60 protein-coding genes (1 of these 60 cut by a window edge) are annotated in these 57,166 nt (G+C 46.6%); 37 read left to right on the top strand and 23 right to left on the bottom strand.

What is annotated here, in order from left to right; genetic code table 11:
* Positions 1-1,114 carry the 5' portion of a chromosomal replication initiator protein DnaA gene (gene dnaA / locus R7Q11_RS21415; protein WP_005378835.1) on the bottom strand. It extends 293 nt beyond the left edge of the window, so only the first 1,114 of its 1,407 coding nucleotides appear in the window; it begins with the start codon at positions 1,112-1,114; the stop codon falls past the left edge of the window.
* A gap of 412 nt (positions 1,115-1,526) precedes the next feature.
* On the opposite strand from dnaA, the gene R7Q11_RS21410 reads away from it, so the two are divergent.
* From R7Q11_RS21410 to glmU, 23 genes are all read left to right on the top strand, one after another.
* Positions 1,527-2,273, top strand: coding sequence for an amino acid ABC transporter substrate-binding protein (locus R7Q11_RS21410; RefSeq protein ID WP_005378831.1), 747 nt, complete (start codon positions 1,527-1,529; stop codon positions 2,271-2,273).
* Positions 2,274-2,387: 114 nt separating this feature from the next.
* On the top strand, positions 2,388-3,059 hold the full coding sequence (locus R7Q11_RS21405; RefSeq protein WP_005378829.1) for an amino acid ABC transporter permease: 672 nt from the start codon (positions 2,388-2,390) through the stop codon (positions 3,057-3,059).
* Positions 3,056-3,793 (top strand): amino acid ABC transporter ATP-binding protein, encoded by a 738-nt coding sequence (locus R7Q11_RS21400; RefSeq protein WP_005378827.1) that lies wholly within the window; start codon positions 3,056-3,058, stop codon positions 3,791-3,793. The genes R7Q11_RS21405 and R7Q11_RS21400 overlap by 4 nt, the downstream gene beginning before the upstream one ends.
* Before the next feature lie 242 nt (positions 3,794-4,035).
* Positions 4,036-4,170 (top strand): 50S ribosomal protein L34, encoded by a 135-nt coding sequence (gene rpmH, locus R7Q11_RS21395; protein WP_005378825.1) that lies wholly within the window; start codon positions 4,036-4,038, stop codon positions 4,168-4,170.
* 46 nt (positions 4,171-4,216) lie between these two features.
* Entirely contained in the window at positions 4,217-4,540 is a 324-nt protein-coding gene (gene rnpA, locus R7Q11_RS21390; protein WP_005394102.1) for a ribonuclease P protein component, read from the top strand.
* A complete protein-coding gene (yidD, locus tag R7Q11_RS21385; protein WP_005378822.1) occupies positions 4,507-4,764 on the top strand; it encodes a membrane protein insertion efficiency factor YidD in 258 nt (85 codons plus the stop codon). The genes rnpA and yidD overlap by 34 nt, the downstream gene beginning before the upstream one ends.
* Before the next feature lie 2 nt (positions 4,765-4,766).
* Complete coding sequence (gene yidC / locus R7Q11_RS21380; protein ID WP_005383834.1) at positions 4,767-6,389, top strand: membrane protein insertase YidC; 1,623 nt, start codon at positions 4,767-4,769, stop codon at positions 6,387-6,389.
* Between the two features lie 130 nt (positions 6,390-6,519).
* Positions 6,520-7,881, top strand: coding sequence for a tRNA uridine-5-carboxymethylaminomethyl(34) synthesis GTPase MnmE (mnmE, locus tag R7Q11_RS21375; protein ID WP_005383836.1), 1,362 nt, complete (start codon positions 6,520-6,522; stop codon positions 7,879-7,881).
* A 100-nt stretch (positions 7,882-7,981) separates the two neighbouring features.
* A complete protein-coding gene (gene mioC, locus R7Q11_RS21370) occupies positions 7,982-8,416 on the top strand; it encodes an FMN-binding protein MioC (protein ID WP_005378900.1) in 435 nt (144 codons plus the stop codon).
* Positions 8,417-8,893: 477 nt separating this feature from the next.
* Positions 8,894-10,789: a tRNA uridine-5-carboxymethylaminomethyl(34) synthesis enzyme MnmG gene (gene mnmG / locus R7Q11_RS21365; RefSeq protein WP_005378901.1), complete on the top strand. Its 1,896-nt coding sequence runs from the start codon at positions 8,894-8,896 to the stop codon at positions 10,787-10,789.
* A complete protein-coding gene (gene rsmG / locus R7Q11_RS21360) occupies positions 10,789-11,424 on the top strand; it encodes a 16S rRNA (guanine(527)-N(7))-methyltransferase RsmG (protein WP_005378902.1) in 636 nt (211 codons plus the stop codon). Before mnmG ends, rsmG begins: the two co-directional genes overlap by 1 nt.
* A 10-nt stretch (positions 11,425-11,434) precedes the next feature.
* A complete protein-coding gene (locus R7Q11_RS21355) occupies positions 11,435-12,208 on the top strand; it encodes a ParA family protein (RefSeq protein WP_005383838.1) in 774 nt (257 codons plus the stop codon).
* 24 nt (positions 12,209-12,232) lie between these two features.
* Positions 12,233-13,114, top strand: a complete 882-nt coding sequence (locus R7Q11_RS21350; RefSeq protein WP_225466708.1) for a ParB/RepB/Spo0J family partition protein — start codon at positions 12,233-12,235, stop codon at positions 13,112-13,114.
* A 189-nt stretch (positions 13,115-13,303) separates the two neighbouring features.
* Entirely contained in the window at positions 13,304-13,693 is a 390-nt protein-coding gene (locus R7Q11_RS21345; protein ID WP_005378921.1) for a F0F1 ATP synthase subunit I, read from the top strand.
* A gap of 8 nt (positions 13,694-13,701) precedes the next feature.
* Positions 13,702-14,514, top strand: a complete 813-nt coding sequence (gene atpB, locus R7Q11_RS21340) for a F0F1 ATP synthase subunit A (RefSeq protein ID WP_005378922.1) — start codon at positions 13,702-13,704, stop codon at positions 14,512-14,514.
* 57 nt (positions 14,515-14,571) lie between these two features.
* Positions 14,572-14,826 carry a F0F1 ATP synthase subunit C gene (atpE, locus tag R7Q11_RS21335; protein WP_002540812.1) on the top strand — a complete coding sequence of 85 codons (255 nt, stop codon included), beginning with the start codon at positions 14,572-14,574 and terminating at the stop codon, positions 14,824-14,826.
* Between the two features lie 74 nt (positions 14,827-14,900).
* Positions 14,901-15,371, top strand: coding sequence for a F0F1 ATP synthase subunit B (gene atpF, locus R7Q11_RS21330; protein ID WP_005378929.1), 471 nt, complete (start codon positions 14,901-14,903; stop codon positions 15,369-15,371).
* Positions 15,372-15,385: 14 nt separating this feature from the next.
* Positions 15,386-15,919 (top strand): F0F1 ATP synthase subunit delta, encoded by a 534-nt coding sequence (gene atpH / locus R7Q11_RS21325; RefSeq protein WP_225466707.1) that lies wholly within the window; start codon positions 15,386-15,388, stop codon positions 15,917-15,919.
* Between the two features lie 13 nt (positions 15,920-15,932).
* Positions 15,933-17,474: a F0F1 ATP synthase subunit alpha gene (gene atpA / locus R7Q11_RS21320; RefSeq protein WP_005378931.1), complete on the top strand. Its 1,542-nt coding sequence runs from the start codon at positions 15,933-15,935 to the stop codon at positions 17,472-17,474.
* Positions 17,475-17,518: 44 nt separating this feature from the next.
* On the top strand, positions 17,519-18,385 hold the full coding sequence (atpG, locus tag R7Q11_RS21315; protein WP_005378932.1) for a F0F1 ATP synthase subunit gamma: 867 nt from the start codon (positions 17,519-17,521) through the stop codon (positions 18,383-18,385).
* 35 nt (positions 18,386-18,420) lie between these two features.
* A complete protein-coding gene (gene atpD, locus R7Q11_RS21310; protein ID WP_005378933.1) occupies positions 18,421-19,824 on the top strand; it encodes a F0F1 ATP synthase subunit beta in 1,404 nt (467 codons plus the stop codon).
* An 18-nt stretch (positions 19,825-19,842) separates the two neighbouring features.
* Complete coding sequence (locus R7Q11_RS21305; protein WP_005378937.1) at positions 19,843-20,265, top strand: F0F1 ATP synthase subunit epsilon; 423 nt, start codon at positions 19,843-19,845, stop codon at positions 20,263-20,265.
* 149 nt (positions 20,266-20,414) lie between these two features.
* Positions 20,415-21,776: a bifunctional UDP-N-acetylglucosamine diphosphorylase/glucosamine-1-phosphate N-acetyltransferase GlmU gene (gene glmU, locus R7Q11_RS21300; protein ID WP_005378938.1), complete on the top strand. Its 1,362-nt coding sequence runs from the start codon at positions 20,415-20,417 to the stop codon at positions 21,774-21,776.
* Between the two features lie 80 nt (positions 21,777-21,856).
* On the opposite strand, the gene R7Q11_RS21295 is transcribed toward glmU, so the two are convergent.
* Positions 21,857-22,597, bottom strand: a complete 741-nt coding sequence (locus R7Q11_RS21295) for an amino acid ABC transporter permease (RefSeq protein WP_005383852.1) — start codon at positions 22,595-22,597, stop codon at positions 21,857-21,859.
* Positions 22,598-22,712: 115 nt separating this feature from the next.
* Between R7Q11_RS21295 and R7Q11_RS21290 the strand changes: the two genes are divergently transcribed.
* Positions 22,713-23,489, top strand: coding sequence for a transporter substrate-binding domain-containing protein (locus R7Q11_RS21290; RefSeq protein ID WP_005378944.1), 777 nt, complete (start codon positions 22,713-22,715; stop codon positions 23,487-23,489).
* A gap of 44 nt (positions 23,490-23,533) precedes the next feature.
* On the opposite strand, the gene punC is transcribed toward R7Q11_RS21290, so the two are convergent.
* Positions 23,534-24,739 (bottom strand): purine nucleoside transporter PunC, encoded by a 1,206-nt coding sequence (punC, locus tag R7Q11_RS21285; protein WP_054579443.1) that lies wholly within the window; start codon positions 24,737-24,739, stop codon positions 23,534-23,536.
* 152 nt (positions 24,740-24,891) lie between these two features.
* Here punC and punR point away from each other — a divergent pair, with 152 nt between their 5' ends.
* On the top strand, positions 24,892-25,794 hold the full coding sequence (punR, locus tag R7Q11_RS21280; protein WP_005378948.1) for a DNA-binding transcriptional activator PunR: 903 nt from the start codon (positions 24,892-24,894) through the stop codon (positions 25,792-25,794).
* 54 nt (positions 25,795-25,848) lie between these two features.
* Here the strand turns inward: punR and ilvA are convergent, their stop codons facing one another.
* The 5 genes from ilvA to ilvG are packed head-to-tail and all read right to left on the bottom strand — an operon-like array spanning position 25,849 to position 32,148.
* Positions 25,849-27,396 carry a threonine ammonia-lyase, biosynthetic gene (gene ilvA, locus R7Q11_RS21275; RefSeq protein ID WP_171346193.1) on the bottom strand — a complete coding sequence of 516 codons (1,548 nt, stop codon included), beginning with the start codon at positions 27,394-27,396 and terminating at the stop codon, positions 25,849-25,851.
* Positions 27,397-27,398: 2 nt separating this feature from the next.
* Positions 27,399-29,240, bottom strand: a complete 1,842-nt coding sequence (gene ilvD / locus R7Q11_RS21270) for a dihydroxy-acid dehydratase (RefSeq protein WP_053308105.1) — start codon at positions 29,238-29,240, stop codon at positions 27,399-27,401.
* A 14-nt stretch (positions 29,241-29,254) separates the two neighbouring features.
* The gene (gene ilvE / locus R7Q11_RS21265; protein ID WP_025768922.1) at positions 29,255-30,193 is read right to left on the bottom strand and encodes a branched-chain-amino-acid transaminase; all 939 of its coding nucleotides are present in this window, start codon (positions 30,191-30,193) and stop codon (positions 29,255-29,257) included.
* 12 nt (positions 30,194-30,205) lie between these two features.
* The gene (ilvM, locus tag R7Q11_RS21260; RefSeq protein WP_005378958.1) at positions 30,206-30,490 is read right to left on the bottom strand and encodes an acetolactate synthase 2 small subunit; all 285 of its coding nucleotides are present in this window, start codon (positions 30,488-30,490) and stop codon (positions 30,206-30,208) included.
* An 11-nt stretch (positions 30,491-30,501) separates the two neighbouring features.
* Complete coding sequence (ilvG, locus tag R7Q11_RS21255; RefSeq protein ID WP_005378960.1) at positions 30,502-32,148, bottom strand: acetolactate synthase 2 catalytic subunit; 1,647 nt, start codon at positions 32,146-32,148, stop codon at positions 30,502-30,504.
* 465 nt (positions 32,149-32,613) lie between these two features.
* Between ilvG and R7Q11_RS21250 the strand changes: the two genes are divergently transcribed.
* On the top strand, positions 32,614-34,137 hold the full coding sequence (locus R7Q11_RS21250; protein WP_005383862.1) for a YifB family Mg chelatase-like AAA ATPase: 1,524 nt from the start codon (positions 32,614-32,616) through the stop codon (positions 34,135-34,137).
* Between the two features lie 55 nt (positions 34,138-34,192).
* Here R7Q11_RS21250 and R7Q11_RS21245 read toward each other — a convergent pair whose 3' ends face one another.
* Entirely contained in the window at positions 34,193-35,149 is a 957-nt protein-coding gene (locus R7Q11_RS21245) for a DUF2860 domain-containing protein (RefSeq protein ID WP_005379034.1), read from the bottom strand.
* 149 nt (positions 35,150-35,298) lie between these two features.
* Between R7Q11_RS21245 and R7Q11_RS21240 the strand changes: the two genes are divergently transcribed.
* On the top strand, positions 35,299-36,177 hold the full coding sequence (locus R7Q11_RS21240) for an acyltransferase (RefSeq protein WP_005379035.1): 879 nt from the start codon (positions 35,299-35,301) through the stop codon (positions 36,175-36,177).
* Between the two features lie 46 nt (positions 36,178-36,223).
* On the opposite strand, the gene R7Q11_RS21235 is transcribed toward R7Q11_RS21240, so the two are convergent.
* The 5 genes from R7Q11_RS21235 to R7Q11_RS21215 all read right to left on the bottom strand — a co-directional run bounded on the left by R7Q11_RS21235 (position 36,224) and on the right by R7Q11_RS21215 (position 40,230).
* Entirely contained in the window at positions 36,224-36,826 is a 603-nt protein-coding gene (locus tag R7Q11_RS21235; protein WP_005379036.1) for a thiol:disulfide interchange protein DsbA/DsbL, read from the bottom strand.
* Between the two features lie 34 nt (positions 36,827-36,860).
* Positions 36,861-37,847, bottom strand: coding sequence for a serine/threonine protein kinase (locus R7Q11_RS21230; RefSeq protein ID WP_031777274.1), 987 nt, complete (start codon positions 37,845-37,847; stop codon positions 36,861-36,863).
* Between the two features lie 53 nt (positions 37,848-37,900).
* A complete protein-coding gene (ccoG, locus tag R7Q11_RS21225; protein ID WP_225466706.1) occupies positions 37,901-39,322 on the bottom strand; it encodes a cytochrome c oxidase accessory protein CcoG in 1,422 nt (473 codons plus the stop codon).
* 307 nt (positions 39,323-39,629) lie between these two features.
* Positions 39,630-39,896: a YihD family protein gene (locus tag R7Q11_RS21220; RefSeq protein ID WP_017821571.1), complete on the bottom strand. Its 267-nt coding sequence runs from the start codon at positions 39,894-39,896 to the stop codon at positions 39,630-39,632.
* 166 nt (positions 39,897-40,062) lie between these two features.
* Positions 40,063-40,230 (bottom strand): hypothetical protein, encoded by a 168-nt coding sequence (locus R7Q11_RS21215; RefSeq protein WP_005379043.1) that lies wholly within the window; start codon positions 40,228-40,230, stop codon positions 40,063-40,065.
* 296 nt (positions 40,231-40,526) lie between these two features.
* Here R7Q11_RS21215 and R7Q11_RS21210 point away from each other — a divergent pair, with 296 nt between their 5' ends.
* Both R7Q11_RS21210 and trhA read left to right on the top strand, forming a co-directional pair.
* Positions 40,527-41,333 carry a sporulation protein gene (locus tag R7Q11_RS21210; protein ID WP_005379045.1) on the top strand — a complete coding sequence of 269 codons (807 nt, stop codon included), beginning with the start codon at positions 40,527-40,529 and terminating at the stop codon, positions 41,331-41,333.
* A 70-nt stretch (positions 41,334-41,403) separates the two neighbouring features.
* A complete protein-coding gene (trhA, locus tag R7Q11_RS21205) occupies positions 41,404-42,057 on the top strand; it encodes a PAQR family membrane homeostasis protein TrhA (protein ID WP_005379047.1) in 654 nt (217 codons plus the stop codon).
* A 33-nt stretch (positions 42,058-42,090) separates the two neighbouring features.
* Here the strand turns inward: trhA and R7Q11_RS21200 are convergent, their stop codons facing one another.
* The 6 genes from R7Q11_RS21200 to def form a co-directional block, all read right to left on the bottom strand.
* Positions 42,091-42,675 carry a DUF3157 family protein gene (locus R7Q11_RS21200; RefSeq protein ID WP_005379050.1) on the bottom strand — a complete coding sequence of 195 codons (585 nt, stop codon included), beginning with the start codon at positions 42,673-42,675 and terminating at the stop codon, positions 42,091-42,093.
* Positions 42,676-42,701: 26 nt separating this feature from the next.
* A complete protein-coding gene (locus R7Q11_RS21195; RefSeq protein WP_017821575.1) occupies positions 42,702-44,147 on the bottom strand; it encodes a TrkH family potassium uptake protein in 1,446 nt (481 codons plus the stop codon).
* A gap of 9 nt (positions 44,148-44,156) precedes the next feature.
* Complete coding sequence (trkA, locus tag R7Q11_RS21190) at positions 44,157-45,533, bottom strand: Trk system potassium transporter TrkA (protein WP_005379062.1); 1,377 nt, start codon at positions 45,531-45,533, stop codon at positions 44,157-44,159.
* A 63-nt stretch (positions 45,534-45,596) separates the two neighbouring features.
* Complete coding sequence (rsmB, locus tag R7Q11_RS21185; RefSeq protein ID WP_225466705.1) at positions 45,597-46,880, bottom strand: 16S rRNA (cytosine(967)-C(5))-methyltransferase RsmB; 1,284 nt, start codon at positions 46,878-46,880, stop codon at positions 45,597-45,599.
* Between the two features lie 80 nt (positions 46,881-46,960).
* Complete coding sequence (gene fmt, locus R7Q11_RS21180; protein ID WP_017635609.1) at positions 46,961-47,908, bottom strand: methionyl-tRNA formyltransferase; 948 nt, start codon at positions 47,906-47,908, stop codon at positions 46,961-46,963.
* A gap of 33 nt (positions 47,909-47,941) precedes the next feature.
* A complete protein-coding gene (gene def / locus R7Q11_RS21175) occupies positions 47,942-48,460 on the bottom strand; it encodes a peptide deformylase (protein WP_225466704.1) in 519 nt (172 codons plus the stop codon).
* A 138-nt stretch (positions 48,461-48,598) separates the two neighbouring features.
* Between def and R7Q11_RS21170 the strand changes: the two genes are divergently transcribed.
* From R7Q11_RS21170 to R7Q11_RS21155, 4 genes are all read left to right on the top strand, one after another.
* Positions 48,599-49,693, top strand: coding sequence for a LysM peptidoglycan-binding domain-containing protein (locus R7Q11_RS21170; protein ID WP_042523883.1), 1,095 nt, complete (start codon positions 48,599-48,601; stop codon positions 49,691-49,693).
* Positions 49,677-50,786 carry a DNA-processing protein DprA gene (gene dprA / locus R7Q11_RS21165; RefSeq protein WP_042523881.1) on the top strand — a complete coding sequence of 370 codons (1,110 nt, stop codon included), beginning with the start codon at positions 49,677-49,679 and terminating at the stop codon, positions 50,784-50,786. Before R7Q11_RS21170 ends, dprA begins: the two co-directional genes overlap by 17 nt.
* A gap of 2 nt (positions 50,787-50,788) precedes the next feature.
* Complete coding sequence (locus R7Q11_RS21160) at positions 50,789-51,268, top strand: DUF494 family protein (protein WP_005379074.1); 480 nt, start codon at positions 50,789-50,791, stop codon at positions 51,266-51,268.
* Between the two features lie 76 nt (positions 51,269-51,344).
* The gene (locus R7Q11_RS21155) at positions 51,345-51,914 is read left to right on the top strand and encodes a type I DNA topoisomerase (protein WP_017821580.1); all 570 of its coding nucleotides are present in this window, start codon (positions 51,345-51,347) and stop codon (positions 51,912-51,914) included.
* 65 nt (positions 51,915-51,979) lie between these two features.
* On the opposite strand, the gene R7Q11_RS21150 is transcribed toward R7Q11_RS21155, so the two are convergent.
* Both R7Q11_RS21150 and purE read right to left on the bottom strand, forming a co-directional pair.
* Positions 51,980-53,113, bottom strand: coding sequence for a 5-(carboxyamino)imidazole ribonucleotide synthase (locus R7Q11_RS21150; protein ID WP_025768914.1), 1,134 nt, complete (start codon positions 53,111-53,113; stop codon positions 51,980-51,982).
* 4 nt (positions 53,114-53,117) lie between these two features.
* A complete protein-coding gene (purE, locus tag R7Q11_RS21145) occupies positions 53,118-53,603 on the bottom strand; it encodes a 5-(carboxyamino)imidazole ribonucleotide mutase (RefSeq protein WP_017635614.1) in 486 nt (161 codons plus the stop codon).
* Positions 53,604-53,801: 198 nt separating this feature from the next.
* Here purE and R7Q11_RS21140 point away from each other — a divergent pair, with 198 nt between their 5' ends.
* The 4 genes from R7Q11_RS21140 to R7Q11_RS21125 all read left to right on the top strand — a co-directional run bounded on the left by R7Q11_RS21140 (position 53,802) and on the right by R7Q11_RS21125 (position 56,526).
* Complete coding sequence (locus R7Q11_RS21140; RefSeq protein WP_005379084.1) at positions 53,802-54,359, top strand: L-threonylcarbamoyladenylate synthase; 558 nt, start codon at positions 53,802-53,804, stop codon at positions 54,357-54,359.
* A 47-nt stretch (positions 54,360-54,406) separates the two neighbouring features.
* The gene (hemF, locus tag R7Q11_RS21135; RefSeq protein WP_017635615.1) at positions 54,407-55,324 is read left to right on the top strand and encodes an oxygen-dependent coproporphyrinogen oxidase; all 918 of its coding nucleotides are present in this window, start codon (positions 54,407-54,409) and stop codon (positions 55,322-55,324) included.
* Between the two features lie 101 nt (positions 55,325-55,425).
* Positions 55,426-56,259 carry a shikimate dehydrogenase gene (gene aroE / locus R7Q11_RS21130; protein WP_017821584.1) on the top strand — a complete coding sequence of 278 codons (834 nt, stop codon included), beginning with the start codon at positions 55,426-55,428 and terminating at the stop codon, positions 56,257-56,259.
* 3 nt (positions 56,260-56,262) lie between these two features.
* On the top strand, positions 56,263-56,526 hold the full coding sequence (locus tag R7Q11_RS21125; protein ID WP_025768912.1) for a DUF1488 domain-containing protein: 264 nt from the start codon (positions 56,263-56,265) through the stop codon (positions 56,524-56,526).
* A 7-nt stretch (positions 56,527-56,533) separates the two neighbouring features.
* On the opposite strand, the gene R7Q11_RS21120 is transcribed toward R7Q11_RS21125, so the two are convergent.
* Entirely contained in the window at positions 56,534-57,082 is a 549-nt protein-coding gene (locus tag R7Q11_RS21120) for a gamma carbonic anhydrase family protein (protein WP_005379096.1), read from the bottom strand.
* Between the last annotated feature and the right edge of the window lie 84 nt (positions 57,083-57,166).

Genomic DNA, 57,166 nt, shown 5'->3' with positions numbered 1-57,166 from the left:
CTTGTAGAGCAAGCAGATCGCGCAGCGCTTCACGAACAAAATCAATCGTAATTGGACGACCAGTAAAGTTCGCGTTCGCGATAACACGGTTCAGTGCACCTTCGAGCTCACGAACGTTCGAACGCAGACGCTTGGCAATGAAGAATGCCACTTCATCAGCAAGGTGGATTTGGTGATCTTCGGCTTTTTTCATCAAGATCGCCACACGCGTTTCAAGCTCAGGTGGCTCGATCGCAACAGTAAGACCCCAACCAAAGCGAGATTTAAGACGATCTTCAACGCCATTAATTTCTTTAGGATAACGGTCAGACGTTAGAATGATCTGCTGATTACCTTCCAATAGTGCGTTGAAGGTATGGAAGAATTCTTCTTGTGAACGTTCTTTATTAGCAAAGAATTGGATGTCATCGATAAGGAGCGCATCCACGCTGCGGTAGTAGCGTTTGAATTCTTCAATCGCATTGTTTTGCAGCGCTTTCACCATGTCTTGCACAAAACGTTCTGAGTGCATGTAGACCACTTTTGCGTTCGGGTTGTTATCCACAATCGCGTTACCCACCGCATGCAATAAGTGGGTTTTACCCAAACCCGTGCCGCCGTATAGGAATAGTGGGTTGTAAGCTGCACCTGGGTTATCCGATACCTGACGCGCCGCAGCCAAACCCAGTTGGTTCGACTTACCTTCAACAAAGTTGTCGAATTTGTGTTTTGGGTTCATGTTTGAGCGGTGATTGATAGCCGCAATCGCTTGAGCGTCGTCATCCCAGGTTTTGTGTACTGGCTTACGCGCCTGTAATTGCGCAGGTGCAGATGACTCCGCAGCCACATCTGCAGGCGTACGTGTCGGCGCTGGTTTTGGTGCAGAGACAGGTCGGCTCCCCACTTCAAAACGTAAGTTAGGAATATCGCCACCGCAGTATTCCTGCAGTAAGCGAGTAATATTGTTCAGATACTTATCACGCACCCAGTCCAACACAAAGCGGTTTGGCGCGAATAGAGTGAGAGTATTGTCATTGAGCTCCGCTTGTAGCGGACGAACCCACATGCTGAATTCTGTAGCTGGTAGCTCTTCTTGAAGCTGCTGCAAACATTGCAGCCAAAGCGAAGATGACACGGTGCCCCCACTGAGTAATTGAATTATCGGAAAAGACTGGCAATTTTACCTGTTGATAACCAAGATCGCCAGCGATTGATCGACGATCCAGTGAATAAGATCCAAGTTATTCACAATTATTTCTGCAAACTTGATGAGATCAACACACCTTGCCCCAAATTTGCCCACACAACGATCCACAATTGGGCAAAATTCACAAGATCGAGCGATTGGTGATAAGTCTGTGTATTATTTTATTCCCAATGCTGATTTTGTCGATCATTTCGCTAGGTTCAGTTCGCATTTTCGTCACATTTAACATTCTTCTTCTATTATCTAATAACTCACAGGTCTAGGTTATTGCTCTTGGTTATTTATTTAATTGAGCTAACTAACAGTAGTATTTCCAACCATAAAATTATGGAGATGTATTATGAAAAACTGGATTAAGGTTGCCGTTGCAGCCATTGCACTGTCGGCAGCAACCGTACAAGCCGCTACTGAAGTCAAAGTTGGTATGTCAGGTCGCTACTTCCCGTTTACTTTTGTAAAGCAAGACAAGCTACAAGGCTTTGAAGTCGACATGTGGGATGAAATCGGTAAACGTAACGATTACAAAATCGAATACGTAACAGCCAACTTCTCTGGTTTATTTGGTCTTTTAGAAACTGGTCGTATCGATACGATCTCCAACCAAATCACCATGACTGATGAGCGTAAAGCTAAATACCTATTTGCTGACCCTTACGTTGTAGATGGCGCACAAATTACCGTGCGTAAAGGCAACGACAGCATCAAAGGTGTTGACGATCTTGCGGGCAAAACCGTTGCGGTGAACCTAGGCTCTAACTTTGAGCAACTGCTGCGTCAATACGACAAAGACGGCAAGATCAATATTAAAACGTACGACACAGGTATCGAACATGACGTGGCGCTCGGTCGTGCAGATGCATTTGTAATGGATCGTCTTTCTGCTTTAGAACTGATTAAGAAAACTGGTCTTCCTTTGGAATTGGCAGGCGAACCGTTTGAGACCATTCAAAACGCATGGCCTTTCGTGGACAACGAGAAAGGTCGTAAGCTGCAAGAAGAAGTAAACAAAGCACTGGCTGAGATGCGCGCAGATGGTACAGTAGAGAAAATTTCCGTGAAGTGGTTTGGCGCTGACATCACGAAATAAGAACTCTTTGTACTTTAGGCCGCAAAGTGGTATCACTCTCGGACTAAAATAAACTTACGTAAAGGTGGAACTTGTTTTCCACCTTTTCTTTTCTCTAGCCTTTAGGTAAGCCGTATGGGATTTGACTTTAATTACATGTTGGAACTGCTGCCGATATTGCTGAAATATCTTGGCACAACCATGGAAATGGCGACATGGGGATTGGTGTTTTCGCTGATTTTATCCGTCATTTTAGCCAATATTCGCGTATTTAAACTGCCAGTTCTGGATCAATTAAGCCAACTGTACATCAGCTTCTTCCGTGGCACCCCACTGTTGGTTCAGCTTTTCCTGCTTTATTACGGCTTACCGCAAATTTTTCCATTGATGGTCGGTATCGACGCCTTTTCAGCAGCGGTTATCGGTTTAACGCTGCACTTTGCCGCTTATATGGCGGAAAGTATTCGTGCCGCCATTATTGGCATTGATCGCAGCCAAATGGAAGCGAGCTTATCGGTCGGTATGACGACATCCCAAGCAATGCGCCGAGTGATTTTACCTCAAGCAACGCGTGTCGCACTGCCTTCATTGATGAACTATTTCATCGATATGATCAAGTCAACGTCTCTCGCTTTCACGCTTGGTGTGGCCGAAATCATGGCGAAAGCACAGATGGAAGCCTCATCAAGTTTCCGTTTCTTTGAAGCTTTCCTTGCGGTTGCTCTTATTTACTGGGGCGTGGTGGTGATTCTGACTCGCGTACAAATCTGGGCAGAAGCAAAACTGAATAAGGCGTACGTACGATGATTAAGTTAGAAAATATTCACAAACGTTTTGGTGAGACTGAAGTGCTGAAAGGCATCGACCTCGATATTAAGCAAGGTGAGATCATCGTGATTATCGGCTCAAGTGGTACGGGTAAATCAACCTTGCTGCGTACGGTGAACTTTCTAGAACAAGCAGATGAAGGTCGTATCACGATAGATGACATCTCCGTTGATACTCAAAAACACACTAAAGCCGAAGTATTAGCGCTGCGTCGTCGAACTGGCTTTGTGTTCCAAAACTATGCCCTGTTTGCCCACATGAATGCGCGCCAGAACATTGCCGAAGGTCTAGTGACCGTTCGAGGTTGGAAAAAAGCCGATGCTCTCAAACGAGCGCAACAAATTCTGGATGACATCGGCCTTGGGGATAAAGGCGATAGTTATCCAGCGGCATTATCTGGCGGCCAACAACAACGCGTGGGTATCGGCCGAGCGATGGCGCTGCAACCAGAACTGCTGTTGTTTGACGAACCAACTTCTGCGCTGGATCCTGAATGGGTCGGTGAAGTTCTCTCATTAATGAAGAAGTTAGCTAATCAGCATCAAACCATGCTGGTGGTGACGCACGAGATGCAATTCGCGAAAGAAGTCGCTGATAGAGTGATCTTCATGGCGGAAGGCAATATCGTTGAGCAAGGTTCTCCACAGGATATCTTCGATAATCCACAAGATCCTCGTTTGAAAAAATTCCTTAACCAAGTAGGAATAGAGTAACGATCAAGCATCAGGATCGATTGATCCTTGAGATTTTACTCACACTACGTATAATCGCCCGGCCGGAATTTCGTACTCATTGAGTCATTGACACATTATGTGAGTGTGATTACAATTCCGCCTCTTTGTTGAGAGGCGTCGGTTGTCCTTCTCTATATAAAGAGCTTCTTTATATAAGAAAGCAAATACCCACGCCGGGTTTAACAAGAACCTAAAACTACTGATCAGTAAAGGTAATTATCATGAAACGCACTTTTCAACCTACAGTTCTAAAGCGCAAGCGTACTCACGGCTTCCGTGCTCGCATGGCAACTAAGAACGGTCGTAAAGTTATCAACGCACGTCGTGCAAAAGGCCGTGCGCGCCTATCAAAATAATCGCTAGTTTATTTTGAACACGTACGCGTTTAATCGGGAGTTACGTTTGTTAACTCCCGAGCATTATCAAAACGTCTTCCAGCAAGCTCATCGAGCTGGCTCGCCTCATTTCACCATCATTGCTCGCAATAACAAACTTTCTCACCCACGATTAGGTTTAGCGGTTCCCAAAAAGCAAATCAAAACGGCTGTCGGTCGTAACCGATTTAAGCGTTTGGCTCGTGAAAGCTTTCGTAACAATCAACATCAGCTTCCAAACAAAGATTTTGTTGTGATTGCGAAGAAAAGCGCGCAAGATTTAAGCAATGAGGAAATTTTTAAGTTGTTTGATAAGCTATGGCAACGCCTGTCTCGCCCTTCACGTGGATAGCCATTGGGCTCGTTTATCTGTATCGCTGGTTTATCAGCCCTTTGATTGGTCCTCGTTGCCGGTTCACACCAACCTGTTCCACTTACGCGCTAGAAGCTTTGAGAGCTCACGGTTTTGTAAAAGGATGTTGGTTATCAGGCAAACGTCTATTAAAATGCCACCCTTTGAATGAAGGGGGGTATGACCCCGTTCCACCAGTCCAAAAACAAGACAGAGATAACTAACGATGGATTCTCAACGTAATATCCTGCTCATCGGTTTGGCCCTGGTTTCTTTTTTGCTGTTTCAACAATGGCAAGTTGCAAAGAATCCAGAACCTCAAGCAGTTGAACAGGCTCAATCAAGCAGCACTCTACCTGCACCATCTTTTGCTGATGAACTTGACCCAGTTCCTGGTCAACAGCAAGCTTCTGCAAAAACTATCACAGTAACGACTGATGTTTTAACTCTGTCGATCGACACCGTTGGTGGCGATGTGGTACATGCCAACCTTAACGAATACTCTGCTGAGTTAGATTCATCAGATTCCTTTGTTCTGCTTAAAGACGCTCAAGGTCACCAATTTATCGCTCAAAGCGGTCTAGTGGGTCCTCAAGGTATCGACTTGAGCAGCACAAATCGCCCTCACTACAACGTAAGTGCAGACAGCTTCACAATGGCTGACGGTCAAGATGAACTTCGCGTTCCGATGACATTCACTGCAAACGGCATCGAATACACCAAAACTTACATCTTTAAACGCGGCAGCTACGCGCTTAATGTTGAATACGATGTAGTGAACAACTCAGGCAACAACGCAACATTTGGTATGTACGCTCACCTACGTCAAAACCTAATGGACGATGGTGGTAGCATCACAATGCCTACTTACCGTGGTGGCGCATACTCAACAGAAGATACGCGTTACAAGAAGTACAGCTTTGATGATATGCAGGATCGCAACCTGTCTCTTAACCTAGCCGATGGCCAAGGTTGGGCAGCAATGATTCAGCACTACTTTGCCGCAGCTTGGATCCCACGTAACGAACCAGGTACTAACCTATACACTCGTGTAATTGGCAACCTAGGCGACATCGGCGTTCGTATGCCGAACAAAACTATCGCAACAGGCGATCAGGCTAAGTTTGAAGCAACACTTTGGGTTGGTCCAAAACTGCAAGATGAAATGGCAGAAGTGGCACCTAACCTAGACCTAGTAGTGGACTACGGCTGGTTATGGTTCATTGCGAAGCCTCTTCATATGTTGCTTTCATTCATCCAGAGCTTTGTTGGTAACTGGGGTGTGGCAATCATCTGCCTGACCTTCATCGTTCGTGGTGCAATGTACCCACTAACAAAAGCGCAATACACGTCTATGGCGAAAATGCGTATGCTTCAGCCTAAGCTGCAAGCAATGCGTGAGCGTATCGGTGATGACCGTCAGCGCATGAGCCAAGAAATGATGGAACTGTACAAGAAAGAGAAAGTGAACCCACTAGGTGGCTGTTTACCTCTTATCCTACAGATGCCTATTTTCATCGCACTATACTGGGCACTAATGGAATCGGTTGAGCTACGTCACTCTCCATTCTTCGGTTGGATTCATGACCTTTCAGCGCAGGACCCTTACTACATCCTGCCTCTACTGATGGGTGCGTCAATGTTCCTAATCCAGAAGATGAGCCCGACAACGGTAACGGATCCAATGCAGCAGAAGATCATGACCTTTATGCCGGTTATGTTTACCTTCTTCTTCTTGTTCTTCCCATCAGGTCTCGTTCTGTACTGGTTGGTGTCGAACATCGTAACGCTTATCCAGCAAACTCTGATCTACAAAGGATTAGAGAAAAAAGGCTTACACAGCAAGTAACCTTTTAGGAAATGATTGAGAAAGGCGGCCAAAAGGTCGCCTTTTTGTTTTTGGCTGATTACAATTCAGCTAATTAATTGTGATGGCTCCCTAGGTATCTTCCCTATAGCCCAGCTCAAAAGGCAAAATTATGACTACAGATACGATTGTCGCTCAAGCGACCGCGCCTGGTCGTGGCGGTGTCGGTATTATTCGAGTTTCTGGCCCTAAAGCCAACCAAGTGGCGTTAGAAGTCACTGGCAAAACACTAAAGCCCCGCTACGCAGAGTACCTGCCGTTTAAGTCAGAAGATGGCACTGTGCTTGATCAGGGCATCGCACTGTACTTCCCTAACCCACACTCATTTACAGGTGAAGACGTACTTGAGCTGCAAGGCCATGGCGGCCCTGTCGTGATGGATATGCTGATAAAACGCATTCTAGGTATAGATGGTATTCGAGCTGCTCGCCCTGGTGAGTTCTCTGAACGCGCATTTCTGAACGATAAACTCGACCTCGCTCAAGCCGAGGCGATCGCAGACCTCATTGATGCCAGTTCTGAAGAAGCAGCAAAATCGGCACTGCAATCCTTACAGGGCGCATTTTCAGGCCGCATTAATACCTTAGTTGAGTCGCTGATTCATTTGCGTATCTATGTTGAAGCAGCCATCGACTTCCCTGAAGAAGAGATCGACTTTTTGGCCGACGGTAAAGTGGCTGGTGACCTACAAGCCATCATCGACAACCTAGATGCGGTGCGCAAAGAAGCTAACCAAGGCGCTATTATGCGTGAAGGGATGAAAGTCGTGATTGCGGGTCGTCCAAATGCGGGCAAATCAAGCCTACTGAACGCGCTATCGGGTAAAGAATCTGCAATCGTAACCGACATCGCAGGAACCACGCGTGATGTACTGCGTGAGCATATCCATATTGATGGCATGCCACTACACATCATTGATACAGCAGGTTTGCGTGATGCTTCCGATGAAGTAGAGAAAATCGGTATCGAACGCGCGTGGGATGAAATAGCCCAAGCAGACCGCGTGTTGTTCATGGTGGATGGCACGACAACCGATGCCACCGATCCGAAAGATATCTGGCCAGATTTTGTGGATCGCCTACCAGACAACATTGGTATAACTGTGATCCGTAATAAAGCGGATCAAACGGGTGAAGATATGGGGATCTGCCACGTCAATAACCCTACCCTTATCCGTTTGTCAGCGAAGACTGGTGCAGGGGTTGAAGCTCTGCGCGATCATCTCAAGGAGTGTATGGGCTTCTCTGGCAACAGTGAAGGTGGGTTTATGGCTCGTCGTCGTCATCTCGATGCATTAGAACGTGCCGCACAGCACCTTCAAATAGGCCAGGAGCAGCTTGAAGGCTATATGGCTGGTGAAATATTGGCTGAAGAGCTACGCATCACCCAACAACATCTCAATGAGATTACCGGTGAGTTCAGTTCTGACGACTTACTGGGACGAATCTTCTCTTCATTCTGTATCGGGAAGTAAATAATCGAACGCGCGGTGCTGAGCTTAACTCACACCGCGTTTCTTTTTGTACGGCAAGCCATCCATGAGCTTTAGCCGTCGCATTCAATAAGGAAGAAGTATGATCCACATTATTACAGGCAGCACGTTAGGTGGCGCAGAATACGTAGGGGATCACCTGAGTGATCTACTCAACGAGAATGGATTTGAAACAACGATCCACAACCAGCCTTCCCTCAGTGATATCGAAAATCAAGGTACGTGGTTGGTGATCACCTCTACACATGGAGCTGGTGAGTATCCTGATAATATCCAACCTTTTATCGCAGCATTACAAAATACACCGCCAAAAATGACTGATGTAAAATTTGCGGTGATTGCGATTGGTGACTCTAGCTACGATACGTTCTGTGCCGCTGGTCAACACGCTTATGATTTATTAGAGGATATTGGTGCAACCCCTCTCGCAGATTGCTTTAAAATCGATGTACTGAGCCATGATGTGCCAGAAGACGCCGCAGAAATGTGGTTAAAAGAGAATATCGAACGTTTTTAAACTCACGACTTTCCCTTCAACAGAGTCGAAATTCGGCTCTGTTTTCTCCCATGTGAATAACTCCCACCAAATTATTTTGTTTAACCGCTCAAAAACCAACCAAACAGACTGTGGATAACTACAATAAGATCCAGTGATTTTCCTTTAGTTATCCCAATAACAACTTTGATCAATTTCACCCCCTGTGTATAACCACCACTTTTGATCCCAGGTAATCCTCGATCTGATCCAATCATGATCACAAGATATGATCCAAAGAAGATCCATGATCTTGTTGATCATTTTTAGGTTATCCACAGAAACGGTCGATCCTAATAGTAGATCTAATAAAAGATCATATATATAGATCTTATATATATTTATCTTGAAGCTTAAAACGGATAAAACGAGAAAACGTTTTTCTCTCTGGCATAAAGCAGGTAAAATACGGCTCCTTTATCTGTCCATTAAATCCCTTTGAATACCTGAGGTCAGTTCATGCTTTATCACGAAAACTTTGACGTCATTGTTGTCGGTGGCGGACACGCAGGAACGGAAGCCGCGCTCGCATCTGCACGCACAGGACAAAAAACGCTTCTCCTTACCCATAACATCGATACATTAGGCCAGATGTCTTGTAATCCGGCGATCGGTGGTATTGGTAAAGGTCACTTAGTAAAAGAAGTAGATGCTATGGGCGGTTTGATGGCTGAAGCCATCGACCATGCAGGTATTCAGTTTCGTACACTAAATGCCTCCAAAGGTCCTGCAGTACGAGCAACTCGAGCTCAAGCCGATCGCGCTCTGTACAAAGCGTACGTTCGTAATGCATTAGAAAATGCGCCTAACTTAACGTTGTTCCAGCAATCAGTTGATGATCTGATTGTTGAACAAGATCGCGCAGTTGGTGTGGTAACTCAAATGGGACTTCGCTTCCATGCGAAAGCCGTTGTGCTAACCGTGGGTACCTTCCTTGGTGGTAAGATCCACATAGGTATGGAAAGCTCGTCTGGTGGTCGTGCCGGGGATCCACCATCGATCGCATTAGCGGATCGACTGCGTGAACTGCCGTTCCGTGTGGATCGTTTAAAAACAGGTACTCCACCGCGCATTGATGCTCGTACTGTTGATTTTTCAGTGCTAGAAGCTCAGCACGGTGATAACCCAACGCCTGTATTCTCGTTCATGGGCAAACGTGAACAGCATCCGCGTCAGATTCCATGTTTCATCACCCACACCAATGAACAAACTCACGATGTGATCCGTAGTAACTTGGATCGCAGTCCAATGTACGCAGGTGTGATTGAAGGTATTGGTCCGCGTTACTGTCCGTCTATTGAAGACAAAGTGATGCGTTTCGCTGACAAAAACAGCCACCAAATCTTCATTGAGCCAGAAGGCCTAACCACGCACGAGTTATACCCTAATGGTATCTCGACCAGCTTGCCATTTGATGTGCAAGTACAAATCGTGCGCTCAATGAAAGGGTTTGAAAATGCACACATCGTTCGCCCAGGTTATGCGATTGAATATGATTTCTTCGATCCACGTGATTTGAAGCAAACGTACGAGACGAAGTTCATCCATGGTTTGTTCTTTGCTGGCCAGATTAATGGTACGACTGGCTACGAAGAAGCCGCAGCGCAAGGCTTGATGGCGGGCCTAAACGCAAGCTTGTTTAGTCAAGACAAAGAAGGCTGGAGCCCACGTCGTGACCAAGCTTACATGGGCGTGTTGATTGATGACTTATCGACCATGGGTACCAAAGAGCCGTACCGCATGTTCACTTCTCGTGCGGAATACCGCCTGCTACTTCGTGAAGATAACGCCGATTTACGTTTAACGGAAAAAGCGCGCGAGCTAGGCTTGATTGATGATGTTCGTTGGGCTCGCTTTAACGAGAAAATCAACAATATGGAAACGGAGCGTCAGCGTTTGAAAGCAACGTGGATGAATCCGAAGTCAGAGGGTGTTGATGAGTTGAACAAGCTGCTGAAAACCCCAATGGCCCGTGAAGCGAGTGGTGAGGATCTTCTGCGTCGTCCAGAGATCACTTATTCGCAACTGACGCAACTTGAAGCGTTTGCTCCTGCTCTTGAAGATCAGCAAGCGGCTGAGCAAGTTGAAATTCAAGTGAAATACGATGGTTACATCAAGCGTCAGCAGGAAGAGATCGAAAAATCACTGCGTCACGAAAATACCAAGTTACCTGCTGATTTGGATTACCGCGATGTAAAAGGTTTATCAAACGAAGTCGTTGCTAAACTGAGCGAGGCCAAACCAGAGAGCATCGGTATTGCATCACGCATTTCTGGTATTACGCCTGCTGCAATTTCTATTCTACTTGTTCACTTGAAAAAGCATGGTTTGCTGAAGAAAGGTGAGGAAGAATAATGAGCGCATTGCGAACAAAGCTGGATTCACTGATCGCGAAAACCGATTTGGAAGTGTCAGAACAGCAACGAGAGCAGTTAGTTGGTTATGTCGAACTGCTCGACAAATGGAACAAAGCGTACAATTTAACATCGGTACGTGATCCGCTTGATATGTTAGTGAAACATATTCTTGATAGTATCGTTGTAAGCGCACACCTGCCCGGTGAGCGCTTCATTGATGTTGGTACTGGTCCGGGGTTACCGGGCATCCCTTTGGCAATCATGAACCCTGAGAAAACCTTCTTTTTGCTCGACAGTCTTGGCAAACGCATCCGTTTTATCAAGCAAGTTGTGCACACATTAGGGCTGAAAAACGTGACACCAATTCAAAGTCGCGTCGAAGAATTCCAGCCTGAAGAAAAATTTGATGGCGTTTTGAGTCGAGCTTTTGCTTCAATGACAGACATGGTGGAATGGTGCCACCATTTGCCGAAACAAGAGCACGGGGTGTTTCTAGCGCTGAAAGGACAGCACCCTAAAGATGAAATGGATCAGCTTCCTGAATGGTGCAGTGTGACAGAGATCATATCTTTGGCTGTTCCTGAGTTGGAAGGTGATCGTCATCTAGTAATCTTATCGCGCAAGGAAAATTAGCGAGGTAATCGTGGGTAAAATTGTAGCAATAGCCAACCAGAAAGGTGGGGTCGGCAAAACAACAACGTGCATTAACTTAGCGGCTTCGATGGCGGCAACAAAGCGCAAGGTTTTGGTGATCGATCTCGACCCGCAAGGCAATGCTACGATGGCCAGTGGCGTGGATAAGTATATGGTCGACGCCACCGCATACGATCTTTTGGTCGAAGATACACCGTTCGATCAAGTCGTTTGTACCCAAACAACAGGGAAGTATGATTTGATCGCGGCGAACGGAGACGTAACCGCGGCAGAAATCAAATTGATGGAAGTTTTCGCTCGTGAAGTGCGTCTAAAAAATGCATTGTCGTCAGTTCGCGATAACTATGATTTCATCTTTATTGATTGTCCTCCTTCTCTAAACCTTCTTACAATCAATGCGATGGCGGCAGCTGACTCTGTGTTGGTGCCGATGCAATGTGAATACTTTGCGTTAGAAGGTTTAACTGCTCTTATGGATACAATCAGCAAGTTAGCGGCTGTTGTGAATGAAAACCTCAAAATCGAAGGTTTATTGCGTACCATGTACGACCCACGCAACCGCTTATCGAATGAAGTATCCGATCAACTTAAAAAACACTTTGGGAATAAAGTTTACCGTACTGTCATTCCGCGTAATGTTCGTTTGGCTGAAGCACCAAGTCACGGTAAGCCTGCAATGTACTACGATAAGTACTCCGCAGGTGCCAAAGCGTATCTTGCTCTAGCGGGCGAAATGCTCCGCCGCGAAGAAATCCCAGTTTAACTCTAACCTAAGGAATTCAATCCCATGTCTAAGCGTGGTCTCGGAAAAGGACTGGATGCGTTATTGTCGACCAGTTCGTTTGCTCGTGAAAAACAGCATATTGCATCGCATAGCCAAGAATTATCGGCAGACGGTGAGTTAACCGATTTAGCGATTGGTCAATTGCAGCCGGGCGTATACCAACCGCGTAAAGATATGGCGCCTGAAGCGCTAGAAGAACTAGCGGCTTCGATTCAATCACAAGGCATTATTCAACCAATCGTGGTTCGCCAGGTCGAAAATGGTCAGTTTGAGATCATCGCAGGTGAACGCCGCTGGCGTGCTGCAAGGCAGGCGGGTTTAAAACGCGTGCCGTGTTTGGTGAAAAAAGTTGAAGATCGTGCCGCCATCGCCATGGCGTTGATTGAAAACATTCAACGTGAAGACTTGAATGTGATTGAGGAAGCCCAAGCGCTTGAGCGTCTACAAGATGAATTCACGCTGACACATCAGCAATTGGCCGATGTGATTGGTAAATCAAGAACGACGGTGAGCAACCTATTACGTCTGAATCAGTTGGAAGTTGATGTAAAAGGTCTGGTTGCAGATAAAAAATTGGAAATGGGTCATGCTCGAGCTCTGTTAGCGTTAGAAGGCGAACAGCAAGTCGAAGTAGCTCAACAAGTGGCTAAGAAGCAAATGACTGTTCGCCAAACCGAACAGTTAGTAAAAAAGTGCTTAGCTCCACAAAATGAGCAAAAAGGGCAACAAGAGGATACCGAAGCCGAGCAAATGTCGCATAAATTGAGTCAGCTGCTTGATGCAAAAGTTTCTCTTACCCGTTCTGCAAACGGAAAAGCGAAATTGACGATAAGTCTTGATGAGCCTCACAAATTGGACCAACTAATTGCCAAGCTTGAGGCCTAGATGAGATAATTGATTTAGGTCAATTAATCTAATTAATCGAATTTTGTGCGAAAGTTGTCGTTTTGTAAACAAAACTGTAAGTTTTTGATGCAATCGAATTGCTTTACGTTGAACTGAACGTATAATTTTCGCCAATTTCCCAGCACAGAGAGTTAAGTGCGAAGTGGATATTACTAGAGGTACGAATACATGGTAGCTGCGTTAGCTAGACCAGGACGAGAGCTCGCAAGGCAATTGTTAATGATCCAGTCTGGCGCGGTTATTTTTGTGGCAGCAGGAATGGCGGTAGCCATAAATCCTGACTGGGGATTTTCAGCGCTGATTGGCGGAGGCATTTTTGTTGTTGCCAATGCAGTATTCGCGCTGTGTGCTTTCATGTTTAGTGGAGCTCGCGCTGCCAAGCGCATCGCTGCTTCCTTCTATACGGGTGAAGTACTGAAAATTCTCATCACGGTTGCACTGTTCTATGTTGCCTACATGTATATGCAGGTGGAACTTGTTCCCCTCAAACTAACCTATTTGCTGGTACTAGGTATTAATATCTGTGCACCAGTGCTATTCATTAACAACAAAAAATAGGATGAGTTATGGCTGCGCCAGGTGAAGCGCTAACATCGTCCGGTTACATTGCCCACCACCTTTCTAACCTATCGCTATACAAGTTGGGTTTAGTAGGGTCGGAGACAAGTTTCTGGAACGTACATATCGATAGCCTGTTTTTTTCTTGGTTTACTGGTTTAATCTTCCTCGGAATTTTTTACAAAGTAGCAAAGAGAACAACAGCGGGTGTACCGGGTAAGCTTCAGTGTGCTGTAGAAATGATCGTTGAATTTGTCGCCGATAACGTCAAAGACACGTTCCATGGACGCAACCCACTGATCGCGCCTTTAGCACTGACTATCTTTTGTTGGGTATTTTTGATGAACGTGATGGACTTAGTTCCTATCGACTTCTTACCATACCCAGCAGAGCATTGGCTAGGTATTCCTTACCTTAAGGTTGTACCGTCTGCTGATGTGAATATCACCATGGCTATGGCTCTAGGCGTTTTTGCATTGATGATTTACTACAGCATCAAAGTAAAAGGTCTAGGTGGATTCGCAAAAGAACTTGCACTACATCCATTCAATCACCCACTGATGATTCCGTTTAACCTACTAATTGAAGTGGTATCGCTATTAGCGAAACCTCTATCACTTGGTATGCGTCTATTCGGTAACATGTTCGCGGGTGAGGTTGTATTCATTCTTTGTGCGGCAATGCTACCATGGTACTTACAATGGATGGGTTCACTACCGTGGGCAATCTTCCATATCTTGGTTATTACGATTCAAGCCTTCGTATTCATGATGTTGACAATTGTTTACCTGTCAATGGCACACGAAGATCCTGATCATTAATTTTTTTAAAGCTTTTTATTTGGGCACTAAGCCAACAACTATAAATTGGAGATAGTAATGGAAACTTTACTGAGCTTTTCTGCAATCGCCGTAGGTATTATCGTCGGTCTTGCTTCTCTTGGTACAGCGATTGGTTTCGCACTGCTAGGTGGTAAATTCCTAGAAGGTGCTGCACGTCAACCAGAAATGGCTCCTATGCTACAAGTTAAGATGTTCATCATCGCGGGTCTACTTGATGCGGTTCCAATGATCGGTATCGTAATCGCGCTACTATTCACTTTCGCAAACCCATTCGTTGGTCAACTAGGTTAATCACCTTTAACTCGGGACGGGCGATTATCGCTTGTCACTGATTAACACTAAGTCCAAATAGAGGGGTAGCTGTTGTGAACATAAACGCAACTCTGCTAGGTCAAGCAATCTCGTTCGCACTATTTGTGTGGTTCTGCATGAAGTATGTATGGCCACCATTGATGCAAGCGATCGAAGAGCGTCAGAAGAAAATTGCTGATGGTCTTCAAGCAGCAGAACGTGCTGCGAAAGACTTGGATCTAGCACAAGCCAACGCTTCTGATCAATTGAAAGAAGCGAAGCGCACAGCAACTGAGATCATCGAACAAGCGAACAAACGTAAGTCTCAAATTCTTGATGAAGCTCGCGAGGAAGCTCAGGCAGAACGCCAGAAAATCCTAGCGCAAGCAGAAGCAGAACTTGAAGCTGAACGCAATCGTGCACGCGATGAGCTGCGCAAACAAGTTGCTACTCTGGCTGTAGCTGGTGCTGAGAAAATCCTTGAGCGTTCTATCGATAAAGATGCGCAAAAAGATATTCTCGACAACATTACTGCAAAACTTTAAGTCTGGGGGCGCATATGTCTGATTTGACTACTATCGCACGCCCCTATGCTAAAGCAGCCTTCGACTTTGCTTTAGAGAAAGACCAGTTGGACCAATGGGGCCAAATGTTATCTTTTGCTGCTGAAGTGGCCAAAAACGAACAAATGAACGAACTACTAACGGGTTCGGTTTCTGCTGACAAAATGGCAGAAATTTTTGTTGCAGTTTGCGGCGAACAAGTTGATGCGCACGGTCAAAACCTTTTGAAGGTAATGGCTGAGAATGGTCGTTTAGCGGCCCTTCCTGATGTTTGCACGGAGTTTTTAACTCTGAAAAAAGAACATGAGAAAGAAATTGATGTTGAAGTAATTTCAGCAACAGAGCTTTCTGATGAACAACTTGCAAACATTGGCAGCAAACTTGAAAAGCGTCTTGAACGCAAAGTGAAGCTGAATTGCAGTGTAGATGAGACCCTACTTGGTGGGGTTATTATTCGAGCCGGAGACCTAGTCATCGATGACTCAGCGCGTGGTCGTTTGAACCGCCTGAGCGATGCATTGCAGTCTTAATGGGGATTGGAGCATGCAACTTAATTCCACGGAAATTAGCGATCTGATCAAACAACGTATCGAATCTTTCGAAGTTGTTAGTGAAGCTCGCAACGAGGGTACTATCGTATCGGTAAGCGATGGTATCATCCGCATCCACGGCCTAGCGGACGTGATGCAAGGTGAAATGATTGAATTACCGGGTGGCCGTTATGCACTGGCACTTAACCTTGAGCGTGACTCGGTTGGTGCGGTTGTAATGGGCCCATATGCTGACCTTAAGGAAGGCATGAAAGTTACAGGTACTGGCCGCATTCTTGAAGTGCCAGTTGGTCCAGAACTACTAGGCCGCGTAGTAAACACGCTGGGTGAGCCTATCGATGGTAAAGGTCCAATCGAAGCGAAAATGACTTCGCCTGTAGAAGTGATCGCACCAGGTGTAATCGACCGTAAATCGGTAGACCAACCTGTGCAAACTGGTTATAAGTCAGTTGACTCAATGATCCCAATCGGTCGTGGTCAGCGTGAGCTTATCATCGGTGACCGTCAGATTGGTAAAACAGCACTGGCGATCGACGCGATCATCAACCAGAAAGACTCTGGTATTTTCTCTATCTACGTAGCAATCGGTCAGAAAGCATCGACTATCGCTAACGTTGTTCGCAAACTAGAAGAGCACGGCGCACTACAAAATACTATCGTTGTAGTTGCATCAGCTTCTGAATCTGCAGCGCTTCAATACCTAGCGCCTTACGCAGGTTGTGCGATGGGTGAATACTTCCGCGATCGCGGTGAAGACGCACTGATTGTTTACGATGATCTATCTAAGCAAGCGGTAGCTTACCGTCAGATCTCTCTACTACTTAAACGTCCACCAGGCCGTGAGGCATTCCCAGGTGACGTATTCTACTTACACTCGCGTCTACTAGAGCGTGCAGCTCGTGTAAACGAAGAGTACGTAGAGCGTTTCACTAACGGTGAAGTGAAAGGTAAGACTGGTTCTTTGACTGCTCTTCCTATCATCGAAACTCAAGCAGGTGACGTTTCAGCATTCGTACCGACTAACGTAATCTCGATTACCGATGGTCAGATCTTCCTACAAACTGAGCTATTCAACGCTGGTGTTCGTCCTGCTGTTGACCCAGGTATCTCAGTATCTCGTGTAGGTGGTTCAGCTCAGACGAAAATCATCAAGAAACTATCAGGTGGTATCCGTACAGCACTAGCTGCATACCGTGAACTAGCGGCATTTGCTCAGTTCTCTTCTGACCTTGATGACGCAACGAAGAAACAGCTAGACCATGGTCAAAAAGTTACAGAACTAATGAAGCAGAAGCAGTACGCTCCAATGTCTGTATTTGACCAAGCTCTAACTATCTTCGCGGCAGAGCGCGGTTACCTTGATGATGTAGAACTTAACAAAGTTCTAGATTTCGAGGCGGCTCTACTATCGTACGCTCGCGGTCAATACGCTGAACTAGCAGCTGAGATCGACAAGTCTGGCGCTTACAACGATGAAATCGAAGCTCAGTTGAAGAAACTGACTGACGACTTCAAAGCAACCCAAACTTGGTAATTAGGTCGGTGGCAGTTTCTGCCACCAACTAACGGAGAGTAACGATGGCCGGCGCAAAAGAGATACGTAATAAAATCGGTAGTGTTAAAAGCACTCAGAAAATTACGAAAGCGATGGAAATGGTAGCAGCTTCAAAAATGCGTCGTTCTCAAGATGCAATGGAAGCTTCTCGTCCATACGCTGAAACAATGCGTAAAGTGATCGGTCATGTGGCTAACGCAAACCTAGAGTACCGTCATCCGTACCTAGAAGAGCGTGAAGCTAAACGTGTTGGTTACATCATCGTTTCGACAGACCGTGGTCTGTGTGGTGGTTTGAACATTAACGTGTTCAAAAAAGCCGTTACAGACATGCAAGCATGGAGAGAGAAAGGTGCTGAGATTGAGCTAGCCGTTGTTGGCTCAAAAGCAACAGCTTTCTTTAAACATGGTGGCGCAAAAGTTGCGGCACAGGTTTCTGGTCTTGGAGATAATCCAAGCCTACAAGACCTTATCGGCTCTGTTGGCGTAATGCTGAAGAAATACGATGAAGGTGAACTGGACCGTCTATATGTAGTATTCAACAAGTTTGTAAATACTATGGTTCAGCAACCAACGATCGATCAATTGCTACCTTTGCCTAAATCGGACAGCGAAGAGATGCAGCGTGAGCATTCATGGGACTACATCTATGAGCCTGAACCAAAACCTCTACTGGATACGCTATTAGTGCGTTACGTAGAGTCTCAGGTATACCAAGGTGTGGTTGAGAACCTTGCTTGTGAGCAAGCGGCTCGAATGATTGCGATGAAGGCTGCAACGGATAACGCAACCAGTTTGATTGACGATTTGGAACTTGTGTACAACAAAGCCCGTCAGGCTGCGATTACACAAGAACTATCAGAAATCGTTGGTGGTGCAGCTGCGGTTTAAGCTTAGGTAAAACGAAATAGTTTAGAGGATTAACGATGGCTACAGGTAAGATCGTACAGATCATCGGTGCGGTAGTCGACGTAGAGTTCCCACAGAGCGATGTACCTAGTGTATATGACGCTCTAAACGTAACGGACTCAAAAGAGCGTCTAGTTCTTGAAGTTCAACAACAGCTAGGCGGTGGCGTAGTTCGTTGTATCGTAATGGGTAGCTCTGATGGTTTACGTCGTGGAGTAGAAGTGGTTAACACTGGCGCTCCAATTTCAGTACCAGTAGGTACTAAAACTCTAGGTCGTATCATGAACGTCCTAGGTGACGCGATTGACGAGCGTGGTGAAGTGGGTGCGGAAGAGGTTTACTCTATCCACCGTAGTGCACCAAGCTACGAAGAGCAATCAAACGAAATTGCACTTCTAGAAACGGGCGTTAAAGTAATCGACCTAATTTGTCCATTCGCTAAGGGTGGTAAAATCGGTCTATTCGGTGGTGCAGGTGTAGGTAAGACCGTTAACATGATGGAACTTATCAACAACATCGCACTACAGCACTCAGGTCTATCAGTATTTGCTGGTGTTGGTGAGCGTACTCGTGAAGGTAACGATTTCTACTACGAGATGCAGGAAGCGGGCGTTGTAAACGTTGAGAAGCCTGAAGAATCAAAAGTAGCGATGGTTTACGGTCAGATGAACGAGCCACCAGGTAACCGTCTACGTGTTGCACTGACTGGTCTAACAATGGCAGAGCGTTTCCGTGACGAAGGTCGTGACGTACTACTGTTCATTGATAACATCTACCGTTACACACTTGCAGGTACAGAGGTATCAGCACTACTAGGTCGTATGCCTTCTGCGGTAGGTTACCAGCCAACTCTTGCAGAAGAGATGGGTGTACTTCAGGAGCGTATCACGTCAACGAAATCAGGTTCTATCACGTCTGTACAGGCGGTATACGTACCTGCGGATGACTTGACTGACCCGTCTCCAGCAACAACGTTCGCGCACTTGGATGCAACGGTTGTACTTAACCGTAACATCGCTGCAATGGGTCTATACCCTGCGATCGACCCGCTAGATTCAACATCTCGTATGCTTGATCCACTAGTCGTTGGTCAAGATCACTACGAAGTTGCTCGTGGTGTTCAGCAGACTCTTCAGCGCTACAAAGAGCTGAAAGATATCATTGCTATCCTAGGTATGGACGAGCTATCTGAAGAAGATAAGCAAGTTGTATCTCGTGCACGTAAGATTGAGCGTTTCCTAACTCAGCCTTACCACGTAGCAGAAGTATTTACAGGTGACCCTGGTATTTACGTACCTCTAAAAGAGACTCTACGTGGCTTTAAAGGCCTACTAGCTGGTGAATACGACGACATTCCTGAGCAGGCATTTATGTACTGCGGTAGCATCGACGATGCTATTGAGAATGCGAAGAAGCTATAAGGCTAACTAGGAGGCGATATGGCAGCAATAACCTTTCACCTAGACGTAGTAAGCGCTGAGAAGAAAATCTTCTCTGGTCGTGTTGAAACGTTTCAGGTGACCGGTAGCGAAGGTGAACTTGGTATTTTCCATGGTCACACACCGCTGCTGACCGCTATCAAGCCTGGTATGGTGCGTATTGTGAAACAGCACGGCCACGAAGAAATTATTTATGTTTCTGGTGGTATGGTAGAGATTCAGCCTGGTACAGCGACTGTACTAGCTGATACAGCTATCCGTGGTGAAGAGCTAGACGCAGCGAAGGCAGAAGAAGCCAAACGCCGCGCTGAGGAGCAAATCCAGAATCAGCATGGTGACATGGACTTCGCACAAGCGGCCAGTGAACTGGCTAAAGCCATTGCTCAGCTACGAGTTATCGAGCTGACAAAAAAGCGTCGCTAAGCTCAATTAGCAACGTTGCATGAAAAAAGGCGGCCAATTGGTCGCCTTTTTGATTAATTTTAGTTGGAAATTTACATCCCACCATTAACTAATCCTTCCAAGGTGTTTAAAATAACGCCCAATTAAAATAGAACGTCAATAGGTTATTAATGAAATTCAGTGCTGTGATCCTTGCTGCGGGTAAAGGTACCCGTATGTATTCAAACATGCCTAAAGTGCTACACACTTTGGCAGGCAAGCCAATGGCAAAACATGTTATCGATACATGTACAGGTCTTGGCGCACAAAACATCCACTTAGTATATGGTCACGGTGGTGATCAAATGCAGCAAACGCTAGCAGAAGAGCCTGTAAACTGGGTACTGCAAGCGGAGCAACTAGGTACAGGTCATGCGGTTGATCAAGCGTCTCCGAAGTTTGAAGACGATGAAAAAGTACTGGTGCTTTACGGTGATGTTCCACTGATTTCAGCTGAAACGATTGAAAACCTATTAGATGCACAGCCAACAGGCGGTATTGCACTACTAACAGTGATTCTAGATAACCCGACAGGCTACGGTCGTATTATCCGTAAGAATGGTCCTGTTGTGGCGATCGTTGAGCAAAAAGATGCAACAGAAGAACAAAAACAAATTAAAGAGATCAATACTGGCGTGATGGTTGCGACTGGTGGGGATCTTAAGCGTTGGTTGTCTGGCTTAAACAACAACAACGCACAAGGCGAATACTACCTAACTGACGTTATTGCAGCTGCACACGATGAAGGTCGTGCCGTTGAGGCTGTACACCCAGTCAATGCCATTGAAGTGGAAGGGGTCAATGACCGCGCACAGCTTGCTCGTCTAGAGCGTGCTTTCCAGTCAATGCAAGCTCAGAAGCTACTAGAGCAAGGTGTCATGCTACGCGATCCAGCACGCTTTGATTTGCGTGGTGAGTTACAGTGCGGTATGGACTGTGAAATCGACGTGAATGTTATCATCGAAGGTAATGTTTCACTGGGTGATAACGTGGTTATCGGTGCGGGTTGTGTACTGAAAGATTGTGAAATCGACGACAACACCATCGTTCGCCCTTACAGTGTGATTGAAGGTGCAACGGTTGGTGAAGAATGTACGGTTGGTCCATTTACTCGCCTTCGTCCTGGTGCTGAAATGCGTAACGATTCCCATGTGGGTAACTTCGTTGAAGTGAAAAATGCGCGCATCGGAGAAGGTTCAAAAGCGAACCACCTAACTTACTTAGGTGATGCAGAGATCGGTCAACGTACTAACATCGGCGCAGGTACTATCACTTGTAACTACGATGGTGCGAACAAGTTTAAAACCATCATCGGTAATGATGTTTTTGTTGGTTCTGATAGCCAGCTGGTGGCGCCTGTCACTATCGCTGATGGCGCAACCATCGGTGCTGGCACGACACTAACAAAAGATGTTGAAGAAGGTGAGTTAGTAATTACTCGCGTCAAAGAACGCAAAATTACTGGCTGGCAGCGTCCTGTAAAACAGAAATAAGCATTACCTACACTCTGTCTCTATATTGTCAAAGCCGCTCAACAAGAGCGGCTTTGTTGTTTCTAGCTAAGGCTTCATCGCTAGTAGCTAGGAATGGCAATACGTTTTTCGAGCCAACGAACGGCTTGAGATACAAATAGGATGAGTAACAAGTACTCCAAAACGAGGAAGGTATAAATCTCTAAGGGTAAGTACTCATTCACCACCAGCTCATTAGCACGGCGAGTGAGATCGCTTAAACCAATCACGCTGACTAAAGAACTCATCTTGAGGATGTAGACAAATTGATTGCCCAGTGGTGGGAGAATTTGCCGAAACGCTTGGGGAAGAATTACCAAGCGCATCTTTTGCCAATAGCTTAAGCCCAAAGATTCAGCCGCTTCATGCTGGCCACGGCTGATAGCTTGTATTCCACCGCGAAATACTTCCGCCATAAACGCGCTCTCAGCGATAGTCAGTGCAATAACACCCGCCCAAAAGTGATTGAGTGAGACATCCAATAGCGTAGGCATGCCGTAATACACCCAAAGTAGTAAGACTAAAACTGGCACTGAACGGATCACCTCGACATAAATACGGTTTATCCACTTCAGAGAGGCTGAGTCCGACAGAGCGGGTAACGCAACGATCAGACCCAAGCTCATCGCAAACAACATACTGAGGAGTGATACCTGAATGGTGTCATTAAACCCAGCGATTAAAAACTTTAGATTGGTGAGTCCTTGATCCGTCGAAGGGTCAAGTACATACCAGCCCCATTGATAATCTGAACAACCAGTGAGTAATAGCAGTGAAAACAGCCATAGAGTTCGAAACGTCACATTTACTCCCTGAATTAACTAAAAAACTTCCTTTGTTGCTGCTATGTTATCAGTAGAGCTCTAATAAAGGTTAATTATTAAACCGTATAAGGTCATTATTTTTAAGGGAATAAAAATGAGAAAGATTTTACTAGTGCTAGGAATGTGTTTGCTTGCTGCGACTCAAGTCGCTCACGCTGAAAGCCGTCTTCAATCCATTTTAGACAATGGCGTACTCCGAGTTGGAACGACGGGAGATTGGAATCCGATGACGATGAAAGACCCCGCGACAAACAGTTATCGTGGCTTCGATATCGATGTAACAACAGAACTTGCTAAAGATCTCGGTGTAAAAGTGGAGTATGTGCCCACGGATTGGAAGACGCTAGTTAATGGCATTACCGCCAACAAATACGATATTACTGGCAGCGCATCTCTGAACATGTCTCGCGCGAAAGTAGCTGGATATAGCCAGCCATATTTCTACCTTGCCTTTGTACCTGTGGTGCAAAAGAAAGATCTCGCCAAATTCTCTGATTGGGCGGATTTTAATAAACCAGAAGTAAAAGTCGCGGCGACGTTAGGTACGGTACAAGAAAAAATGGTGAAAGAGTTCTTCCCGTCTGCTCAGCATATTGTTATTGAAGCGCCAGCGCGCGACTTCCAAGAACTACTAGCTCGCAGGGCCGATGTATCGGTGACGTCCAATGTGGAAGCAGCGACGTTGGTGGATAAGTTTAAACAATTGGCGATAGTGCCAGTGACCGCACCGCGTAAACCAACCCCAATTGCTATGTTGTTGCCGCAAGACGATCAAGTATGGATTAATTACATCAATCACTGGGTAGAGTTGAAAAAGACTCAAGGCTTTTTTAAGCAGACTGCCAAGAAATGGGGGTTGAAAAGCTTATAAACAGAAAGAGCCGCATTGCGCGGCTCTTTTTATTATCTGAACGATTAAAGTTCGTCTTCACTCACGACTCGGGCGTTGTCAGGAGTCGTAAAGTGCTTGGATAATTCGCGATTCGACAGAATGTATCCCATCCACAGCCCACCCATACAGATGATGATTGCGATGCCAGTAACCATCTGAGCTTGGCTTGCCATTGCGGCTACCAATGCACTTGAGAAGCTACTTACACAGATTTGCAGGCTGTTTTGCAGACCTGCTGCTGTTGCAGGGCTCTGTTGTGCGCTGGCCAATGCACGGTTTACCACGATTGGGTACAGCGCGCCGTTAGCAACGGCAATCAAACAGAATGGCGCAAGAATAGGCCAAATCGATGACAGATCCCACTGTGAAGCAATGAAAATCATTAATGCCGCGACACTAAATAGGCCAATCAGTTGGCGCAGAACCTTTTCATCACCAAATTTTCGAACGCCTACTTTACCTAAGTAGCCACCAGCCATAAACGCGATGGTTTGTGGGATAAAGCTCAAACCAATATCTTTTGCTTCGTAGCCCAGTTGCGCCATGATTTCTGGCATCCCAGTTAGGTAAGCAAAGAATGCAGCTGAAGCCGTCGCAAACATAAACACGTTGCCAAGGTATTTTTTAGAACTCAGCAGCGCTTTGATGTCGGCAGACATACTGGTTTGTTTGATTTCTGCTTTCTCGTCTTTTTGTGCCATGGTCGCAAAGACCAAAAAGACACCAACCAGTGTTAGCGTAATAAAGATACTGTGCCAGCCGAAGTTATCTGCCAACACAACCCCTAATTGAGGTGCTAGTGCTGGTGATAGCGCGACGAGTGGCATGATTGTCGCAAAAATTTGTTGGCTACTGCTTGAGTAGCGTTTAATGACCATAGCCTGCCAGATCACGGCTGGTGCACACACACCGATAGCTTGGATAAAGCGCAGTGTGAGTAGTTGCCATACTTGATCACAGAAAGCCAAACCGAATGACGCGATAGTAAATAGCACCAACCCGGCTGCGAGTGTATTACGATGGCCAAATTTATCGGATGCCAATCCCCACATTAGCTGGCCAATCGCCATACCAACGAGGAATACCGTTAAAGAGAGCGCAATTTGCTCAGGGCCTGTTGCAAAGTCGATTTCCATCGCTTTGAATGCTGGCAGATACATATCGGTAGCAACGAAGCCAAGCATCGATAATGCTGCCAGATAAATGAGCTGTAGTTTTGAGATTTTCATGATTCAACCAGTCAAATTATTTAATCATTTTTTAATCAACATCAGTTGGCGCCAACCCTGATTTATTTACCTTATTATTCTATTTTTCGATTTTGAGAAAATAAAACGCTAAAATTGTTGGTTATCAATCAAATTTTTTGAAAGGTTAAATCATGTTCTCTAAAGCGTCTTTGGAAATGCTGGATACGGTTGCCCGTTTAGGTAGTTTCACCGCTGCGGCTGAGGTATTGCATAAAGTCCCCTCAGCCATCAGCTATGGAGTAAGGCAGGTCGAGCAAGATTTAGATGTGGTGCTGTTTCGACGTTTACCAAGGAAAGTCGAGCTAACTCCAGCGGGTGAACTTTTTATGGCCGAGGCGCGCTCTTTGCTGCGTCAAATGGAAGAGGTGAAAGCACAAACGCGGCGAGCGGCTCAAGGATGGAAAAGCACGTTAAAGCTGACCTTAGATAACGTGGTGAAGTTAGAAAAACTCAAACCTTTGGTGGAAGATTTCTATCGCGAGTTTGAATTTGCTGAATTGCAGATCAATATGGAGGTCTTCAATGGTTCTTGGGAAGCCATAGCACAAGGTCGAGCCGACATTGTCGTTGGCGCGACATCTGCGGTTCCCGTTGGGGGAGATTTTGAAGTCAAAGATATGGGCGTATTAGATTGGGCATTTGTAATGTCACCCGCTCATCCTTGCGTTCGACAACAAGTGCTTACTGAAGCGTTTGTGAGTCAATTTCCGGCGATCTGTCTTGATGATACTTCGAACGTGCTGCCAAAACGCCATACTGGCCATTATCCGCAACAGCGCCGATTATTATTGCCCAATTGGTATAGTGCGATTGAATGTTTAAAAAATGGGGTGGGCGTGGGTTACATGCCACGTCATATTGCAACACCCTTAATCAATGATGGTGTGCTGGTGGAGAAGGTCATGCCGGATGATAAACCGCTCAGTCACTGCTGCTTAGTATGGCGCAAAGATGATAATCATAAATTGATCCAGTGGATGGTGGACTATCTTGGGTCGCCTAATCAGCTACATAAAGATTGGTTACAGTCATAAAAAACACCTCGCATTAGCGAGGTGTTTTCATTGATATGTTTAAAATGTGGCGTTTTATGACAAGAAAAACTTATACGATGGGTTGTCTGTCTCGTCTTTGCATTGATAGCCAAGTTCACGTAAATGTGCAGAAAACTGAGCTAAATCGCTTTCATCTAACTCGAAACCACATAAAACACGTCCGTAGTCAGCGCCGTGGTTACGGTAGTTGAACAAGCTGATATTCCAATGAGTACCGAGTGTGCTTAAGAACTTGAGTAGCGCTCCCGGATATTCTGGGAATTCAAAGCTGTAGAGGCGCTCTTTAAGCGGCTTAGACGGCTTACCACCAATCATGTAGCGCACGTGCAGCTTCGCCATTTCATCATCAGACAAATCAACCACTGGGTAGCCACCATCACGTAAGTCGTGAATGATATGTTCTAGCTCTTCCTGACCGCCTTGCAAACGCACACCGACAAAGATATTTGCCAATGCGTCATCGTTGTAGCGGTAGTTAAACTCCGTTACGGCGCGGCCGCCAATGAGATTACAGAACTCAAAGAAAGCACCTTGACGCTCAGGGATGGTGACGGCAAGCAGACCTTCACGTTTTTCACCAAGCTCGCAGCGTTCAGAAACATAACGCAGACCGTGGAAGTTGGTGTTTGCGCCAGACAATACCGTACCTAGGTTTTTGTCTTTCAGCTTGTTCTGTTCAGCAAACTTCTTCAAGCCCGCCAGAGCAAGCGCGCCAGAAGGCTCTGCAATCGCACGGGTGTCTTCAAAGATGTCTTTTACTGCTGCGCAGATTTCATCGCTAGAGACTGCAATATGGCCATCAATGTACTTTTGGCATAGACGAAACGTCTCTTCACCAATGCGTTTTACTGCAACGCCATCGGCAAACATGCTGACCTGGTCTAATACTACTGGTTCACCTGCATCCAATGCCGCTTTGAGGCATGAAGAATCTTCTGGCTCGACCGCAATCACTTTGATTTCTGGCATGAGCTGCTTCACGAGTACTGCAACACCCGCAGCCAAACCGCCACCACCGACAGGAACGAAGATGTAGTCAAGGTGACCATTTTGTTGCAGCATTTCCATGCCGATGGTGCCTTGACCAGCAATCACCAGTGGATGATCGAACGGTGGGACAAAGGTGTACCCGTTTAACTCGGATAGACGCTCTGCCTCGGCTTTGGCCTCATCAAAGTTACTGCCGTGCAGCACCACATTGCCACCAAAGCTGCGTACCGCATCGACTTTGATGTCTGGTGTGGTTTTTGGCATCACGATAGTGGTCTTAATGCCAAGCTTAGTACCAGAAAGCGCCATGCCTTGTGCGTGGTTACCTGCCGATGCTGCAATGACACCAGCGGCTTTTTGTGCTTCAGATAAACTCGCCACCATGTTGTATGCACCGCGCAATTTGAACGAGTGTACGGGTTGGCGATCTTCACGCTTGATTTGCACATTGTTGCCAATACGAGCAGCAAGGCGAGGCATCTCTTGCAAAGGTGTGACAGTCGCGACTTCATACACAGGAGCACGCAAGATCTGGCGCAGATAATCTGCGCCAGTTTGGTTCACTTGTTTTTCGGGTTGAGCTTCCATCATTGCTAGCCCTCTAGCTTCGACTTGTCTCGTACTGCACCCTTGTCAGCACTGGTTGCCATACTCGCGTACGCTTTGAGTGCAAATGAAACTTCACGTTGGCGGTCAACTGGTTTCCAGCCTAGTTCGTCTTGTTTTGCACGGCGCTCAGCAAGTTCTTGTTCAGACACTTGGAGTGAAATTGAACGGTTTGGAATATCAATTGCGATCATATCGCCTTCTTTTACCAGACCAATTGCACCGCCGTTTGCTGCTTCAGGAGAGGCGTGACCGATTGACAGACCTGATGTGCCGCCAGAGAAACGGCCGTCAGTCAGAAGTGCACACTCTTTGCCAAGGCCCATCGATTTTAGATAAGTGGTTGGGTAAAGCATTTCTTGCATGCCCGGACCACCTTTAGGGCCTTCGTAACGGATAATTACCACGTCGCCAGCTTTTACTTTGCCACCCAAGATGCCTTCTACGGCGTCTTCTTGGCTTTCAAATACTACGGCTGGGCCAGTGAATTTATGAATGCTCTCATCCACACCAGCAGTCTTAACGATACAACCATCTAATGCGATATTGCCTGATAGAACGGCTAGGCCACCTTCTTGGCTGAAAGCATTGTCTTTGGCACGAATACAACCTTCAGCGCGATCATCATCAAGTCGATCCCAGCGACAATCTTGTGAGAATGCTTGTGTAGTACGAATACCTGCAGGACCTGCGCGGTAGAACTTGAGTACTTCTTCGTCTTCAGTTTGGATGATGTCGTATTTCGCCAGCTGCTCTTTCATCGAAAGGCCAAGCACGGTGCGCGCATCATTGTGTAGAAGACCTGCACGGTCAAGCTCACCAAGGATAGCCATTACACCACCAGCGCGGTGCACGTCTTCCATGTGATATTTCTGGGTAGATGGTGCCACTTTACATAGGTGTGGTACTTGGCGTGATAGGCGATCGATATCTTCCATATCGAAATCCACTTCACCTTCTTGCGCCGCGGCAAGTAGGTGCAAAATGGTGTTGGTTGAGCCACCCATTGCAATATCCAGTGCCATCGCATTTTCGAACGCATCAAACGTAGCGATGTTGCGTGGCAGTGCTGATTCGTCATCTTGCTCGTAGTAACGACGAGTCAGTTCAACGATGCGACGACCTGCATTAAGGAACAGTTGTTCACGGTCAGCGTGCGTTGCCAGCATAGAACCGTTACCTGGTTGAGAAAGACCCAGTGCTTCCGTTAGACAGTTCATTGAGTTTGCAGTGAACATTCCTGAACACGATCCACACGTTGGACATGCGCTGCGTTCGATCTGCTCGCTTTGCTCATCAGACACTTTTGGATCCGCGCCTTGGATCATCGCATCTACAAGGTCTAGTTTGATGATCTGATCAGAAAGCTTGGTTTTACCCGCTTCCATTGGACCACCAGAAACAAAGATAACCGGGATGTTGAGACGCATAGATGCCATCAACATTCCCGGAGTGATTTTGTCACAGTTAGAGATACATACCATGGCATCGGCACAGTGCGCGTTGACCATGTACTCCACAGAGTCTGCGATCAGTTCGCGTGAAGGCAGTGAGTACAGCATGCCGCCGTGACCCATTGCGATACCATCATCAACCGCGATGGTGTTGAATTCTTTCGCAATACCGCCAGCTTTTTCGATTTCGCGTGCTACAAGCTGACCCATGTCTTTCAGGTGTACGTGACCCGGAACAAATTGAGTAAACGAGTTTACAACGGCGATGATTGGTTTACCGAAGTCTTCTTCTTTCACGCCCGTTGCACGCCACAGCGCGCGTGCCCCCGCCATGTTACGACCATGTGTGGTGGTAGCTGATCTATATTTTGGCATTTCTTAAATCCTTCTTACTTCTGTTCTGGGTACACATAGTCTAACCAGCCCCACTTATCTTCCGTGGTGCCGTCAAATAGGCCAAAGTAGGCTGCTTGTAGTTCTTTAGTGATTGGGCCGCGTTTACCTGTGCCTACTTCAATTTTGTCGATGGTTGCCACTGGTACAATCTCAGCCGCAGTACCTGTCATGAAGACTTCATCGGCAAGGTAAAGGGCTTCACGAGCAATGTTCGCCTCACGTACTTTGTAGCCTTTATCGCGTGCAATTGTCATGATCGAGTCACGAGTGATGCCCGGTAGAATCGCGCTAGTTGCTGGTGGTGTGGTGATTACGCCATCTTTGATAACGAAGATGTTTTCACCAGCCCCTTCCGATAGGTAACCATCTACGCTTAGCGCAATACCTTCGTCGTAACCGTGACGACGAGCTTCACCACCGACTAGTAGCGAAGATAGGTAGTTACCGCCTGCTTTAGCTGCAGTTGGGATGGTGTTTGGCGCAGCGCGGTTCCAGCTTGAAATCATCGCGTCGACACCTTTTTCTAGCGCTTCTTCGCCTAAGTAAGAGCCCCAAGGAAATGCTGCAATGATTAGATCCATCTCAGTGCCAACTGGTGGACATACGCCTAAGCCAACATTACCGACAAAACCCAATGGACGAATGTAAGCGCTGTCGAGTTTGTTTTGGCGCAGCGTTTCGCGGGTCGCTTCCATGATTTCTTCTACAGAGAAAGGGATCGGAAAGCGGTAAATCTTGGCAGAATCTTTTAGACGTTGTGCATGCTCACGGTGACGGAAGACAATTGGGCCTTTTGGTGTGTTGTAACAGCGCACGCCTTCAAACACGGATGTACCATAGTGCATTGCGTGAGTCAGAACGTGAACGTTCGCCTCTGCCCATGGAACCATCTCACCATTAAACCAAATGAAATCTGCAGTTTTCGTTGCCATTTGTTGCCTTCCTTATGCACTTACGTGTTGTTGTAAGTTGTGATTTGGCAGTTCATCGTTGCGGATTTTTAGCACCTCAACCTTACGAACGTCCCACAACTTCTCTATTTGATTGATCAAAAACGAGATTGGTCGATCGCTGTCGACGATGATCTCGACGCTGGCTACTTTGCTTTCGTGGTTTTGCGTAGCAGCGACTTGTTTGATCACGAAGCCTCGGTGACGAATCACACGTAGAACGCGCTCCAACAGTACCGGTTTGTCATCGGCTTTGATGTCGAGTAAATATCTGTCCATGCGATTGTCTCCTATGTATTTTCCAACATATCACTGTTTGATGCGCCAGGTGGCACCAATGGCCACACGTTTTCTTCTTCATCAATCAAAACGTGAAGCATGTAAGAAGTTTCACTCGCTAGCATCTCTTTGAGAGCAGGTTCGACTTCTTCTTTCTTGGTGATGGTTTTGCCCGGGATATCGAACGCTTTTGCTAACATCACGAAATCTGGGTTGTCATCAAGAATGGTTTCACTGTGGCGACCGTCAAAGAACAATGACTGCCATTGGCGAACCATGCCAAGACGTTGGTTATTAAGAAGGACAATCTTCACTGGAATCTGCCGACGCTTCAGCGTGCCCAATTCCTGAACGTTCATCATAAATGAACCGTCACCTGTAATAAGGATAGACTGATCATCAGGACGTGCGACTGCAGCGCCCATCGCTGCTGGCAAGCCAAAGCCCATGGTGCCAAGGCCAGCAGAAGTGATAAAATTTTGTGGTTCGCGTGGCTGGATATGTTGCGCTGCCCACATCTGATGCTGACCGACGTCGGTCGAGACAATTGAGCTATCTGGCATCATGTCAGACAGTTGTTTAAGCAATAGCGGTGCGTAGATTAACTCGCCTGGGTGGTCGTAACGCCACTTAAAGCCGCTGCGCAGACTTTCACTGTGATGAACCCACGGTGAGATATCTTGAGTCAGCTCTAGCTGAGGAAGAATGGTGTTGATGTCGCCACGTAATGGTGCGTTGGCGTGGCGCAGTTTATGAATCTCCGCAGCATCAATGTCGATGTGAATCACTTTCGCATTTGGTGCAAACGTATCGAGCTTACCCGTCACACGGTCATCAAAACGCGCGCCAACCACAATCAATAGATCGGCTTCTTGAACCACTAGGTTGGCGGCTTTGGTGCCATGCATACCCAACATACCAAGATAGTGAGGATCATGGCGTTCAATGGTACCGAGGCCTTTTAATGTGCTAACTGCAGGCATTGGGTTTAAGCGAAGAAATTCGCGTACTGCATCGGTTGCTTTCGCAAGTTGCACGCCACCACCAACATACAACACTGGGCGAGTAGATGCTGCCAGCACATCTTGCGCACGTTTGATATCTTCAGCGCTGACATCTTCGATTGCTGGTGCTATGTATGGAGGAAGAAGGTCTGTAGGTGCTTGAGCGAGTTGAACGTCTTTGGCGATATCGACAATGACAGGACCCGGACGACCGGTTTTTGCGACCTCAAAGGCTTCGGCAAGTGTCGGAGCTAGATCTTCAATTTCGGTCACGAGATAGCTGTGCTTAGTACAGGCTAGGGACATTCCGATCACATCCATTTCTTGGAATGCATCGGTACCGATATGAGAGCTAGCAACCTGGCCTGTGATGGCAACTAGAGGTACGGAGTCAAGGAAAGCGTCGGCAAGGCCGGTAACAAGGTTAGTGGCTCCTGGGCCAGAAGTTGCCATGCACACAGCAACGTCTTGAGTGGAACGAGCCATCCCGATAGCTGCCATAGCGGCCCCTTGCTCGTGACGGCATAGGATGTGTTCCACCCCACCGTCATACAAAGCATCATAGATTGGCATGATGGCCCCGCCGGGGTAGCCAAAAACGGTTTCGATGCCTTGCTGTCTTAAAGCGGCTACGACAAGTTGTGCACCAGTCATCGTAAACCTCCTTTGCTACGTTGTGGCTCGTAGCGATTGCCATATTTATTGCACTTCATGTGCACTCCCATTCTTCCCGTTAAACTGTCCGAGGGTTAGACAGATGACAACTTGTAGTTGTAAAAAAACCCCCGGACTTTTCAGTGCGGGGGTTTTTTGTAATTTGTGGTTACCTTTCGCCCACAATACCCCGCGCGGTGCCAATAATGACCACGATAATCAGGGCTAGCAGTGCGTTGATATGAGCGAAAAGGTTCATCTGTCTGTCGTTCTTTTTTCGTTAAAAAATGTTGTGTAATGTTCTACGAAATTGTTTGCGTCATTAGTGGTATCACACAATTCCGCTGCATGACAAGCAAAAAGTCATTCTTTTTTCACATTAACTCTCAATTGGGACGCGGTATATAACATAACCAACTAGATAAAACATTTGTTTACAGAGTGTTCAAAAAAATTGAGGAACGTATGGGGCTGGCAATCATTCATAGTCGAGCAAGCGTCGGGGTGCAAGCGCCATCGGTTAGTGTAGAAGTTCATATCAGCAACGGCATGCCAGGGTTTACCTTAGTAGGCTTGCCAGAGACAACGGTAAAAGAGTCCAAAGATCGCGTACGCAGTGCGATCATTAATTCTAACTTTCAATTTCCTGCTAAGCGGATCACCGTGAACTTGGCTCCGGCAGATCTACCCAAGGAGGGAGGACGTTTTGATCTTCCTATTGCATTGGGAATTTTGGCCGCTTCGGAGCAAATCGCGACAGATAAGCTCAAAAACTACGAATTTGTGGGTGAGTTAGCACTATCTGGTGGTCTGAGACCTGTAAAAGGTGTGCTGCCTGCTGCGCTGGAAGCCAGTAAGATTCAACGTCATTTGGTCGTCCCACATGTGAATGGCGATCAGGCGGCGCTGGTGGGGAAGGAACAACATAAATCGGCCCAATCATTACTGGAAGTATGTGCCGAGCTTTGTGGTCAACATCGACTGAATCTTTTTCAAACGCCTAAGCGAAAAACGATCGAAAAACATGGTCGAGACTTACAAGATATTATTGGCCAACAACAAGGTAAGCGAGCACTGGAGATTGCTGCCGCTGGAAACCACAACTTACTTTTCCTTGGCCCGCCAGGTACTGGAAAAACGATGTTGGCTTCGCGTTTGTGTGACTTATTACCGGAAATGAGTGACGAAGAAGCAATGGAAACCGCTTCGGTGGCATCGTTGACTCAGAGTGAAATTAATGAGCATAACTGGAAGTCGCGTCCGTTTCGTTCTCCGCATCATTCAAGTTCAATGGCGGCATTAGTCGGCGGTGGTTCGGTACCCAGACCAGGGGAGATCTCTTTAGCCCACAACGGGTTATTGTTTCTCGATGAAATGCCCGAATTTGATCGTAAAGTTCTGGACTCGTTACGCGAACCGCTCGAATCTGGCGAGATCATTATCTCTCGAGCGCAAGGTAAAACACGCTTTCCGGCTCGCTTCCAATTAGTTGGAGCATTGAACCCAAGCCCGACAGGATATTACGAAGGCAATCAAGCGCGCACCAATCCACAAGCTATTTTGCGCTACCTTGGTCGATTATCTGGACCACTGTTAGATCGCTTTGATATGTCTTTAGAAATCCCAGCTTTGCCCAAAGGGACATTAGCAGAAGGAGGTGATCGCGGTGAGCCGACTGCTATCGTAAAAGCGCGTGTGAGCCATGCGCGTAACAATATGCTAAACCGCAGTGGTAAGGTCAATGCACTGCTAGGTAGTCGAGAAATTGAGGCGTTTTGTCCCTTGCACAAGAGTGATGCTGAGTTTCTTGAAACCGCTTTGCACCGTTTAGGACTCTCGATTCGTGCGTATCATCGTATTATCAAAGTGGCGCGAACAATCGCCGATCTGGATGGGGCGGAGCAAATTGAACGAACGCACTTGGCCGAGGCACTTGGGTATCGAGCGATGGACCGTTTACTGAAACAACTTACGGCGCAAGCGGTATAGACAGCAAAGTGTCATCGCAACAAGTGTTGTAAGCACCTTGTTGCGATGAAGGACGTTAGAAGGTGTAGTTGAGACCAAGCGACAATAGGTACTCTTTCTCCTCATAAAACGTGATATTCGAGTCAGTTTGGCTATAGCCGGCTAAAGAAATGAACGACCAGTCTTGCCAGTCAAATACGTTTTGATATTCGTAGGCCGCAAATAGGCTGATGGTGTCGTCATTTCGTGTTTTAGCAAAAGTTTGGCTAGCGGCTTGATAGTCTTTCCATGCGTAACCCGCGGTGAGAGCCAATCGATGGCGATTGATAAATTTAAACCAGCTGATGTCAAACCCGTACGAATCAAATGATTCCGCCTTACCGTCGGCATCTTGATTGATGTAGGTGAAAGCGGGTTGCAACATAGACGTTTGGTTGAGTGGAATGCGATAGTCGCCTTTGACATAGTAAAGGTTAGCATCGCGAGCAAGTGAGCGGTCTGTCACTTCCTCCTGCTCGATGTCTTTATCAGCATAAGCAAGATCAAGGTTGAAGTTCTTATCAATTAACCCTTTGATCTGAAAGCGATATGCATTGCCGTCAACATCCGTCTCTTTACGTGCGGTTCCTACTTGATAAGGGTTGCGCCAAGTTTCGCCTTTGAGTACCGTCGGCAGATAGGAAACATCGAGCACGGTGCCAGATTGTAGCTCGTGTTGATAGCCCAACTGAAAAGCGAGTGTACCTACCGCGACATCTGAGCGTGTGGTACCGGCGTAAACTTGGTGGTTGAGTCGGCTACCAAAGGTGTATGTCACACTCCCTAGCGGTGCAGCGATAACGGAACTGTCACTATCGGCACGCTTATCGAGAGAATCGATGGTGTTACTATTTTCTGTATTGAAATTGGATTCTGATGATATGAATCCGGCATTCAGCGAAATTTCACCGCCAAAACCTGCGGTTTCAGCGAGTTGAGCCTGAGCAGAACTGACGACAAAGGCCAAAGGCAAGAGAAGTAGCCTTGGTTTCATTCGTTATCTCCTTGTTGTCGAATGAGTGGTGCACATATTGGTTGCGGTAACAAATCTGACCATTCCCACGCATGTTCCAATGTGGCAAAGGCGCAGTATAATTACACGCTGTTTTATTCTTCACACATTATCACTGTTGTTTGACTATCATGTTGGCATATTTGTTATTTTTTTTTAACGCTTCTTTTGTGATTCTCAATTCTGCGGTTTGTTCACTCGCAATTTGTGTTATCGCTGTATTTAAAATATTGCTTCCTGGCGTAAAGCTAAAAGCGATAGCGACCGCTTGTGCCAATAAGGTGATGTGGTTATGGGCTACCGTTAATGCGTGCATTCTGGCGGTATCTAACCGTGTTGAGTGGGATGTTCAGGGCGGTGAAGCGCTTAAAAAAGACGGGTGGTATCTGCTGATCAGTAATCATCTCAGTTGGACAGATATTGTTGTGCTTTGCTGCGTGTTTAAAGACCGTATTCCCATGCCGAAGTTTTTCCTCAAGCAACAACTGCTGTATGTGCCTTTCATCGGGATGGCGTGTTGGGCGCTCGATATGCCATTTATGCGTCGCTATTCGCGAGAGTATCTGATCCGCAATCCTCATAAGCGAGGTCAAGATTTAGAGACGACACGTCGCTCGTGCGCTAAATTCAAACACACTCCAACCACAGTGGTTAACTATGTCGAAGGAACCCGATTTACCGAAGAAAAGCAGCGTAAGAGTAAAGCAAACTATCAATATTTGCTGCAACCAAAGTCGGGCGGGATTGCGTACACGTTAGCGGCGATGGGGGAGCAGTTCGAGAGCATTATCGACGTTACGTTGGCGTACCCAGAAAATACGCATAAACCGTTCAAGGATTTATTGATGGGCCGCATGAGCAAGGTGGTTGTGCGTGTAAATGTGTTACCCGTTGATGAAAGAGTGCTTGGTGATTACTTCAACGATAAGCCCTATAAGCGACAATTTCAGCAATGGTTGGGGGATGTGTGGCAAGAAAAAGATCGGTTGCTACAAGAGATTTACAAATAAACAAAAGGGGAGCGACGTGTTCCCCTTTTGATTGATATCGATGTGCTTATTTTAGTGTCAGCAAGTAGTTCACCAGAGAGAAGTACTCATCCATCGTTTTGATGCTTTGTGCTTGAACTAGGTATTTGTTGTTAACGATAACCGCAGGAACGCCGGTTAGACCGCTGTTTTCAAATTGCTTGTCCATACGGCGAACCATTGAATCAACCGCGAAGCCTTTGAATGCAGAATCGAATTTTTTCGCGTCTACACCTTCATCAAGGAAGATTTGACGAAGTTCTTCATCATTACGTGGCGCCTTCTTTAGATTGTGGATGCGGTTAAACATCACTGGCACCATTTTGTCTTCCACTTTTAATGCAACCATCGTTGCGTAGGCTTTGCTCATTGATGGGCCCATGTTGCCACCCATGAAAGAAACGTGGTTTTTTAATAGCTTAGTACCTTCTGGCAACTGCTTTTTCAGTTGCTGGATAACCGGTTCAAAGCTATTACAGTGCGGGCAGTAGAAAGAGAAAAACTCCGTCACAAGAGGTTTTTTTGATGCCTCAAGATCCAATACTTTGTAATGTTCACCTTCTTTGAATTGCGCTGCATGTGCCGACAGGCTTAACATCAGCATAGAAAACAGTGCGAACAGTTTTTTCATCGAAATATCTCCATTTTTGAATTTTTGGCCTGACTTACCATTGAGGCATTAAAGACAGCGGTGCTTCTTCTAAAGCGGCGATCTGCTCTTTAAATGCAAGGACCTGACCTTCCCAGTATTTTGGCTCATTAAACCATGGAAAAGCGAGAGGAAATGCAGGGTCATGCCAACGTTTTGCTAGCCATGCCATATAGTGCACCATTCGTAGACCGCGAAGTGGCTCGATTAGTTTCAATTCTGCAGGATTAAAATCGCAAAACTCTTGGTAAGCCTCTAAAACAATATCCAACTGCATCAGTTTGTCTTGGCGTTCACCGTTCAATAGCATCCATAAGTCTTGTACTGCAGGGCCGTTACGAGCGTCATCCAAATCAACAAACATAGGGCCATCTCGCCACAAAATATTGCCTGGGTGGCAATCGCCATGCAAACGAATGATATTGAAGCCTTCTTGCCAGTGGCTTTCAATTGATTTGATCAGCATATCCAAGTCATTGAAGAAGCTGTTCTCCAAGTGCATTGGAATCATATTGGCGTTTTGCAGAATCTCTCTTGGTTGATACAGGTATTCTTGTAAGCCAATAGTAGGACGATGTTGGAAGGCTTGGCGGCTGCCGACTTTATGGATTCGGCCAAGGAAACGCCCTACACCTTCGAGCTGATCTAAATTGTCAACCTCGTATTGGCGACCACCCACGCTATCAAACAGCGCAAAAGCATAGCCTTGATAGTGATGCAGGGTTTCACCGTTGATGCGCACAGGTGGTGCGACGGGGATCTCATTGCCAATCAGCTCTAAAGTAAAGTCGTGTTCCTCTTGGATCTGTTCATTGCTCCAACGTTCAGGACGGTAAAACTTGACGACATAACGACGACGCTCTTCGTCAGTGAATTGATAAACACGGTTTTCGTAGCTATTGAGGGGAAGAAAGCCTGATTCTGCGCGAACGCCGATGCTTTCTAACGCGTACCACATAAAGTCTGGGGTAAGGGCGTCAAAGTTAAACATACTTTGGGACATATAAACAAAAAGGCTCATTACTGAGCCTTTTTCCGTTAGTCACTGAAGTAGCGCTATAGTTTTTTAATAAAACGGCTTTCTACTTCAATGGTGAATTCGTTGCTCTTATCGGTGAGTATAAACTGAATTGTCGTAATCGCAGAGTTTAGCTTGTCAGGGTCGGCACCAAGACTCATTGGCAGGTTCAATACCTCACCTGGCTGGACCTGAATTGTCTGCTTACCATACCAGCTTACATCGGATAGCCCTTCAACATCCAACGAGTACTCTTGCACTTGCTGAGTTTTGTTGATCACCTTGAGGGTGTAGGTGTTTTCTACTTCTCCCGAGCTATTAACGCGGAACAGTTGGTTACGGTCGCGAATAACACTCATGCCGGCTGGGTCTACCGCTGCAATTTGGGCAAAGAACAGACCAATCATGACCAGTAGCACAGCTCCATAGCCCAGCAGCTTCGGACGCATGACTTTGGTACTCTTACCCGATAAGCGGTGCTCGGTGGTGTAACTAATTAGGCCTTTCTCGTAGCCCATGCGATCCATGGTGTTGTCACACGCATCAATACAGGCGCCACAGTTGATACATTCATACTGCAAGCCGTCACGAATATCGATACCTGTTGGGCACACCTGCACACACAAATCACAATCAATACAATCACCCAAACCAAGTTGCTTTGGATCGGCTTTACGCGGACGTGGGCCACGTTTTTCCCCACGTTTTGCATCGTAGCCAACGATGAAGGTGTCTTTATCAAACATGGCAGACTGGAAGCGCGCGTAAGGACACATGTGAATACACATGATGGAACGCATCCAACCAGCATTACCGTAAGTACAAATGGCAAAGAACATTACCCAAAAGACGGGCCAAAAGTTGGCGTTAAAGGTGAAAAAGTCGATAACCAATTGCTTCATTGGTACGAAGTAGCCAACAAAAGTAAAACCAGTGGCGAGTGCAATGGCAAACCAAGCTATATGTTTGACGGCTTTACGCATCGCTAAATTCGCCGTCAGCTTATTGGAGTCTTGTTTTCGGCGTTTATTGGCACTACCTTCCAGCTTCTCTTCAAACCAGATATACATGAAGGTCCAGACGGTTTGTGGGCAGAGATAGCCACACCAAACCCGACCTAAGAAGGTGGTAATAAAGAACAACCCAAACGCCGCGATCACAAACAGCAAGGCGAGTAGGGTAAGATCTTGTGGGTACAGTGTAGTACCGAAAAAGTTGAACTGCTGGTTGCCAATATCAAGCAAGATCGCTTGACGTTCACCGTAAGGGATCCACGGTATCAAAGCGAAGAGAAGTAGTAAGAACCAACCACCGTAACGACGTAGTTTCTGGTAAGTTCCTTTACTTTCGCGTACATAGATGCGATTACTTGGGTTGAACCGATCCCCGTTTCCTTTATGGGTGTTGGGATTATAGGTTTTAGGAGTCACATCTTTGATATCGATCTTGTCCTGACTCATGCACTCATCCTTCTTAGGCTTTTATAATGTACGGCGTCATTTCTATTGATGTCGCTCGATGACATTGCTGCTCGTTCCGTCATAAAGATGACCGAACATAATTATTTTAGTAAATACTGATGAACGGCGATTATACAATCAATAACAATTCCGTTTCTTTAACGCAGTCAATGTTTAACAACAAAAATCAGTACAGTTAACCTGATAATTGGCTGAACAGTTATAACCAATTGTGGGACTAAAAACTTTGGTTATAAAAAGCGACTCACAGAGAGAGTCGCTTAAAGAATACTGGCTGTTGAGCTGGTTATTTGATGATGCCACGAGCGCGTAGGATCGCCGTTTTAAAATCGTCCTCTTGGTCTTTTTTGAGTCCAGGGATCATTTCATCTTTGCTGCTATTACGCATTTTAAGGTGGTAGATCAGTACATCGTCGGTCAGATCTTCTAGCTTTCCTTCATAGCCTGCTTCTTTTGCTAGCTTAACGATGAACTGCAATAGGTTCAGCTCCTGATCTTTATGCCATTCAGGCTCTAGTAGCTCAAGCAGCTCTTCAATGCGATGACACTTCATTTCTTTCTCCACAGAATTTATAGGTGTAATTAGCAGTAAAGGTACCAAATTGCTTTGCTAAGACCAAATAGGAAAAACGATCTCTTTCACCGAGGTTTATTCTAAGTCTTTGAAGTTTTATGAGTTGCGTGCAAAGAAAAAAGCGCAGCTGGCGCCGCGCTTTTGATTAAGCTGCTTTGATAACTTTGGCCGGAACACTCGACATCATTGCTGTCTTCTCAACCAATGTCATTGCTGGCGCAACTTGCTTTGCCTTTGGTGCAGTAGTAAAGCCACTGCGGCGGCGCATTGCACTAGTATTAGTGTGTGCGAACCTGACTGTTGTTGGGCGCATTAATTTACCTAACTGTCAGGCATATCCATTGCCGATGTAATGGCCTGAATCATTATGAGCTAGGCTCCAACAAGATTGAAGAATCACTCTTCTGGCTCTCGCCAATCCAGTTAATGAGTCAGGAATACCGATATGCATGCATATCAAGTGCAAGATTAGCATCCTTGTAATAATTGGTCGATAGTTGAGCAATTGAATTGTTTAGATTTTGTCATTTTGTCGCGATGTTCGAGGCAATTTTTGTTTGATCCCTCGATCAGCAGTAGTAGTATGAGATCTCGATGAAGGAGGTGCCTATGTCATTTTTGAAGAAGACACTTGCCAGTTTTGGGATTGGGAGCGCGAAGGTCGACTCAATCTTAAACCAAGACGTGCTATACCCAGGTCAAAGTGTGGATGTGTCTATCCATGTATATGGTGGTGCGACTGAACAAGCGATCGACAACATTGATTTAAAACTCTGTTGCCGCTACATCGCAGAAGCCCCTGATGACCGTGGTGCGCGAGAAGGACACAGCATGCGCCGAGTACCTCAAACTCATGTGCTTGCTAAGTGGAGTCTCCCTTACGCATTTACCATCCATTCCGGCGAAGAGCGTACCTTCGATGTTAAGCTCGATGTGCCTTGGAACACGCCTGTCACCATTGGTGATGCCAAAGTATGGTTAGAAACTGGCTTAGACGTTGCTGCTGCTTTGGATCCGACTGATAAAGACATCCTCACCGTCCGACCTGATCCTCTGATGGATGCGGTACTATCTGCATTTGAAGCGCAAGGTTTACGAATTCGCCAGGTGGAATGCGAGGAAGTGAAAGGATTCGATCTACCATTTGTGCAAGAGTTTGAACTGGTGCCAACCGACGGACCTTACCACGGCGTGTGGCGCGAATTAGAATTTGTTGCCCACCGCAGTGAGCAAGAGCTCAAGTTGTGGTTTGAAGTTGACCGCACACGCAAGGGGCAAGGTGGCATGCTCGCGAGCTTACTGGGTAGTGGCAAACTCAAGCGAGAGCTGACCATTCCTGCCACGACTAAGCCAGATCAAGTTGGCGAACTGGTACTCAATTATCTCGATCAAACTACTGCCGTTCATGAGTCTTAATTTAAGCTTACACGTGTAAGCCTAATGTGCCATACTAGAGCAAATTTCAAACTCTAGTATAGGCGCATTGATGTCCGAGCTGCAGAAACCTCAATACAGTCAACGTGAAGAACTGGCCAATACCATCACCCACGGTATAGGGATGATTTTTGGTATTGTTGGCTTGATACTGCTGTTAGTTAAAGCCATAGACCATCAAGCTGACACTTTAACGCTTACCAGTATGGCGATTTATGGTGCGAGTATTATCGTGCTATTTTTGGCCTCGACGCTCTATCATGCGATCCCTCATCCCAAAGCGAAACGTTGGCTAAAAACCTTCGACCACTGTGCTATTTATCTTTTGATAGCAGGCAGCTATACCCCTTTCTTGTTAGTCAGCTTAAGAACACCTCTAGCATTTGGGTTGATGATCGTTATTTGGAGCATTGCGTTGATCGGCATCATCATGAAAGTTGCGTTCGTCTATCGATTTAAAAAGCTTTCTTTGATGACGTACTTGGTGATGGGATGGTTATCGTTGATTGTGATTTATCAATTAGCTATTAACTTGGATGTCGGCGGACTCACACTGCTTGCCGCTGGTGGAATTGTGTATTCACTGGGGGTGATTTTCTACGTTGCGAAGCGCATTCCCTTTAACCATGCGATTTGGCACGGCTTTGTTTTGGCTGGCTGCGTGTGCCATTTCTTTGCTATTTATTACTTTGTTGAGCCTATCTAGCCGATAGGCTCAACAAAGAATATTAAACACGTATTAGCGAGTTTTTACCTCTAGCACTTTGGCAGAAAACTGGTATTGCTGTGATTGCGGTACAGCCAATTTAATGCTCTTACCTTGTTCCGCTTGCTGTGGTCGCAGGTAGGTATCCGCCATGCGCTTGATGGATTGCCAAACCGTCACGTTTTCTTTTGCCAGTTGCTGACCAGACATATCAAACACTTGCACCTCAACTTCCACTTGAATGACAGATTGAGAGCTTTGGTTAGTGATTGATGTAGGCAAAATAAGCTCACCGCTTTGATAGCTTGCTGAACCAATCAATACATCCACACCTGAATCTGATAGCTGCATGGTTGGCTTTTTGGCGTTTACCACCACGGTCGTGCCAACGGTTTTCGTTACCACAGGAATTGTCGCAATCGCAGGAGCTGCGATTGTTTCAACTACGCTTGCTGTTGTTTGTGTCTCCGTCGCTTGCTGCGCCGGTTTTTTCATGACGTACTCCCAGGTAAAGTCATCGTTCAACTTCACTTCTCGACCATCGGCTAAAGTGATGACCTCGGCGGCGTATGTGGATGAGGCGGCAAGTAGGGTCGCCAGAGTAATCCATGTTTTCATTGTTATACCTTTTAATTAGAGTCTGCTTAGCGGCGCCAAAACGCAGGAAAGAACAGTACAAGAATAGTCAGAATTTCCAAGCGGCCCATTAACATCCCAAAGCTTAAGAGCCATTTGGCAGTATCGGGCAGAGGCGCGAAGTTGCCTGTCGGGCCAATCACACTGCCCATACCAGGGCCAACATTGGCAACGGCGGTGATTGAGCCAGAAATACTGGTCACAGGGTCGAGGCCAAGAGCACTTAAACAACCCGCGATAAAGATAATGGTGATAAAAAACATCAAGCCAAATGCCACCACTGAGCGAACAATATCATCATTCACCGGTCGCTGGTTATAACGCTGTACAAACACCCCAGAAGGGTGAATCAACTTCATCATTTGTTTGTTTAGCAGCGTCATTGCAATTTGGAAGCGGAAGATTTTGATCCCGCCAGACGTTGATCCTGAGCATGCTCCCGCCATCATTAAGAATGCGAAAAGAGTAGTGGGTAATGCGCCCCATGCGGTGAAGTCTTCTAAGCCAAAGCCAGTTGTGGTGACGACAGAGACAATATTAAACATCGACACTCGCAGGGCATCCAAAATGGTGTACCCATCTCGAATCACTAGCCAAGCTGAAATCACTAAGCTAGAGAATACGAACAGGTACGCAAATCCTCTAACTTGAGCGTCGTTAACCAACACATCAATACGGCGTTTACGTAATGCGGCGATAAAGAGCAAAAACGGCAAACCACCTAAGAACATAAAGGTAGTGGCCACCCAATGTGCGCCATTAGAGAAGTGGTTCATTGACCCATCAGATGTAGAGTATCCACCCGTCGATAGCGTAGTAAAGGCATGGTTGATTGCTTCGAACAGGTTCATGCCGGTGATCAAGTAGCCCAAAATACATAGGCCCGTTAGCATCAAATAAACCGCTACGATGTTTTTGGCGACCGTTTTCGCTCTTGGACTACTTTTATCCGACCAATCTGATGATTCGGTTTGGAATAGCTTCATACCACCGACATTCAGCATAGGTAACACTGCTACCGCCATCACGATAAAACCAATGCCACCAAGCCATTGTAAAATAGAGCGCCACAGCAATATGCTCGGCGCCATGTTGTCTAGGCCACTGAGCACCGTTGAGCCCGTCGTGGTGATACCCGACATCGTTTCGAAGTAGGCGTCGGTGAAGCTGATGTGGTTGATAAACACAAATGGCAAGGCGGCAAACGCACTCGCGATGGTCCAAACCAAACTGGTGATGAGGAACATATCGCGTACGCTGAGTTTGAACTTGGCGGTTCGACCTATCGTTAGGCAGATGAAGGCGGCAAGGTGCGTGATCACAACGGCTTGGGCGAAATCGAGGAATCCCCCCGTACCGGTAAAGAAAGCGACCAAAGTCGGCACGTACATAAACAGGGCCAGTTTGGATAAAACTAGCCCGATAACAAACAGTACGGGACGTAAGTTGACCATAGGAAAATCCTAGAGGAAGAATGGACTCGGCTGGAATAGCGCTTCGACGTCTGATACGTATTTTTTGTTGACCAGGAACATCACCACATGGTCATCCTGTTCGATGACCGTACGGTCGTGGGCAATAAGAACTTCTTCGCCACGAACGATAGCACCAATGGTGGTCCCAGGTGGAAGCTTTATATCTCCAATCGCACGTCCAACCACTTTAGATGTACTTTCATCACCGTGAGCGACGGCTTCAATCGCTTCCGCAGCGCCGCGGCGAAGTGAGGACACGTTTACGATATCAGCGCGACGAACGTGCGTTAGCAAGGCTGAAATAGTGGCTTGCTGAGGTGAGATTGCTACATCAATTACGCCGCCTTGTACCAGGTCTACATAAGCGCCACGTTGGATCAGCACCATCACTTTTTTAGCGCCCATGCGTTTTGCCAACATTGCAGACATGATGTTGGTTTCATCTTCGTTGGTCAGCGCGATGAAGACGTCGACTTGGTCGATGTTCTCTTCCGAGAGAAGCTCTTGGTCTGCCGCATCACCGCAGAACACGATGGTGTTTTCTAGTTGCTCAGAGAGCTTTTCTGCACGCTGGTAGTTACGCTCAATCAGCTTCACGCTGTAAGTTTGCTCTAGGCGTTTTGCCAAGCTTGCGCCGATGTTACCCCCGCCAACAATCATGATGCGGCGGTACGGTTTTTCTAGGCGCTGAAGCTCACTCATCACTGAGCGAATATGATTACTTGCTGCAACGAAGAACACTTCATCGTCGGCTTCAATGATGGTGGTACCTTGTGGGCGAATCGGACGGCCTTGACGGAAAATCGCCGCCACACGGGTATCAATGTGCGGCATGTGCTCACGCAAAGCAGACAACGCATTACCCACCAGCGGGCCACCATAGTAGGCTTTCACCGCCACTAGGCTGACTTTCTGTTCAGCAAAGCTCACCACTTGCAGCGCGCCTGGGTATTGGATCAGACGTTCGATGTAGCTCGTGACGAGTTCTTCTGGTGCGATAAGGTGATCAACAGGAATGGCGCCAGATTTAAACAGGGCTTCTTTTTCTGCCAAGTATTCTGGAGAGCGAATACGCGCAACGCGGTTTGGGGTATTGAATAGAGTGAACGCGACCTGACAGGCGGCCATGTTGGTTTCATCAGTGTTGGTTACTGCGACGAGCATATCGGCGTCTTGCGCGCCAGCTTCGTGTAGCACGTCTGGATGGCTCGCATGGCCATTGACCACACGTAGGTCGTATTTGTCCTGCAATTCACGCAGTCGGTCGGCATTATTGTCGACGATGGTGATGTCGTTGTTTTCACCCACTAGGTTTTCTGCCAGTGTGCCGCCAACCTGACCTGCACCAAGAATAATGATCTTCATACTCTTTTCTCGTATCTGAAAAAGGCGATTGAAATCACTTCAATCGCCCTATTTAGCATGCTGTTACGCGTGTGTTTTAGTTAGTACTGCGTAGTAGAAACCATCCATATCTTCTTCGCCTGGTAGAATTTGACGACCAGGCTGGTCGGGATCAGAATCCAGCAGTTGCGCATCCGCGGTACGTGCTAAAAACGCTTTTACTTGCTCCACGTTTTCTTGCGGTGTGATTGAACAAGTCGCGTAAACCATGGTGCCGCCGGGCTTCAGTTGCGTCCACATGGCATCAAAAATTTCACTTTGCAGCTCTGCTAATGCGGTGATGTCGTCTGCACGACGTAGCCATTTGATGTCTGGGTGACGACGAATCACGCCAGTCGCAGAACATGGGGCATCCAGCAAAATGCGATCAAATTGCTCGCCTTGCCACCATTCTTGTGGATTACGCGCATCACCGCAAACCACTTTTGCCTGAAGGTTGAGACGCTTCAGGTTTTCATGCACACGTTTCAAGCGTGTGTCGTCGCAGTCAATCGCGACCACTTCACTGCCTGACGTGCGCTCTAGAATGTGCGCCGTCTTGCCACCTGGCGCTGCACAGCAATCTAAAATCAGTTCGCCGTCTTGTGGTTTTAGATAGTTGATCGAGAGCTGCGCCGCCGCATCTTGGACCGAAACCCAACCTTTTTCAAAACCAGGTAGCTTCATCACGTCACATGGTGCGGCCAATTTTATGGCGTCCATTGCTTCTGTGTGTGGCGTGCTATCAATGTTTTCATTTTTGAGCAGCGCAAGGTATTCATCACGAGTGTGGTGTTGATGGTTCACACGCAGCCACATTGGTGCTTTTTGGTTGTTCGCTTCAACAATGCTTTCCCATTGCTGTGGGTAGGCCTCTTGCAGCAGTTTTAGTAACCAGCTTGGGTGACCGTACTTGCCAGCGTTGTTGCTGACGGCCATTTGGTCGAGTTCTTCTTGGTTGCGCTGGTAGTTACGCAATACCGCGTTAATCAAACCACGCAGACGAGGACCTTTCAGCTCTTTAGTGCCTTCAACCGTTTCACCGACAGCTGCGTGCGCAGGAATGCGCATGAAGCTCAGTTGGTAAATACCAACCAGAATTAGGTGATGGAATACACGTTGTTTGCCTTTTAGCGGCTTATCCATCAATTGGTTTGCGATCATTTCTAGGCGAGGTAGGTAACGTAGCGCACCGTAACAGATCTCTTGTAACAGAGCGTGGTCACGAGGTCGTACCGTTTGTTGAGCCGCTGGAAGAGCGCTTGAAAGTGAGTGGCCCTTGTCGACGACAAGATACAGGACGTTAGCAGCCGCAGTGCGAACATTCATGATGAGTACCTTAAAGTAAAGGAGGGCATCTCTGCCCTCTAAAAGTTCGTATAATCGGGGATAATAACCCCTAGTATGGCTTAAACCAGCAGAGTGCCAACTTCAAACCAAGCCGCACGCGAATTCAGAATATCCTGAACTGACATGGCTTTTTTGCCCGGAACTTGCAGTTGCTCTAGCACCAGTACGCCGTTGCCTGTCGCAACATAAATACCGGTTTTATCTGCTTGTACGATGGTGCCGGCTGGCTTGTCACTGGTTTGCTCTGCCACACGGCTTTGCCATACTTTGATGCTGTTTTCTGCCGCCTCAAAGTGGCTCATTGGCCATGGGTTAAATGCACGAACGCAGCGCTCAATGTGCGCCGCATCGTCGTTCCAGTTGATGCGTGCTTCTTCTTTGCTGAGCTTTTTCGCATAGTTCGCTAGCTCATCGTCTTGCTTCACTGGCACTGCTTTACCCGCAGCAATGTCTACTAGGCAGTCAATCAGGGCTTCTGGACCAAGCTCAGCCAATTTTTCGTACATTGAAGCGCTGGTATCTGTCGCTTCGATTGGCAGAGTTGCAATCTTCAGCATATCACCAGTGTCGAGACCGATGTCCATCTGCATGATGGTCACGCCAGTTTCTGCATCGCCCGCCCAAATAGAGCGTTGGATTGGAGCCGCACCACGCCAACGAGGTAGGATAGAACCATGTACGTTGATACAACCCAGTTTAGGGGTATCAAGAACCGCTTGTGGCAGCAGCATACCGTACGCCACGACAACCATGAGGTCGGCGTTCAGATCGGCAAGTTCTTGTTTCGCTTCGTCGGACTTAAAGCTTTCAGGTTGGTAAACCGGGATATTGTGTTCTAGCGCCAGTTGTTTTACCGGTGGCGCAGCCATTTTTTTGCCACGACCCGCTGGACGATCTGGGTTTGTGTAAACCGCGATGACTTCATGCTCCGAAGACAACAACGCCGCCAAGTGACGGGCGGCGAAATCCGGAGTACCTGCAAAGACAATTCGTAAAGACTGACTCAAGGTAGACTTCCTTCTAATTGGTATGGTTCGAGATTAAGCGTTTTGCTGCTTCTCGTTAAAGCGTTTGATTTTCGCTAGCTTGTCCTGAATGCGTTTGCGTTTCAGTGGCGATAGGTAATCCACGAACAGCTTACCTTGTAAGTGATCAAGCTCGTGTTGAACACAAATCGCTAGCAGCTCGTCGGCTTCAAAGGTGAACTCTTTGCCATCACGATCCAGTGCTTTAACGGTAACTTCTGCAGCGCGAGGCACAAGTGCGCGCGCACCTGGTACCGACAGACAGCCTTCTTCGATGCCATCTTCGCCACGCTTTTCCAGAATCTCAGGGTTGATTAGCACCATCGGCTCATCGCGAGTTTCTGAAATATCAATCACTACGATACGTTTGTGGATATCAACCTGCGTTGCAGCAAGGCCAATACCTTCTTCGTCGTACATGGTTTCAATCATGTCATCGACGATTTTTTGAATCTCAGGTGTCACCGCTTCAACAGGCTTTGCGACTGTGCGCAGGCGATCATCCGGGAATGTTAATACTTGTAATACAGACATATTCACTCGAAATATTGAACTGTGCCGAAACAGCACAAACCTTGTTGGCTCAATTCTAGACATTTTATAGCCTAAATGACAGCATCCTTGCACCAATTTCCATTCTGGTTCCTGCTTAATAGACCAAGGACGAGGGTCATGAATCGAATTTTCCGCAACGTTGCCAGTGTTACGTTGCCGTTACTTTTCTCTTTCAACGCTGTAGCAAATGTGGATGCGAACCCACTGACTGTTAAAGATGATGCGCCACAAACATATGTAGTTGTGAAGGGCGATACGCTATGGGATATTTCGGCCATGTACTTAGATAGCCCGTGGTTGTGGCCTCGTTTATGGCAAGTAAACCCGGAAATCGATAACCCTCATTTAATTTATCCCGGTGACAAGCTGTCTTTGGTGTGGATTAACGGTCAGCCCGTGTTGAGCCTAAAACCGGTTAAGAAGCTGAGCCCGAAAGCTCGCATCACAGAAAAGAAAGCCGTACCAACGGTCGCGGAAGGTTTGGTGATGCCTTACCTTAAATCGGATCGGTTGCTAGATAAAGATTCGTTGAACAGAGCAGCAAAAGTGATGGGTAGCAGCAAAGGCAGTAAGTATCTGACTGCAGGAGATGTGCTGTATATCAATGGCAATCAGACCGCGACAGGTTGGGCTATTTATCGACCAGTAGCTACCTTTTCGCGTGACGATGTGTCCGAAGAGATTACCGCGCTGCGTTTGATTGCCAAAGGCGAGCTCGTTGAAGCTTCGAGTGATTATTCAGGTTTGAAGCTTACATCGCAAATGCAAGAAATCCTACGTAACGATATCGCGTTGCCAAATCAATCGGTTGAGAATACTGACTTCACGACTACGTTCTATCCGCTGCCGTCGCCACAAGGCAGTTCTGCAAAGTTGCTAGGTAATATCGAAGGTATTCGCTTTAGTTCAACTAACCAAGTCGTGGTGATTGATAAAGGCACGTCAGACAATCTCAAGCAAGGCAGTGTGTTTGATTTAAAAGAAGACGCGCACCCAGTTTACAAAGACGGCGATGAGTTCAAGAAAGAGTTTGGCGTGCTTGATAAGAAAATTACTTTGCCTCAAAGCAAAGTTGGTGAGTTGCTGGTCATTCGTCCTTATGAGTACTTTAGCTTGGCACTGATCACTAACAGTACGAAACCCATTAACCAAGATATTTCGGTGGTGTCACCGTTGGCGGACGAATTAACCATCGATGAATCGACGAAATAACGATGATCTCGATGCCTGGTTAAAACTGAGTTGTTTACCAGGCATTGGCGGCGTCAAAATGAATAAGCTACTGGCAAGAGACACGCCACGTAACATCGTAAACTTCTCTCCTGAACAGCTACAACAACTTGGGTTAACAACTAAGCAAATTCAAGCTTGGGCTTCAACAGATAAAGAAGTCGATGCTTGTTTAAGTTGGCTTGAGGCTTCTACAAATCATCATATCCTGACACTGACTGACCCGTGTTATCCACCTCAGCTCAAACAAATCGTTGCACCGCCACCTCTACTTTTTGTTCAAGGAAATCCTACTTGTCTTTCTCAGCCACAAATCGCGATGGTTGGAAGTCGAAATGCGAGTATTGATGGATTACAGCATGCACGTCAGTTTGCTGCAGAGTTTGTTCAGCACGATTTTATTGTCACCAGTGGTCTCGCTTTAGGCATTGATGGTCATGCGCATGATGGTGCGTTGCAAGCGGGTGGTAAGACGATTGCGGTGCTAGGATCTGGCTTAGCAAATATTTATCCGGCACGTCATCGTGGTTTAGCGCAACGTGTTATTGAACACGGGGCTTTGGTGTCTGAGTTTCGGCCTAATGCCAAGCCGCGCCCAGAAAACTTCCCGCGTCGTAATCGTATTATTAGTGGATTATCGCTTGGTGTACTGGTCGTCGAGGCGGCGAAAAAGAGCGGCTCGTTAATTACAGCTCGTTACGCGCTTGAGCAAGGTCGAGAAGTATTTGCGCTGCCAGCGTCAATCAATGCCCCCAATGCCTGCGGTGGAAACCAGTTGATACGTCATGGCGCTTGCCTCGTAGAAAAGACGAAAGATGTCTTAGATGAAATACAGTCCTTGCTTGATTGGTCTATTAATCAGAGTACCGATTTATTTTCTACGTTAAATGATGAAGAAGAATTGCCATTTCCTCAGCTGTTAGCTAACGTAGGAAGTGAAGCTACACCGGTTGATATTCTTGCAAACAGGACCAATATACCTGTCCAAGAAGTCATGATGCAGCTCTTAGAGTTAGAACTCTCTGGGCATGTCGTTGCGGTTTCAGGTGGCTATATTCGAAAGGGGAGGGGCTAGCTATGATGATGGATATACTGATGTATCTATTCGAAACCTACATCCATAGCGATGCAGAGTTACAGGTCGAACAAGACGAGTTGGAAGAAGAGTTGCTTCGTGCAGGCTTCCAACAAAAAGATATCTACAAAGCCCTTGTCTGGTTAGAAGAGCTTGCCGCATTGCAGCAAAGTGACACCTCTTCTGCAATCTCGACTTGCATGGCTTCGTCATCAACTCGTATCTACACAGCGAAAGAGATGCAGCGTTTAGATTTGGAATGCCGAGGGTTTCTATTGTTTCTCGAGCAAATCAATGTGTTAACCACAGAAACTCGCGAAATGGTGATTGACCGAGTGATGGGATTAGAAACGAGTGAGTTTGAGCTTGAAGACCTCAAATGGATCATTCTGATGGTGCTGTTTAATGTGCCTGGCAACGAAAACGCTTACACGCTAATGGAAGAGCTGTTGTACACCAAGGAACAAGGGATTCTTCACTAACCATCTGGGCAAGTTCGAGTTTAGCTAGAATAAACGCGAGCTTGTCTTTTTGTGTGTTTTTCACGAAACGGTAAGTATGAGTAGTAAAATCGACAACACCCTTTTCTCTGCCCATGAACACGCTTTGGAACACGAGCCGTGTCCAAAATGTGGTGGTGAGCTGACTCTCAAGCACGGAAAACATGGCCCATTTCTCGGCTGTAACCATTACCCAAGCTGTGATTACATTAAACCGCTACACAGCAATGATGGTCACATCGTGAAAGAGTTGGGTGTGCCTTGTCCTGAGTGTGGCAATGAGTTGGTTCTCCGCCAAGGGCGCTACGGTATGTTCGTTGGTTGTAGCCATTACCCGGCTTGTCATCATATTGAGTCGATTAATCAACCAGAGCCAGAGGCGCAGTCACAAGAGCAACACGCTTGCCCTGAATGTGGCAAAGGACATTTGGTTGAGCGTAAAACCCGATTTGGCAAAACATTCTACGCGTGTGATAACTACCCTAAATGCAAATTTGCTGTGAACCTTGCTCCGGTCAAGGGGCGATGCGAAGAATGTGGTTTTACTTTGTTGGTGGAGAAGAAACTCGCCAGTGGTGTGAAATTGCAATGTGCCAACCGTAAGTGCCAGCACACCCAACAAGGGTAAATACATCAAAGGAATTAAAAAGGGTCGCATCGTGCGACCCTTTTTTTATTTTTTGCTGCCAAACGTTAGTGTTGAGGCTGTTTAGCGAACGCTTGCACGGCTGGGAAAGCTATTGGGTCTAAGATGTCTGCCAGAGCGCACAACCTACGGTGCAATTCTCCTGGGTAGTCGCCACACACGTTGATGTGTCCCATCTTGCGACCTGCACGTTTCTCTTTGCCATACCAATGAATGTGGCAACCATCCATTAATAACAATGCTTCTGGTAGTGTGTCTTCACCAAGAATATTAATCATTGAGGTTTCACGAACCAATTTCGTACTGCCTAATGGTAAGCCGCACACTGCGCGCAGATGGTTTTCAAACTGACACGTTTCTGCACCTTGCTGTGTCCAGTGACCAGAGTTGTGCACGCGTGGAGCAATCTCATTCACTAAAAGTGCCCCATCGACATCAAAGAACTCAAGCGCTAATACGCCAACGTAATCTAGGCTATCTGCGACTGCCGTGAACATTTGCTTTGCTTGTTCCTGTAACCCTGGCGCATCAATCGCAGTAGAAAGACTCAATACACCGTTGGTGTGGACGTTCTCTGCCAGAGGATACACTTCCACACTGCCATCTTTGCTTCGAGCACCAACCAGTGATACTTCGCGGTTAAAAGGAACAAACTCTTCAGCAACAATCGCTTGAGTTGGTGTTGCCGCGATGCACTCTGCCATCTCAGTCCAAATGTCGTCGACTTGAGAAGCTTCTTTTAAGCGCCATTGGCCTTTACCATCGTAACCACCTAATGCACTTTTCAGAACCATTGGCATACCAACGTGTTCAATTGCGCGCTCAAAGTCTTCACGAGTTTCAATGACGTAGTATTTCGCGTTGCGCACGCCAGCATCATCAAGCAGTGCTTTTTCAATACGGCGATCACCACCTGCTTTGATGGCTTGCGTACTTGGTAGAAACTTGCCGCTCGCTTCGCAAACCTTGAGCACGTCATGTGGAATATGCTCGAACTCGGCAGTAATCACATCAACTTGCATAATCGCATTTTCCAAGCCATGGCCAAGTACCTGTTGAGTTAAAGGGTGAACGACATCACCGCTGCTGATATCGTAAGCTGAAATTTGAATATTCAGTGGCGCACCAGCCAGAGACATCATACGAGCCAACTGACCCGCACCAAGAACCAGTACATGCATCTGATTAATCCTCTGCAGGGTTTGGATTTGCGAGAACTGTTTCCGTTTGCTCATTACGGAATGCTTCTACCTTCGCCATGATGTTTTCATCATGAGTGCCTAGGATTTGCGCTGCTAGGATACCGGCGTTTGTTGCGCCCGCTTCGCCAATCGCCAATGTACCAACCGCAATTCCCTTTGGCATCTGTACAATAGAAAGCAGTGAATCCATACCTTTCAGTGCACGAGACTGAACGGGAACCCCAAGCACTGGCAAACTAGTAAACGCCGCCGCCATACCTGGTAGGTGGGCTGCACCACCTGCGCCTGCGATGATAACTTTGATGCCGCGTTCTTTTGCGCCACTAGCGTAGTCAGCCAGTAATTGAGGAGTTCGGTGTGCTGACACGACTTTTGTTTCGTAAGGCACGCCAAATTGGTCTAGCATGTCCGCTGCTAGTTTCATGGTTGGCCAATCGGATTTAGAACCCATGATGATACCGACTTTCATCTCAAACTCCTTTAAGCTGCAAAAATTAGGTGAGCTATAAATTTGTACGCATTATACGGGGATTTTTATCTCAAGCAAACGTTTGCGTCTTGTTGTTGGCGCTATTGATACATTTTATAAAAAATTGCTTTAGTGTCTGAGAATGAATATTTGTACACTTAGTGAAAACAACACAGTCAAACAAATAGGAAGTAATCGGTGGATAACTTTGAACAAGTGCTCAACGCACTCAAGCAAGGCGAAGTGATTGCCTATCCAACAGAAGGGGTTTTTGGTGTCGGATGTGATCCAGATAACCCAGAAGCAATTCAAAAGCTATTAGAGCTCAAGCAGCGTCCGGTAGAAAAAGGGCTGATTCTCATCGCGGCAAGTTATGATCAGCTCTTGCCTTATATTGATGAATCTCAGTTGACTGAAGAACAATTACAGACTGTTCATGCCACTTGGCCAGGCCCATACACCTGGATCATGCCAGCGAGCGATAAAGTATCCAACTGGGTTTCAGGGCAGTTTGATTCAATTGCGGTTCGTGTGACTGATCATCCTTTGGTGCAAAAAATGTGTAATGCATTCGGAAAGCCGTTAACCTCTACCAGCGCGAATCTTTCCGGCTTACCACCGTGTATGACCACGGAAGAAGTCGAAGAGCAGTTGGGTGATAAGCTGGTCGCCATTCTTCGTGGCGAGACCAGCGGTCGTGATAAACCCAGCGAGATTCGTGACGCCAAAACTTCACAAATATTAAGACAGGGTTAACCCTGCTAGCCAGCCATCATTAGGTTTCACGTAATAGGTAATAACGTATGTCAGCGATCGATAAGCACGCCGTAAAGCAGTTCTTGATGTCACTTCAGGACTCCATTTGTCAGCAGTTAGAACAAGAAGATGGAAAGGCCGTCTTTGTCGAAGATGCATGGCAACGTGAAAAAGGAGAGCGTCTGGGTGGCGGTGGTCGCTCACGTGTTTTGCGTGATGGCCTTGTTTTCGAGCAGGGAGGCGTGAACTTCTCGCATGTGGAAGGGAAAGAAATGCCAGCATCTGCGACAGCGCATCGCCCAGAGCTAGCGGGTCGTCGTTTTGAAGCGATGGGTGTTTCTTTGGTTATTCACCCTAAAAACCCTTATGTACCGACTTCACACGCCAATGTCCGCTTCTTTATTGCAGAAAAAGATGGCGAAGACCCAATTTGGTGGTTTGGTGGTGGTTTTGACCTAACACCGTTCTACCCATTTGAAGAAGATTGCCAATCATGGCACGACACTGCAAAACAGCTTTGTGCACCATTTGGTGACGATGTTTACCAAGAGCATAAAGCATGGTGTGACAAATACTTCTTCCTACCACATCGTAATGAAACTCGCGGTGTTGGCGGTTTGTTCTTTGATGATCTAAACCAGTGGGAATTTGATAAGTGTTTTGCTTACATCAAAGCAGTGGGTGAAGGCTATTGCCAGGCTTACTTGCCGATCGTTTCTCGTCGTAAAGAGATCAAGTATGGTGAGCGTGAGCGTGAATTCCAACTATATCGTCGCGGCCGTTACGTAGAGTTCAACTTAGTGTATGACCGTGGCACCTTATTTGGTTTACAAAGTGGTGGGCGTACTGAGTCGATTCTGATGTCAATGCCGCCGCTCGCTCGCTGGGAGTACTGCTACGAGCCAGAAGCGGGATCGCCAGAAGCTGAACTTTACGAGCGATACCTAACGCCCCGAGAGTGGTAAGCACGGAATCTCCTTTTCTATATAGATAGATAGTGATAGGGTCATCTGTAATCAGGTGGCCCTGTTTTCTCTATATCTAAGTAAGGAACAAAGGTAAGGAAATGACCCAGCAAATCGATCGCTATGCCGTGTTTGGTAATCCTATCGGACACAGTAAGTCGCCATTCATTCACACCTTGTTTGCTCGTCAAACTAATCAATCTTTGGTGTATACCGCAGAAAGTGCACCTGTTGATGGTTTTATTGACGCGGCGAAGGTGTTTTTTGCTGAAGGTGGCAAGGGGTGCAACATCACTATGCCATTTAAAGAAGATGCTTATCAATTTGCTAGTCGATTGACAGAACGGGCTCAGTTAGCAGGCGCGGTAAATACCCTCAAGAAGTTAGACGATGGTGAAATCATCGGTGACAACACTGATGGTGCAGGTTTAGTGCAAGATCTGCTTCAGCATCAGGTTGTATTGGAAGGTGCGCGAATCCTAATTATTGGTGCTGGTGGTGCAGCTCGTGGTGTTATTAAGCCACTACTCGATCAAAAGCCGACCTCTTTAACCATTACCAACCGTACCTTTAGTAAAGCACAAGAGCTCGCAGAGCTGTTTGTCTCTCACGGTCCTATCCTCGCCAAAGAGATGGCAAGTATTGATGAAGAGTATGATGTCATCATTAACTCCACATCCGCTTCTCTTAGTGGTGAACTGCCGACTATTTCATCCTCCATCTTTGCCGCTAACAGTACAAGCTATGACATGATTTATGGCAAAGGGGTGACGAGCTTTAACTTATGGGCAAAAGAGAATGGTGCCGCTCATGCGTATGACGGTCTTGGAATGTTAGTTGGGCAGGCTGCGGAAAGCTTTATGCTCTGGCGTGGCTTACGTCCTGGTGCCAAACAAATTCTCAGAGAACTAAGAAAGAATCTTGAAGGTCAATAAGCGATGAATCAATCCATCTTATTCCCAGATATTCAATCATGGGATGAAGTATCACAATCGGTAAACTTTTCGGCGCAACAATCAGGCGCACTAATAGAGTGCTTTGTGACGAAACAAAAGTTAGAAAAGCTCAGTGGTTCACTGATTGAAACTGAGCAAGCGGCAATTAAAGTGTTTACTGATTACAAATTCGACCTAGAAGAAATGGCTGAAGAGCTAATAGAAGATGAAGCCTTCAACGAAGAAGGCCATATCATCATCGGTTAACAGGGTTTTAGTTCAAGTCTTTTACTTCATTTAAGTAGTCGTTTTTGTTCTGCACATAGTTATTGGCAGACTTTTGCAAGAAAGCTCGTTCTTTTTCTGATAGAGGGCGAGCTTGTTTTACTGGGCTTCCAACATATAAGTAGCCACTTTCTAATACTTTCCCTGGTGGCACTAAACTGCCTGCTCCGATCATCACCTCTGACTCAATTACAACAGCATCTAAAACAATAGCTCCCATACCAACCAAAACACGATCGTGGATCTCACAACCGTGCAGCATCACTTTGTGGCCAATCGTAACGTCATTACCAATAATCAATGGGTAGCCGTTTGGGTTTTCGGCGTTCTTATGGGTGACATGCAAAACACTGCCATCTTGAATATTCGTTCGATCACCAATGTGAATGTGGTTTACATCACCTCGCGCTGCTACCAGTGGCCAAATGCTAGAATCATCGCCAATTCGGATATCACCGACTAAAACAGAGGTTGGGTCAACGTAAACACGCTCACCAAGTTCAGGCTTTATACCTTTGTAGCTTCTCATTGAGCTCATCTTTTTTCCTTATTCAGGGCGATTACAGGGTGTATGGAGGTAGAATAGTAGTGAAAACTCGCCTTTTAGAATAAAAAACACCCA

It is taken from the genome of Vibrio sp. 970, assembly GCF_033339075.1.
The sequence above is the reverse complement of the archived record's forward strand: the minus strand, read 5'-3'. Positions and strand labels throughout refer to the sequence as shown.

Excerpts from the sequence above, each read along its gene's own strand:
- mnmG (WP_005378901.1), top strand. The coding sequence starts at position 8,894 with ATGCTTTATCACGAAAACTTTGACGTCATTGTTGTCGGTGGCGGACAC.
- R7Q11_RS21345 (WP_005378921.1), top strand. The coding sequence starts at position 13,304 with ATGGTAGCTGCGTTAGCTAGACCAGGACGAGAGCTCGCAAGGCAATTG.
- R7Q11_RS21210 (WP_005379045.1), top strand. The coding sequence starts at position 40,527 with ATGTCATTTTTGAAGAAGACACTTGCCAGTTTTGGGATTGGGAGCGCG.
- ilvM (WP_005378958.1), bottom strand. The coding sequence starts at position 30,490 with ATGGACAGATATTTACTCGACATCAAAGCCGATGACAAACCGGTACTG.
- punR (WP_005378948.1), top strand. The coding sequence starts at position 24,892 with ATGTTCTCTAAAGCGTCTTTGGAAATGCTGGATACGGTTGCCCGTTTA.
- punC (WP_054579443.1), bottom strand. The coding sequence starts at position 24,739 with ATGAAAATCTCAAAACTACAGCTCATTTATCTGGCAGCATTATCGATG.
- R7Q11_RS21405 (WP_005378829.1), top strand. The coding sequence starts at position 2,388 with ATGGGATTTGACTTTAATTACATGTTGGAACTGCTGCCGATATTGCTG.
- yidC (WP_005383834.1), top strand. The coding sequence starts at position 4,767 with ATGGATTCTCAACGTAATATCCTGCTCATCGGTTTGGCCCTGGTTTCT.
- ilvA (WP_171346193.1), bottom strand. The coding sequence starts at position 27,396 with ATGATGGAAGCTCAACCCGAAAAACAAGTGAACCAAACTGGCGCAGAT.
- atpG (WP_005378932.1), top strand. The coding sequence starts at position 17,519 with ATGGCCGGCGCAAAAGAGATACGTAATAAAATCGGTAGTGTTAAAAGC.
- trkA (WP_005379062.1), bottom strand. The coding sequence starts at position 45,533 with ATGAAGATCATTATTCTTGGTGCAGGTCAGGTTGGCGGCACACTGGCA.
- ccoG (WP_225466706.1), bottom strand. The coding sequence starts at position 39,322 with ATGAGTCAGGACAAGATCGATATCAAAGATGTGACTCCTAAAACCTAT.
- ilvE (WP_025768922.1), bottom strand. The coding sequence starts at position 30,193 with ATGGCAACGAAAACTGCAGATTTCATTTGGTTTAATGGTGAGATGGTT.
- R7Q11_RS21155 (WP_017821580.1), top strand. The coding sequence starts at position 51,345 with ATGAGTAGTAAAATCGACAACACCCTTTTCTCTGCCCATGAACACGCT.
- atpD (WP_005378933.1), top strand. The coding sequence starts at position 18,421 with ATGGCTACAGGTAAGATCGTACAGATCATCGGTGCGGTAGTCGACGTA.
- R7Q11_RS21215 (WP_005379043.1), bottom strand. The coding sequence starts at position 40,230 with ATGCGCCCAACAACAGTCAGGTTCGCACACACTAATACTAGTGCAATG.
- R7Q11_RS21250 (WP_005383862.1), top strand. The coding sequence starts at position 32,614 with ATGGGGCTGGCAATCATTCATAGTCGAGCAAGCGTCGGGGTGCAAGCG.
- R7Q11_RS21200 (WP_005379050.1), bottom strand. The coding sequence starts at position 42,675 with ATGAAAACATGGATTACTCTGGCGACCCTACTTGCCGCCTCATCCACA.
- R7Q11_RS21305 (WP_005378937.1), top strand. The coding sequence starts at position 19,843 with ATGGCAGCAATAACCTTTCACCTAGACGTAGTAAGCGCTGAGAAGAAA.
- ilvD (WP_053308105.1), bottom strand. The coding sequence starts at position 29,240 with ATGCCAAAATATAGATCAGCTACCACCACACATGGTCGTAACATGGCG.
- purE (WP_017635614.1), bottom strand. The coding sequence starts at position 53,603 with ATGAAAGTCGGTATCATCATGGGTTCTAAATCCGATTGGCCAACCATG.
- trhA (WP_005379047.1), top strand. The coding sequence starts at position 41,404 with ATGTCCGAGCTGCAGAAACCTCAATACAGTCAACGTGAAGAACTGGCC.
- atpE (WP_002540812.1), top strand. The coding sequence starts at position 14,572 with ATGGAAACTTTACTGAGCTTTTCTGCAATCGCCGTAGGTATTATCGTC.
- rpmH (WP_005378825.1), top strand. The coding sequence starts at position 4,036 with ATGAAACGCACTTTTCAACCTACAGTTCTAAAGCGCAAGCGTACTCAC.
- R7Q11_RS21195 (WP_017821575.1), bottom strand. The coding sequence starts at position 44,147 with ATGGTCAACTTACGTCCCGTACTGTTTGTTATCGGGCTAGTTTTATCC.
- glmU (WP_005378938.1), top strand. The coding sequence starts at position 20,415 with ATGAAATTCAGTGCTGTGATCCTTGCTGCGGGTAAAGGTACCCGTATG.
- aroE (WP_017821584.1), top strand. The coding sequence starts at position 55,426 with ATGACCCAGCAAATCGATCGCTATGCCGTGTTTGGTAATCCTATCGGA.
- atpB (WP_005378922.1), top strand. The coding sequence starts at position 13,702 with ATGGCTGCGCCAGGTGAAGCGCTAACATCGTCCGGTTACATTGCCCAC.
- rsmB (WP_225466705.1), bottom strand. The coding sequence starts at position 46,880 with ATGAATGTTCGCACTGCGGCTGCTAACGTCCTGTATCTTGTCGTCGAC.
- R7Q11_RS21290 (WP_005378944.1), top strand. The coding sequence starts at position 22,713 with ATGAGAAAGATTTTACTAGTGCTAGGAATGTGTTTGCTTGCTGCGACT.
- R7Q11_RS21120 (WP_005379096.1), bottom strand. The coding sequence starts at position 57,082 with ATGAGCTCAATGAGAAGCTACAAAGGTATAAAGCCTGAACTTGGTGAG.
- mnmE (WP_005383836.1), top strand. The coding sequence starts at position 6,520 with ATGACTACAGATACGATTGTCGCTCAAGCGACCGCGCCTGGTCGTGGC.
- mioC (WP_005378900.1), top strand. The coding sequence starts at position 7,982 with ATGATCCACATTATTACAGGCAGCACGTTAGGTGGCGCAGAATACGTA.
- R7Q11_RS21150 (WP_025768914.1), bottom strand. The coding sequence starts at position 53,113 with ATGCATGTACTGGTTCTTGGTGCGGGTCAGTTGGCTCGTATGATGTCT.
- atpA (WP_005378931.1), top strand. The coding sequence starts at position 15,933 with ATGCAACTTAATTCCACGGAAATTAGCGATCTGATCAAACAACGTATC.
- R7Q11_RS21235 (WP_005379036.1), bottom strand. The coding sequence starts at position 36,826 with ATGAAAAAACTGTTCGCACTGTTTTCTATGCTGATGTTAAGCCTGTCG.
- R7Q11_RS21245 (WP_005379034.1), bottom strand. The coding sequence starts at position 35,149 with ATGAAACCAAGGCTACTTCTCTTGCCTTTGGCCTTTGTCGTCAGTTCT.
- R7Q11_RS21400 (WP_005378827.1), top strand. The coding sequence starts at position 3,056 with ATGATTAAGTTAGAAAATATTCACAAACGTTTTGGTGAGACTGAAGTG.
- R7Q11_RS21240 (WP_005379035.1), top strand. The coding sequence starts at position 35,299 with ATGTTGGCATATTTGTTATTTTTTTTTAACGCTTCTTTTGTGATTCTC.
- dprA (WP_042523881.1), top strand. The coding sequence starts at position 49,677 with ATGAATCGACGAAATAACGATGATCTCGATGCCTGGTTAAAACTGAGT.
- ilvG (WP_005378960.1), bottom strand. The coding sequence starts at position 32,148 with ATGACTGGTGCACAACTTGTCGTAGCCGCTTTAAGACAGCAAGGCATC.
- R7Q11_RS21170 (WP_042523883.1), top strand. The coding sequence starts at position 48,599 with ATGAATCGAATTTTCCGCAACGTTGCCAGTGTTACGTTGCCGTTACTT.
- R7Q11_RS21220 (WP_017821571.1), bottom strand. The coding sequence starts at position 39,896 with ATGAAGTGTCATCGCATTGAAGAGCTGCTTGAGCTACTAGAGCCTGAA.
- R7Q11_RS21350 (WP_225466708.1), top strand. The coding sequence starts at position 12,233 with ATGTCTAAGCGTGGTCTCGGAAAAGGACTGGATGCGTTATTGTCGACC.
- R7Q11_RS21125 (WP_025768912.1), top strand. The coding sequence starts at position 56,263 with ATGAATCAATCCATCTTATTCCCAGATATTCAATCATGGGATGAAGTA.
- hemF (WP_017635615.1), top strand. The coding sequence starts at position 54,407 with ATGTCAGCGATCGATAAGCACGCCGTAAAGCAGTTCTTGATGTCACTT.
- R7Q11_RS21160 (WP_005379074.1), top strand. The coding sequence starts at position 50,789 with ATGATGATGGATATACTGATGTATCTATTCGAAACCTACATCCATAGC.
- yidD (WP_005378822.1), top strand. The coding sequence starts at position 4,507 with ATGGCAACGCCTGTCTCGCCCTTCACGTGGATAGCCATTGGGCTCGTT.
- rsmG (WP_005378902.1), top strand. The coding sequence starts at position 10,789 with ATGAGCGCATTGCGAACAAAGCTGGATTCACTGATCGCGAAAACCGAT.
- R7Q11_RS21410 (WP_005378831.1), top strand. The coding sequence starts at position 1,527 with ATGAAAAACTGGATTAAGGTTGCCGTTGCAGCCATTGCACTGTCGGCA.
- R7Q11_RS21230 (WP_031777274.1), bottom strand. The coding sequence starts at position 37,847 with ATGTCCCAAAGTATGTTTAACTTTGACGCCCTTACCCCAGACTTTATG.
- def (WP_225466704.1), bottom strand. The coding sequence starts at position 48,460 with ATGTCTGTATTACAAGTATTAACATTCCCGGATGATCGCCTGCGCACA.
- atpH (WP_225466707.1), top strand. The coding sequence starts at position 15,386 with ATGTCTGATTTGACTACTATCGCACGCCCCTATGCTAAAGCAGCCTTC.